General features: G+C 53.0%; 39 protein-coding genes and 1 pseudogene. 23 read left to right on the top strand and 17 right to left on the bottom strand.

The features are described 5' to 3' along the window. Positions 1–350 precede the first annotated feature (350 nt). From WCI03_08780 to WCI03_08745, 8 genes are all read right to left on the bottom strand, one after another. Complete coding sequence (locus WCI03_08780) at positions 351–506, bottom strand: hypothetical protein (protein ID MEI8139947.1); 156 nt, start codon at positions 504–506, stop codon at positions 351–353. Positions 507–619: 113 nt separating this feature from the next. Beyond that, entirely contained in the window at positions 620–1,303 is a 684-nt protein-coding gene (locus tag WCI03_08775; protein MEI8139946.1) for an HNH endonuclease signature motif containing protein, read from the bottom strand. 87 nt (positions 1,304–1,390) lie between these two features. Next, positions 1,391–1,693, bottom strand: a complete 303-nt coding sequence (locus WCI03_08770; GenBank protein MEI8139945.1) for a hypothetical protein — start codon at positions 1,691–1,693, stop codon at positions 1,391–1,393. A gap of 69 nt (positions 1,694–1,762) precedes the next feature. Next, positions 1,763–1,993 (bottom strand): hypothetical protein, encoded by a 231-nt coding sequence (locus WCI03_08765; GenBank protein ID MEI8139944.1) that lies wholly within the window; start codon positions 1,991–1,993, stop codon positions 1,763–1,765. 83 nt (positions 1,994–2,076) lie between these two features. Next, positions 2,077–2,430 (bottom strand): hypothetical protein, encoded by a 354-nt coding sequence (locus WCI03_08760; GenBank protein ID MEI8139943.1) that lies wholly within the window; start codon positions 2,428–2,430, stop codon positions 2,077–2,079. Positions 2,431–2,513: 83 nt separating this feature from the next. Next, complete coding sequence (locus WCI03_08755; GenBank protein MEI8139942.1) at positions 2,514–2,774, bottom strand: DUF2442 domain-containing protein; 261 nt, start codon at positions 2,772–2,774, stop codon at positions 2,514–2,516. After that, positions 2,734–2,973: a DUF4160 domain-containing protein gene (locus WCI03_08750; protein ID MEI8139941.1), complete on the bottom strand. Its 240-nt coding sequence runs from the start codon at positions 2,971–2,973 to the stop codon at positions 2,734–2,736. Before WCI03_08750 ends, WCI03_08755 begins: the two co-directional genes overlap by 41 nt. Positions 2,974–3,125: 152 nt before the next feature. Then, positions 3,126–3,578, bottom strand: coding sequence for a hypothetical protein (locus tag WCI03_08745; protein MEI8139940.1), 453 nt, complete (start codon positions 3,576–3,578; stop codon positions 3,126–3,128). 647 nt (positions 3,579–4,225) lie between these two features. Here WCI03_08745 and WCI03_08740 point away from each other — a divergent pair. Next, a complete protein-coding gene (locus WCI03_08740; protein ID MEI8139939.1) occupies positions 4,226–5,542 on the top strand; it encodes an integron integrase in 1,317 nt (438 codons plus the stop codon). Between the two features lie 146 nt (positions 5,543–5,688). Beyond that, positions 5,689–6,279 (top strand): ABC transporter transmembrane domain-containing protein, encoded by a 591-nt coding sequence (locus WCI03_08735; GenBank protein ID MEI8139938.1) that lies wholly within the window; start codon positions 5,689–5,691, stop codon positions 6,277–6,279. A 56-nt stretch (positions 6,280–6,335) separates the two neighbouring features. On the opposite strand, the gene WCI03_08730 is transcribed toward WCI03_08735, so the two are convergent. Beyond that, positions 6,336–6,491: a hypothetical protein gene (locus WCI03_08730; GenBank protein MEI8139937.1), complete on the bottom strand. Its 156-nt coding sequence runs from the start codon at positions 6,489–6,491 to the stop codon at positions 6,336–6,338. A 94-nt stretch (positions 6,492–6,585) separates the two neighbouring features. On the opposite strand from WCI03_08730, the gene WCI03_08725 reads away from it, so the two are divergent. The 3 genes from WCI03_08725 (at position 6,586) to WCI03_08715 (ending at position 10,118) form a co-directional block, all read left to right on the top strand. Further along, a complete protein-coding gene (locus tag WCI03_08725) occupies positions 6,586–9,564 on the top strand; it encodes a right-handed parallel beta-helix repeat-containing protein (GenBank protein ID MEI8139936.1) in 2,979 nt (992 codons plus the stop codon). Positions 9,565–9,598: 34 nt separating this feature from the next. Continuing rightward, the gene (locus WCI03_08720; protein ID MEI8139935.1) at positions 9,599–9,832 is read left to right on the top strand and encodes a DUF5703 domain-containing protein; all 234 of its coding nucleotides are present in this window, start codon (positions 9,599–9,601) and stop codon (positions 9,830–9,832) included. Between the two features lie 88 nt (positions 9,833–9,920). Further along, entirely contained in the window at positions 9,921–10,118 is a 198-nt protein-coding gene (locus WCI03_08715) for a hypothetical protein (protein MEI8139934.1), read from the top strand. 136 nt (positions 10,119–10,254) lie between these two features. Here the strand turns inward: WCI03_08715 and WCI03_08710 are convergent, their stop codons facing one another. Next, complete coding sequence (locus tag WCI03_08710; GenBank protein ID MEI8139933.1) at positions 10,255–11,181, bottom strand: RluA family pseudouridine synthase; 927 nt, start codon at positions 11,179–11,181, stop codon at positions 10,255–10,257. Further along, complete coding sequence (gene lgt / locus WCI03_08705) at positions 11,178–11,906, bottom strand: prolipoprotein diacylglyceryl transferase (protein ID MEI8139932.1); 729 nt, start codon at positions 11,904–11,906, stop codon at positions 11,178–11,180. The genes WCI03_08710 and lgt overlap by 4 nt, the downstream gene beginning before the upstream one ends. Positions 11,907–11,996: 90 nt before the next feature. Here lgt and WCI03_08700 point away from each other — a divergent pair, with 90 nt between their 5' ends. Further along, positions 11,997–14,390 carry a protein kinase gene (locus WCI03_08700; protein MEI8139931.1) on the top strand — a complete coding sequence of 798 codons (2,394 nt, stop codon included), beginning with the start codon at positions 11,997–11,999 and terminating at the stop codon, positions 14,388–14,390. On the opposite strand, the gene WCI03_08695 is transcribed toward WCI03_08700, so the two are convergent. After that, entirely contained in the window at positions 14,387–16,222 is a 1,836-nt protein-coding gene (locus WCI03_08695) for a DUF885 family protein (GenBank protein MEI8139930.1), read from the bottom strand. The two genes, WCI03_08700 and WCI03_08695, sit on opposite strands and share 4 nt — an antisense overlap. Positions 16,223–16,561: 339 nt before the next feature. On the opposite strand from WCI03_08695, the gene WCI03_08690 reads away from it, so the two are divergent. From WCI03_08690 to gyrA, 3 genes are all read left to right on the top strand, one after another. Next, a complete protein-coding gene (locus tag WCI03_08690) occupies positions 16,562–17,002 on the top strand; it encodes a hypothetical protein (protein ID MEI8139929.1) in 441 nt (146 codons plus the stop codon). Between the two features lie 200 nt (positions 17,003–17,202). Next, positions 17,203–19,647 (top strand): DNA topoisomerase (ATP-hydrolyzing) subunit B, encoded by a 2,445-nt coding sequence (gene gyrB, locus WCI03_08685; protein MEI8139928.1) that lies wholly within the window; start codon positions 17,203–17,205, stop codon positions 19,645–19,647. Between the two features lie 2 nt (positions 19,648–19,649). Continuing rightward, positions 19,650–22,127, top strand: coding sequence for a DNA gyrase subunit A (gene gyrA, locus WCI03_08680; GenBank protein MEI8139927.1), 2,478 nt, complete (start codon positions 19,650–19,652; stop codon positions 22,125–22,127). A gap of 12 nt (positions 22,128–22,139) precedes the next feature. Here the strand turns inward: gyrA and WCI03_08675 are convergent. Next, positions 22,140–22,292, bottom strand: a pseudogene (locus WCI03_08675) (integron integrase). Between the two features lie 445 nt (positions 22,293–22,737). Here WCI03_08675 and WCI03_08670 point away from each other — a divergent pair. From WCI03_08670 to WCI03_08640, 7 genes are all read left to right on the top strand, one after another. Continuing rightward, a complete protein-coding gene (locus WCI03_08670; protein MEI8139926.1) occupies positions 22,738–23,886 on the top strand; it encodes a DNA cytosine methyltransferase in 1,149 nt (382 codons plus the stop codon). Next, the gene (locus tag WCI03_08665; GenBank protein MEI8139925.1) at positions 23,883–24,608 is read left to right on the top strand and encodes a PmeII family type II restriction endonuclease; all 726 of its coding nucleotides are present in this window, start codon (positions 23,883–23,885) and stop codon (positions 24,606–24,608) included. Before WCI03_08670 ends, WCI03_08665 begins: the two co-directional genes overlap by 4 nt. Positions 24,609–24,663: 55 nt before the next feature. Continuing rightward, the gene (gene hrpB, locus WCI03_08660) at positions 24,664–27,234 is read left to right on the top strand and encodes an ATP-dependent helicase HrpB (GenBank protein MEI8139924.1); all 2,571 of its coding nucleotides are present in this window, start codon (positions 24,664–24,666) and stop codon (positions 27,232–27,234) included. Between the two features lie 234 nt (positions 27,235–27,468). Beyond that, positions 27,469–30,957, top strand: coding sequence for a DNA methyltransferase (locus WCI03_08655; GenBank protein ID MEI8139923.1), 3,489 nt, complete (start codon positions 27,469–27,471; stop codon positions 30,955–30,957). 210 nt (positions 30,958–31,167) lie between these two features. Continuing rightward, positions 31,168–34,197, top strand: a complete 3,030-nt coding sequence (locus WCI03_08650; GenBank protein MEI8139922.1) for an N-6 DNA methylase — start codon at positions 31,168–31,170, stop codon at positions 34,195–34,197. A 3-nt stretch (positions 34,198–34,200) separates the two neighbouring features. After that, the gene (locus WCI03_08645) at positions 34,201–34,917 is read left to right on the top strand and encodes a hypothetical protein (protein ID MEI8139921.1); all 717 of its coding nucleotides are present in this window, start codon (positions 34,201–34,203) and stop codon (positions 34,915–34,917) included. Positions 34,918–35,025: 108 nt separating this feature from the next. Continuing rightward, complete coding sequence (locus tag WCI03_08640; protein ID MEI8139920.1) at positions 35,026–35,877, top strand: DUF3037 domain-containing protein; 852 nt, start codon at positions 35,026–35,028, stop codon at positions 35,875–35,877. Between the two features lie 127 nt (positions 35,878–36,004). Here WCI03_08640 and WCI03_08635 read toward each other — a convergent pair whose 3' ends face one another. Then, entirely contained in the window at positions 36,005–37,540 is a 1,536-nt protein-coding gene (locus WCI03_08635; GenBank protein ID MEI8139919.1) for an SDR family oxidoreductase, read from the bottom strand. Between the two features lie 151 nt (positions 37,541–37,691). Between WCI03_08635 and yidD the strand changes: the two genes are divergently transcribed. Genes yidD through WCI03_08615 form a run of 4 tightly spaced genes read left to right on the top strand, consistent with a single transcriptional unit; the run spans position 37,692 to position 39,957 of the window. Next, entirely contained in the window at positions 37,692–38,138 is a 447-nt protein-coding gene (gene yidD / locus WCI03_08630; protein ID MEI8139918.1) for a membrane protein insertion efficiency factor YidD, read from the top strand. Positions 38,139–38,140: 2 nt separating this feature from the next. Further along, entirely contained in the window at positions 38,141–39,058 is a 918-nt protein-coding gene (locus WCI03_08625; protein ID MEI8139917.1) for a tetratricopeptide repeat protein, read from the top strand. Positions 39,059–39,095: 37 nt separating this feature from the next. Then, the gene (locus tag WCI03_08620) at positions 39,096–39,503 is read left to right on the top strand and encodes a hypothetical protein (protein ID MEI8139916.1); all 408 of its coding nucleotides are present in this window, start codon (positions 39,096–39,098) and stop codon (positions 39,501–39,503) included. Between the two features lie 43 nt (positions 39,504–39,546). Further along, positions 39,547–39,957 carry a hypothetical protein gene (locus WCI03_08615; GenBank protein MEI8139915.1) on the top strand — a complete coding sequence of 137 codons (411 nt, stop codon included), beginning with the start codon at positions 39,547–39,549 and terminating at the stop codon, positions 39,955–39,957. A gap of 72 nt (positions 39,958–40,029) precedes the next feature. On the opposite strand, the gene WCI03_08610 is transcribed toward WCI03_08615, so the two are convergent. Further along, positions 40,030–40,308 carry a hypothetical protein gene (locus WCI03_08610; GenBank protein MEI8139914.1) on the bottom strand — a complete coding sequence of 93 codons (279 nt, stop codon included), beginning with the start codon at positions 40,306–40,308 and terminating at the stop codon, positions 40,030–40,032. A gap of 161 nt (positions 40,309–40,469) precedes the next feature. After that, positions 40,470–41,246 (bottom strand): hypothetical protein, encoded by a 777-nt coding sequence (locus WCI03_08605; protein ID MEI8139913.1) that lies wholly within the window; start codon positions 41,244–41,246, stop codon positions 40,470–40,472. 91 nt (positions 41,247–41,337) lie between these two features. Between WCI03_08605 and WCI03_08600 the strand changes: the two genes are divergently transcribed. Genes WCI03_08600 through WCI03_08590 form a run of 3 tightly spaced genes read left to right on the top strand, consistent with a single transcriptional unit; the run spans position 41,338 to position 44,346 of the window. Beyond that, positions 41,338–42,219 carry a MipA/OmpV family protein gene (locus WCI03_08600; GenBank protein ID MEI8139912.1) on the top strand — a complete coding sequence of 294 codons (882 nt, stop codon included), beginning with the start codon at positions 41,338–41,340 and terminating at the stop codon, positions 42,217–42,219. 44 nt (positions 42,220–42,263) lie between these two features. Continuing rightward, positions 42,264–43,709 carry a YdjY domain-containing protein gene (locus WCI03_08595; GenBank protein ID MEI8139911.1) on the top strand — a complete coding sequence of 482 codons (1,446 nt, stop codon included), beginning with the start codon at positions 42,264–42,266 and terminating at the stop codon, positions 43,707–43,709. Between the two features lie 46 nt (positions 43,710–43,755). Continuing rightward, a complete protein-coding gene (locus WCI03_08590; protein MEI8139910.1) occupies positions 43,756–44,346 on the top strand; it encodes an isoprenylcysteine carboxylmethyltransferase family protein in 591 nt (196 codons plus the stop codon). Here the strand turns inward: WCI03_08590 and WCI03_08585 are convergent. Further along, a partial coding sequence (locus tag WCI03_08585; GenBank protein MEI8139909.1) for a hypothetical protein occupies positions 44,340–45,144 on the bottom strand: 805 nt, incomplete at its 5' end. The genes WCI03_08590 and WCI03_08585 overlap by 7 nt on opposite strands.

The following is a 45,144-nucleotide window of genomic DNA, read 5'->3' as shown; positions in this document are numbered from 1 at the left end:
ATTAATTTATCACGTGAGAGCGAGACCAGCCTTCTCATCCTACCTTCTGTTCAAATCTCTTCCTCCGGTTTTCATCCATCATCTCATCAGGGGAACGCTGCGGTTCACTGGCACCGAACCCGTCAGGGTGAGGTGTACAGTGCGACCGCTGGTTCTCCGCATTATAATCCTTTTCCCCTGCTGGTCGTCCAATTCAATTTGAACAGAAGCCCGCAAAGATCACGAAGGGTAGAGTTGTTTCCTGCCGCCGCCGGCGGCACAAAAACCAATTCTTTGTGGTCTTCGTGACCTTCTGTTCAAATCTCTTCCTCCGGGTTTCTTCATCCATTCATCATCTCTTCGGGGAACATTCACACTGTGCCACCGGAGCGTTTAGCGACGGTAGGCACGAGTGTGTTGTTGGGGTTGTCCTTGTTTTGACCATCCTGAGTTCCCCCAATGTGGGAGGCGCGCTCCGCGCGGCGATTCTTGTCCCGTTCAGATCCTCCCGGGACCTGTCGCGGCACGGAGTGCCCCTCCCACATTGAATTAATTCCTATCCATCATCTCTTCAATCTCATTCCCCAACGCCCGGCCTAACCCGACGTTGACCCGCGTCCACGCGGGACAACGGTAGGGTTCAGGCCGTGGTTGGCCACTTTGGTTTCACTTGTCCTTCTTTGAGTCGCGCGAGATTCTCCAGGCGCTCCTTCATTTCGGACGCACTCAGAAACTCTTCACGGTACAACGTCCTCAGGAAATCTTCGGCATCTGAATCGTTCTTGCGATTGTTGCACTCGCGGCAAGCTGCAACCAAGTTCCTATAGCTGTTGTCCCCCTCTGGTCGGGAGATCACGTGTTCAAGCACGTAGTTCTCGGCAGTGACGGTGCGCCTGCAATAGAAGCAAAGGTGTCCATCACGTTCCAATATCATTGCGCGGTTCTCAGGCGTCGAGAAAAAGTCCGCAACTTCTATGTCTGTGGCCGCAAGCGCTTCACTGGGGTCAGGTATGGTTCCGGGGATCTCGGATGGAAGTCTCAGGCGAATACGTCTGCCCGTTCTTTCGCTTGAAACGATGTCAATGCACCCTTTGACTTTTAGCGACTGTAGCTTTTCGTATGCCGTGTTCTCGGACATCGGTTTGCCCTTCTCGCCGATGCCACAAGCCATTCTTGCTCGTGCGGATTTGAAGCCGATGACGACTTCAGCTTCGCCGCGGAATCGACTGTGGCGAAAAATGTACAGATAGAGCGCCTGCTCGTAGGTATCGAGTTTCGGCGCAAGGAAATCCTGAAATTGCTCTAGGAATTCTCTGCAATCCATCTATTCATCTCCTTTGGCCAACGTTCACAATCTGGCTGAGGCGCGGAGCGACGATAGCCAGAATTGTGTTGTTGGGGATGTATATCATCAGTGATTAAGCCATTGCCATGAAAAATCGGTCATGAATTGCCAATACCATGGATCAACCTCTCGAATTGACCGATCCTGTGGATTCATCTCTTCGTATTTCAATAATCTCGATTTATCGAGACTCCAGTCATATCCATCCGTCAGTTCTCGTAAACTTGGGGCGTTTGTCTTGATGCCTTCTGATTCCGGCGCTTGGGGTATCCACTGACTCTCTTTGACTGAGGGTACATTCACCTTTGGTTCCGCACATCCCGTTAGCAGAACGAGAACAACGGGCAGAAATGGTTTCAGTGCATTCATTCTGTATTCCCCAACGACACCACTGAGGCGAGAGCGTTTAGCGAGTCGCCTCCGGTGGCTTGTTGGCTTTCATGTCTGTTCTGATTTATTCGCAGGCTCAGTTTTGTTACTTGCATTCCCCTTGCGACGATCAACAAGAATCTGAATCCAAACCGTCAAAACCAATAGCACAATAGTTAAGCCACATGCCAATCCCCTGTTAAAATGCAAATGCTTGGCCGCCACCGCAACGCCAATCGGGATTGCAGCAAGGATCAACATCAAACGCGTTAACGGCCAGCAATAGGTTCCTATAAACATATTCTTCTCCTGCCAACGATGCCATTGATGCGCGAGCGTTTAGCGAGTCGCATCCGATGGCTTGTTCGGCTATCTAATGTGACCTACCATCTCAGCCACCGCACCATAAGGCTAACAATCGCAAGCGTACCTACAACAACGGGAAACGAAAACAACCGGACATAAGCACCCCCCTTTATCCCCTGTATTTGGCGTTTAACATCCGGTTGCTGTGCCATTCCGGAAATCAATGACTGCATCCGCAGCATATCTACAAGATAGACGCCCATCATGGTCACGAGAACTGAGGAGGCCGACAGCCTGTGATCAAAATACAAATCACCCACAACGGAAAATAGCCCAAGGCACAGGACGACGTATCGTGCGCCCCAAAACGACACAGGAGCACCCTTAATGAGCGTCGCGAGCAGTCGTTTTTCCTTCTGTGTCAATTCCATATCAATCCTTCATTGACCGAACGTTCCGGCTCACTGGCGACAAGCCCGACAGGGCGAGGCGTACAGTGCGGCCGGTGGTTCGGTCATGAATATATCAGTGGGAACGATTCCGGGGTCTGAAGCGAGTCCAAGGAAAGATCAACATCCAGATCAGGCCAGAAGAGATGATCCTCATGGAGAAGTTGAACATTTAGGATCTGGTCAACTGTGGCCCCCCGAAACCATGGAAAATCTCCATAAGGGAGGAAGTACTCCTTGTTTTCAACAAGCAGCCAAAAACCAAAATGATCGATATTCGTCACTTCAACTAGCGAAGTGGGTGCGCCAAGCGTTGAGCAATTCATTTCGTTTTTCCTCCACTATCGACTTTAATTCGGTCACCTGAACGGGAGACAGGCCATGATTACGGGCCAGTTCCACAGTTGGTTCTAACCAATATTTTGCCTCCCCGTCCGAACAGTACACATGAACATGAGGCCGGGGTTCCTCCCTTGAGAAAAAGAAGAACCGGTAACCGCGCCATTTGAACACTGTTGGACTCATGGCGTCATGTTATGTGGTTCTGTCTTCTATATCAATTATTTCTTAAAACCGAACGATGCCATTGACCCGGCGGCGAGCGTGCGAGCCGTCGCGGTCAAATGGCTGGTTCGCAGGTCGTTTGATTGATTTAGCTAAAAGATCGAGTTCATGTGTCATTGATCAGTCGAGTGGATCCGAATCAGAGTAACTGTTCCATCCGGATCATCACGAAAAACGTATCCTATTTTCCGAAGTGCTTCAGAGATGGCGCGCTTTGCCTCATCTATTGTGAGGTCGTCAAAAGTCAGGTTGATGGTGCCCGTTGCGTTAGTCGGGACATAGACTTTGCGTCCGATTAATTCAGAGGAATAATAGTTGCACACCATTTTCAGTGAGCCATTCTTAATGACCATGGATACGGTGCGTTCCGTCCTTTGATCGTTTTTCGGATGCGGATCGGGTTTTGTCTGCAACTTTACTGCTGTTGATGTCTGCCGCGTTTCATTGGTTCCCAAGGAAGCTTCGTCGCCAAGAGCAATGCAACATGAAAGCGCAATATTGCCGGCCACTACAATGGACAGACTCCTGCAACGAGGCCCAGCACTTTTCTCAATTATTGCTTTCATTATTTTCCAATAGTCTATGCGAACGCCCTGCTCTCGGACGGCGAGCTTGCGAGCCGTACCGAGGAGCGGGTGGTTCTCCTTTTATTTATCCTTCGGAATCCTGGTCAAGATAAGAAATTCAGTTTAAACAGAAGCACGCAAAGAACGCGAAGTTAAGAAATATTCTTACCGCCGCAGGCGGCATGCACATGCATTTCTTTGCGGTCTTCGCGAGCTTCTGTTCAAATCTCTTCCTCCGGTTTTCATCCATCATCTCATCAGGGGAACATTATATATGTTCTTAATCACATTTCCAGCCAGCAAGGGTATTCCTATGCATTTGGTCAGAGCAAGCTTATTGTTCCTGAGAAACTTTTTAATGCGCTTTCATAAAACCGTTTTTAACATAACGCCTTTGCGTTTATAATGTTTTGCCCAATGTATGGGTGTCGCCACGCTCCGTCCTGCAGCTTACCCGCCAATAGATCAATTTAAAATAAATAGTTTAATTAACATTTAACTATAATAAACCGTGCTATGTATCCGTTAACATATTGAGGAGACCATGACGTGAACCGGGGCTTTAAATATGGCCTTTTCGTTCACCTTTGGCCGGTATTAACAGTAATAGGTGTTTAATCTCATAGCATGATAATTAAAGGTGGAGCATGGATAACTTATTAGCAAATCAAGAGATACAACTTTCCCAGTTCGGGGTATTCCTGCTTAAACAGCGATTCATTCAGGCGGGGCATGAGCGTTATCTTGTATTTTGGGTTCGGAAATTCCTGACGCGACGGATAGAAGTGCCCATTCCCTCTATCGAGGATCGTATTGCCCATTTCCTTGAAGAACTCCAGGCTTGTGGCTCGTATAAGGATTGGCAGGTGGAGCAGGCTGAAAAAGCAGTCCGGCTTTATATTGTCAATTTCTCCAAGGACCAACAATCTCCAGCCGTTGTGGCCTCATCCGTCAGGCCGTTTCAAGATGGTTCGTTTCCCGGCGATGAGACCCTTGCTACCCTGCGGACCGTGCTCCAAATGAAACATTACTCCTATACAACGGAACGAACCTATCTGGATTGGGCGAGGAGGTTTTTGGGCTATCTTGAGGAAACCCAACAGAAATCGCCTGCAGGGGGATACGCAATCAGCAGCGGACGAATTAAAGATTTTCTCGCATACCTGGCAACCCGCCGCAATGTTGCCGCTTCAACACAAAACCAGGCATTCGGCGCCTTATTGTTTCTTTGTCGTGAAATCCTACATATTGAAATCGGAGACTTGGAGCATGCCGTACGAGCCAAACGAGGCCCGAAATTGCCTGTTGTCTTAACTGTAACGGAGGTTCAGAAAATTCTGGGGTACATGAAAGGAACGACACGCCTAATGGCCGAAGTGATCTATGGCGGCGGGTTGCGGGTGATGGAGTGTTGTCGCCTGCGGGTAAAAGACTTGGATTTTGACAACAGCCTTGTATTTGTCCGGGAGGGAAAAGGCGATAAAGACCGGAGCACCCTGATGGCAGAGTCTGTAAAAGAGCCGTTAAGAAAACATTTGGAGCGCGTCAAAAAGCTCCATGAGGAGGATCTGGCGGCGGGAGCGGGCGAAGTCTGGTTACCCCATGCATTGTCAATCAAATACCCGAAGGCCGGGTGTGCCTGGGGTTGGCAATATGTGTTCCCATCGTCCAAACTTTCCCCAGACCCCAGAGGTGGTAAAATCCGGCGATATCATGCCAGTGACGGCTTCATCCAGTCGGCTGTACGCGCGGCGGTTCAAGCAACAGGAATTGTGAAACCGGCCTCCGTCCATACGTTGAGGCATTCCTTTGCCACACATTTGCTATTACAGGGAGTGGATATCCGGCAGATCCAGGAATACCTTGGTCACTCTCATGTCGAAACGACCATGATTTATACGCATGTAGTAAAGGATATGCGCAGCCCGGCGAAGAGTCCGTTGGACATGTTGGCGGGGCGATGACGGTTACCCTGCCGCAGCGTCTGGCTGAGGGCTGGCCACAGCCGCATCCATTGCTGACTCTCCAGGTTTTGGCGACTCCTCGATAACGCTCTCCGCAGTAACCGTGGGTTCAGTACAACTGGGGCGAGATCGGCCAGCGGATTTGTGTGATTGACGAGGCGATTCCACGGCAGAGCTGGCGGCTGGCGTTGGCGGCATCCGGAGTGTTCCTGGCCGTGATGTTCGTGCGCATGGAGCTCTGGTTTTGGGCGATGATGCTCGTGTACCGGATTCAACAGGACCTCATTTTCGAGTTGAGGACTACCAGTTTCGCCCATCTGCAGAAACTCTGCCTGCGTTTTCACAGTCAATTTCCCACGGGCTTCCTGTACGAGCGGGTGTTCGGCAATTCGATCAACACCCTGGGCAATTTCATGCAGGTGGTTTTCACCCAACTGGTCACCGATGCGGTCGGGCTGGTTTTCAGTCTGGGCTTCTGCCTCTATCTGAGTCCGGCCCTGACGGTGGTCATCCTGGCGGGGGGGATCGGCTATGTCATGGCCGCCCAGGCGCTATCGGGACGCATCTACGCGAAGACCCGGGCGGCCAACGAGGCCGGCATGAATATCGTCAATGTGGTCATGGATCAGGGCCAGGTGGTCGAACAGGGGACCTTCGACGAGCTGCTGGGCCGCAGTGGCCATTTCGCCAGGCTCTACGCCATCGCCACCTCCACGTCCACGCAGCGTATCCGGTGATCAGACCCACCTCAGTCCTCGAAAAGCGGGGATACTGTCCGATCTTGACCTTCCCTTCAGAGTTTCACATGCTCACAACTATGAAAACGATGTTTCAGGACGGTCTCAACGGGAGTGTGCCCGTACGACCAGAAGAGCGATTTCTTATCCATGTTCGCGGTAGGAAACCATATCCCCGCCAACGTCTCCGACGAGATGTGCCTGCGCTTCATGGCCTACTTGCGTGATAACTGGCGGCGTGAGGCGTAAGAGGGACTAGTCATTACCCCTGAATTAAACCGAATAAGATCGAGAATTGGAGCAACCATGACTGATGATGTATTGAATCTTTTTGTTTCACCCCTTGGCAATGACCGCTGGTTCGGGACTCTTGTCGTCCCATCCGCAGACGGTTCGGATGGGCCTTTGGCAACGCTGGCGGGAGCGCGGGACGCGATCCGGCGCCTGAAACACCGTCCGGGCGGGTTGTCGCAGCCGGTGACGGTGCATGTGGCCGCCGGGGTCTATGAACTGGTGGAGACGCTGCGCTTTACGCCGGAAGATTGCGGCACGGCGGAGTGTCCGATCCGCTTTGTGGCTGCAGCAGGTGCCGCACCGGTGATCAGCGGCGGACGCCGCATCACCGGCTGGCGAGAAACGCAGCACAACGGATTGCGCTGCTGGGTCGCCGAGTTGCCCGACGTGGTCACGGGGAAATGGAACTTCACCCGACTCTATGTCAACGACACGCCGCGCCAGCGGCCGCGCCTGCCGAAAACCGGCTTCCACCGCTTTACAGGACTGGCCGGTTGCGAGGATTCGGGGTTCAAATGGGGGCATGGGCCGGATCGGGCCAATTTCGCGCCGGGTGAGATTCGTCTGTGGCACAACTGGCAGGATGCGGAGATCATCAGCTATCAGCTCTGGTTCGATACGCATCACCGGATCAAGGCCATTGACGAGGCGACCGGAACCGTTCATTTCCTCGCCAATAGTCTTGGCAGCCTTAAGGATGAACGCGGCGAGTTCGCCCGCTATTTCGTTGAAAATGTCTTCGAGGCGCTCGACACGCCCGGCGAGTGGTATCTCGACCGGGTGGCGGGTCGGCTCCATTACCTGCCGCTTGCGGAGGAAAGCTTGGCGACGACAACGGTATACGCCCCGCAGTTGGAGGAGATTGTGCGCATTCAGGGGGAAGCCAACAGGCGCGTGATGCATCTCCACTTCGAGAACCTGACCTTCGCCCACCAGCATTGGGAGTTACCGTCCGATTGCACGGGCTACATCCAGGCGGCTTTTGGCGTGCCTGGCGCGATCATTCTGGAAGGCGCGGAGGCCTGTATTTTTTATGGCTGTACCATTGCCCATGTCAACGGCTACGGACTGGAGGTGCTGGCGGGCAGTACGGAGAATGTCATTGCCGCTTGCGTCGTGCACGACACCGGCGCCGGTGGCGTCAAGGTCGGGCACGAGCAATACAGCCCCCATGAGGCGGCAGTCGGCAAACCCATGACCGGTGAGTATCCGCCCATCGCCACCACGGTGGTGGACTGCACCATCCGTGACTGCGGCCACATCTTTCCCAGTGCCATCGGCATCTGGGTCGGCAACAGCGGGTGGAACCGGCTCATCCATAACCGCATTTTCAACTGCGACTACACCGGGATCTCCTGTGGCTGGATCTGGGGCTATGCGCCGTCCAGAACGGTCTGCAACCGGATTGAGTACAACCACATCCATCACATCAACCACCGCGAAATCCTGAGCGACAACGGCGGGATCTACACCCTCGGCCAACAGCCGGGTACCGTCCTGCGCGGCAATGTGATCCACGACATCTCCTGCTACGGCTACGGAGCCTGGGGTATTTATCCGGACGAGGGCAGCTCAGAGATGCGGGTCGAGCAGAACTTGGTGTGCGGAACGAAGAAGGCCGCTTACAGCACCCATTACGGGCGCGACAACCTGGTGCAGAACAACATTTTCGCCAATAGCCGGGAGGATCATCTCGGCCTCGGCAAGCATGAGTTACACCGGTCCACGGTCTTCCGTCGCAATGTTGTGCTCACTGCCAATGGCCGGATCCAGACTGGTGGGACTTGGGAGCCTGCCCATTACACGGCGTCGGACAACCTCTACTGGACGCTGGATGGCACACCATTGACTTTCCATGGACAGAGTTTGGAGACGTTACAGAAGACCGGACAGAACCTGGGCGCGGTGGTGGCCGATCCGCTGTTCCTGGATGGGGCGGGAGGCGATTTCTCGCTGCGCCCCGATTCACCCGCCCTGCAAACCGGATTCCGGCCGTTCGATTGGCGGTCGGCGGGGCCGCGCCTGTCGGCGGAGAAGCCGCTGAGTTACGAGGCCTATTCCCGGCGATTTGGCCTGACCACCCTCGATGTGCCGGTTGTGCGCACGCAGATCAGATTGATCACGCCGATGGCGGATCTGCAAAATGGCGGGTTGGCAGAATTCTCGGTCACGCTGACGAATGTCGGCCGGGCCGCGACCAGGGGCGCGGTGCGTCTTTCCGGCGGACCTAAGGGTGCGGCGGGTTCGCCCAGTGTGCGCAAAATCACCTATGCGCTTCAGCCGGGCGAGGCGATTACCGAGCATGTGACGCTGAAAGTTCGACGGGATGCGCAGGAGTTCTGGTTGGATAGCGAGCCCACCGGGAAGGACACGGTGCCGGCCCGGGCATTGGTGATGGGAACCCGCTCGTGGCAGGTTCCGCTCGTGGACGGCGTGGAAACACCGGAAACCATCCCCGCGGCCGTCAAGCGGGTGACTGCGCGCCGGATCGCCTTTGGCGAACGTACGGCCGCCGAGGTGAAGCTGGCCGCCAGCGATGCTGGCTTGCTGTTCCATGCCCGGTTCCATGAACCGACCCTGCGCCCGAATCCGGAGCAACCCTGGGCCGGGACTGGGTTTGAATTGGTCGTCTATCAGCCCATACCGGCCGATTTTCCGATTGATAAACCCCTGCCCAAAATGCAGGTCTGCCTGGTACCGCGCGCTGGCGGGGTGGGCGCTGACGGCGTGCGGGTTGATGTGGTGGCCAACAAGGCCGTGCCCGCCCCGGAGATACGTCTCTGTTCCCAGCCGGTATCCGGCGGCTGTGAACTGGCGGCCATTATTCCCTGGGCTCTTTTCGGTTTCGAACAGCGTCCAACGGAATTCCCGTTCGATCTCGTCACCGACGTGGTGGATCCCGTGACGGGCGGGATTGTGCAATTGACCGCCGGCAGGTCGGTATGGAAGGGCTGGCGCAGTCTCAAGGAACAGCTAACCATCAATGCATAGGGTTCTCATGAAACAGCCTGTAGGAGCATGAAGTATGACAGTCGGGACCAGGGAGAAGTGTTCGGTTGATGACTATAACGTGGTGTGGCACACGCCGAGCCGGGACTCCTCCGGCTCGATGCCGCTGGGCAATGGCGATGTGGCGCTGAACGTCTGGGTGGAGGAGGGGGGCGACCTGCTGTTTTATATCGCCAAGCCGGCCAACCCTTCCGGCAGGAACTGGTGTTGCGCAACGGCGAGATTCATATCACCGCTGGTAAGGGGCTGAGCATGCGTGTCTGGGTGGATGCCCACCGGCCGGTCGTTCATATTGAAAGGGAGAGCGATGTTCCGGTGCGGTGCTGTCGGGCGAGGGGATGCGGAATCTTGACGATAAAACGCTGGGGACGGTCTTACCCCGCCGGAAACTCCATCTGCAAGTGGTCTGCCACACCGCCCAGATGGCGACCCTCGACTCGTGGATCAAAGAGATCACGGGACTTCGGGGGGTAGGCAAGACGGTATTGCTCAATGAATTCATGATTCGAGCGATCCCCCTGTTTAACACAACTTGAACCACACGCACTCGCTTGGCCGGATTTCGAGCTGATAAGTGGAACTGGCACGGGTGGAGAGGATTGATTCTCGATAAACGGGGATCAGGAATAACGCGAGTAAGCAATCAAACAACAATACGAAGGTGCTGAATAGTTACTTTAAAGATGTGTGTTTGTTGCGAAGGATGTCTATTAACACCTGCATATCCTCCGGAAGGGGTGCCTTTACGGTTAAGGTCTGGCCGGAGACGGGATGCATAAAGGTCAACTGTGCGGCATGGAGCATCTGACGGAGGGGTATGGCGACAGGGAGGACGTTATGTCGAGGCCGGCCGTATTGAGGGTCGCCGATGATCGAATGTCCAAGGTGGGCCATATGAACGCGGATTTGATGGGTACGCCCGGTTTCAATATGGATGCGGAGCAACGAGGTGTTCGTGAATTTTTCCTGTGTTTCGTAATTCGTGATCGCATTACGCCCGATATCCGGTTTCGTGCACATCTTTTTCCGGTCGTGGGGATTTCTGCCAATAAGGGTCTCGGTGCGACCGGATGACGGATTCAGGTGTCCCCAGACCAGGGCCAGATATTCCTTGGTGGTCTGCCGGTGTTTGAACTGGTCGGCCAGTGCTTTCATAGCCATGTCATTTTTGGCCACGACCATGACGCCGGTGGTGTCCCGGTCGAGCCGGTGCACGATGCCCGGCCGCTTTTCCCCGCCAATACCTGCCAGGTCGGAGCAGTGTGATAGAAGGGCATTCACCAGAGTGCCTGAGGCGTGTCCGGCGGCGGGATGGACGACGAGCCCGGCGGGTTTGTTGAGAACGATCAGATCAGTATCCTCAAATAAAATATCCAGCGGGATGGCCTCCGGCTTGAGGTCGACCTCAACGGGGGCGGGAACATTGATTTGGATTTCCTGGCCCGTTATGAGGGACTGGCTGGGTTTGGTCGGTTTCCCGTTGAGGGTAATATGGCCCGATCGGATTAAGTCCTGTATGCGAGCCCGCGAAAGATCGGGCTGAACCAAACTCAACCAGGCGTCCAGCCGCTTGCCTTTGCCATCGGGAAGTACTTTCATTTTTTCCGGGTGAAGATCCACAAAATAATGCCGATCAGAATCAGGGATAGGCTGATGAGTTGGGCGACATCAAGCCCACCCGCCCGCATGCGGTCATCGCCCCGGATGAATTCCAGCAGGAAGCGGATAACGGGGTAGCTCATCAGATAGAGGGCGACCACAGAGCCATATTTAGTCCCCCGCTTATAGAGGAAATACCATGTCAAGAGGCCATACACCCCCAGGTTGAAAAAGGCCTCATAAAGTTGAACAGGGTAGTGCGAGAGTCCCCCGGTGAGGAAAGACGGGGAGGTGGCCTCACAGCCGCCGCAGCACCCATTTAGAAAACAGCCCACACGACCCAGTGCGTGACCCAGCGGGAGGGCCGTGACGGTGAAGTCGGCAAGATCCCAGACCTTGAGGTGGCGCCATTTTGAAAGAATGAAAAAGGCCAGTACGCCACCAATGAGACCCCCGTAGAAAATTAAGCCGCCTTGATCCACCCGGATGATCTCCTGAGGGGCTGCCCAAAAATAGTCAAAGTTGGAGATTACATAGGCAGCTCTGGCGCCCAAGATGCCTCCGATCATGAGCCAGAACGCCAGGTCAGAAGCCAGGGCGGTATCGCGTCGGGTCCGGTGGCCAAGCCAGTGCCAATGAAGCAGGCCTGCCATGAAGGCGAGGGCCATCATCACTCCGTACCAATAGATGGGGTGTGATCCGATATGAAAACAAATAGGATTCATGATAAATTTATGACAAATTCAATTTCAGTAGACACGTGAATTCATACTATGCAGAATGTGAATGAAAAACAATAAACGTTTGAAAAAGCCATGGCGACAAGTTTAACCGACATCATAACGGATCCGATGCACGAAACCACGTGCGTCAAGTGCCACCATTTATTGGATATTTCCGGGCTTCCGACGTTCACCCAAATTGCCTGCCCTGAATGTGGATTCGCACAAGGGGTCCCCGGCAAACTGGGCGCTTTCGTGCTAGTCGAACTGCTTGGAAAAGGTGGGATGGGGGCGGTTTATCGGGGTCATGACGTGGGGCTGAATCGGTGGGTTGCCGTCAAGGTGATGCAGTCCAGTTTCGGCGGGAACCCTGAGTTTGTGGAAACCTTCCGGCGCGAAGCGCAAGCGGCGGCCGCTCTGAACCATCCGAATATTGTCCAAATCTATTCCTTTGGTGTGGCGCATGGGCAACCCTATCTGGTTATGGAACTGCTGGAGGGTGGGCGACTGGATAACATGATTGCCAAAGGTGAGCCGCTCAATGAAGCCTTAATTCTCAAGATTGCCGCTGATGTAGCGGAAGGCTTGAATGCCGCGGCAACCATTGGCTTGATTCATGGTGACGTCAAACCTGAAAACATTCTCATGGATAGTAATGGCGTAGCCAAGGTGGTGGACTTCGGTTTGGCTCAATTTAAAGCCAAGGCGGAAGGCGGCACGGCCAAAGGAATTTGGGGAACCCCATATTACATTGCGCCGGAGAAACTCCGGGGGCATCCGGCGGATGCGCGTTCTGATATTTACAGCCTTGGTGGAACTATGTTTCACGCGCTGGCCTTGAAACCCCCGTTCGAGGGCGAAACCCCGATGGATGTGGTCAAGGCTCGCCTCAAGGATCCCGCCCCGCCCCTGCATCACTTACGTCCCGATATCACACACGAAGTTGAGACGATTGTCAGTCGGATGCTGGAGGCGGAACCCCAGAAGCGTTATCCTAATTATAATTCTTTGCTTTCCGATATCCGGCGGGTATTGGCCGCGATTGCGCCACCCGTGGAGCATGGTCCGCAAATCACGAAGAAAAGCGGGAAATTTGTGATGACCAAGAAGAAAGGGGGGGGTACCCCGGCGGTGATGACGGCGAGTACTTCAGGGGCAATTGCCCAAAGCGGAATTATGGAGCCGCTGCCCGAGGGACAGCCGAAGAAGAGCTCCCACAAGTTGAAGATCATTCTTTGGAGTGTGTTAGGGGGCGTTGCGTTGCTCGGCGCGATTGGAGGGGGGGTGGCCTACCATGTGGCTCAAACCCATAAGACTCAAGCGGCGAAGGACAAAGCGCAAGTGGCAAAGGCTTTGAAGAGTATCGAGCAGATACTAAAAGAATTTCAGCCCATTGCGGGAGACTTTTCAAATCGTGTCATCATGGCGGGAATATGGTCTTCCAATGCCCAGCACCTGGTTTCAATGGTGGCCACCGGAGCCGCCGTTCTTGGGGATGCGGCTGAATGGGCGGGCGCCAGTTCCAATGCCATGGTCTTGAGCGATTCGGTGACTAAATTTATGACTGGCACCATGGTGCGAGCGAGCACGGAGTTTAATGGCATGCTTGATGGGGTGGCCTCTCAGCGTGTGGTGGTGGTAACTGCCACGAATCCCGGTGTGGCCATGGCGGCACTTTATTCGGTCACAAATATTCCCGGGCGCGTGGTGGATCTCCATAAATCGGTGGCGGATGAAATGGCTAAAATTTCAAAGGGGGCGGAGGCGATCGAGCCTTTGATCGCCAAATTCTCAAAGGTCGTTAAAACCGCCATTTCTGATTCAACTGAGGCGGTCAGAAGAGCGGCAGAAGAAAAAGCGGCCCGGGATAAAATTGAAGCCGAACGGTTGGCGGTGGAGAAAGTGGAGGCGGCGAAACAGGCGAAAATTCAGGCTGACATGAGCGAAATTGAGGCCGCGCGGAAAGCCAGCGTTGAGTTTGTTCAGCAACATCGATTCGTGCAGGCTCTGAATAAAGTTGAGTTGGCGACAACTGGACTGCAGACACCCGAAGGAAAAGCCAAGGGAAAACAGATGGTTAAGGCCTACAAGACTCTGGTCGAACTGAAGACGGCGATTATTGATGGCATTAAAGCGAGTGTGAAGCAAAACCCTGAAACTGGATACCGGTTTGGATGGATGGGGGACAGGGATATCCTGGGCGCGGATGAGGCGAAAATCGTGACGCGCGATGCTCAATATACCTGGGAAACGGTGTCAGCCGCTCAAATGATGCGCTTTATCAAGTATTACATCGAGAAGGGGGATATGGGGCGGTATGATCAAGCCCAGCATTTCTTCGCAGTGGCACTCTATATACATGAGGCTTTCCCTGGAAATGAAAAAGCCGCGGCGCAGGGAGCCAAATATCTCAAAGATGCGATTCGTGCGCGATCCACCCTCGATGAAATGGCGAAGGCGATTCTGCCGGATATGGCCTCGAACTAAAATCGCCAGGTAGATTTTGTTTTGGACGTGAGGGGTAGATGCAGGAGTTCCGCGCGGATCCATTCGATCGGGATGGCATTTTGGGCGAGGATCGCATCGTTGAATTCTTGCTCGGTCATCTTTCCGCTCTCCACCAATTCTTTTCTCAACGACTCGAACTGGAGCCCGCCCAGCATATAAGCCGCCTGATAAAGAGGCGGGAAACCGTCACTGATAAAGCGGCGAACTTCGCTGGTGGCGCCCAGTCGTTCATGGCCCACGTGGGTGATCAGGAAATCCACCATTTCGTTAGGGGTCATCTGGCCCAGATGGAACTTAAGGGAGACCTCAATCCGGGCCGCACGGTTCAGACGCCAGAAGAGCATGCCCATCTGTTCCTCGGGTGACTGCGCCCATCCGAGGTCCCACAGGCGCCGTTCCCAATAGAGCGCCCAGCCCTCGACATAGAACGGTGTTGAGAAGAAGGCGCGAACCTGATTGTGTCGCTGAGCCTGGAATTGCTGGAGGTGATGGCCCGGAATCAGTTCGTGAGGGGTTACGTTATGAACGAAATAGCGATTGTTACCACGCATGGTCATGAGCTTGTCGTCGTGCTTCATGTCATCGCGCGCAAAGGCAACCATCATATTCTGGTTATTATAGGCTGCATAAGGAATGGTCTTCATCGCTTCGGGTGACATCATGGTGAGATGCCAGGTTTCCTCGCAGAGGGGTGGAATGGTTACCAGCTTGCGGGCTTTTACGAATGAGATGGCCTGCCGCGCGGTTTGACTAACCAATGCATCTTGTTGTCCGGGCTCAACATAGTCGGCTTTAATTTTGGCCAACGCTGCCTGCCAGTCCTCTCCCAATCCCATTTTCCCTGCAGCACGCTTCAGCTCGACTTCACACCAGTGCCGTTCTCGTTCGCCGATCTTAAGGAGTGCCTCCGCATCATAGGGAAGAATTTCGTGCCGGATGGCGTTGGCCAATTCCCCGGCTCCAATGGGCTGGCCGATCAGGGGGTCATCATCTTTTCCTTTCAGGCCGGCGACCTCTTCTTTCAGATATTTGGCATATCCCTCCAGTTGCTTGTCCGCTTCCTCGTAAGGGGTTTTAAGCCACCATGAGAAATTGGGCTGGTAGCCGTTATAGAAACTAAACCATCTTTTCAGGATTCCCCGGAGTTGGTCAACTGATGCGGCGGCGCGCTGGGCCTCTGCAGGAGACACCCTCAAGGGGGGGGGAATCGTTGAGGGAGGAGATGAGACCAGGTTGGTGGCGGATATGAGGACATTGGTTTTCAAGCCCTGTTCAATGCGTTCTTTAAGCGTTTTAAGCGTCAGGGAGAGTTCGGTGATTTGGGAGGCGGCGGTCTGTCCGACAATTGGGGTTCCCTGCCACCGGGCCTGCTCCAAGGTGTAAATAAGGCTGCGGAATGATAGAAGGGGATCAAGTTCGGCCCAGCGTTTCTTTTCTTGAGCTAGGGCGTTCAGGGAACGGTCCAGGTCATTTTGCATCAGCAGGTAATCGATTTTACTGGACTGGGGGAGTTTCTCGAAGTTCACAGAGTCGAGACGGCTCAGCCAGTTGGAGTAAAGAACCCCCAGGCGTTCGAATCGTATGGGGGCACCCGGGAGATCATAATAGTTGGTAACATCACCTTGATCGGCGGCATAGCCGCGAATCAGGGAGGAGAACTCTAGTGAGTCGTTTGAATAGACGGTTGGGGTTGCGCCGAGAACAAGAGCAACGGTACTGGTTACCACCAATGAATGAAGCATGTTCATAGTGCCGTTAGTCTTGCCGCTCCGGGCACAGGCGTCGAGCCTAAAATAGCAGGGCAGACGCATCTAAATTGTAGGATTTCTGGCCATTTTGGCTCAATCTGACGACGGAAATTTGGAGTGCGGCGGCTTGACCTGCTTTCACAAGGCCTGGCTTGACAGGCCGACAACACGGCGCGTCAAGCCGCGCCGAAGAAAAGCGGCGTCAAGCCCTGCGCTCCAAAAAATACCTATTCACCTGAGTATTTGAGCCAGAAACGCCAGATTAAAGGAAAATTTGATGCGTCTGCCCTGCCTAAAATAGGTGATCCCCATGCTTGACTTTGTAATGATAACTCAGTCATAAGTTAGTTAAGCGAGGTTGCTAGCAGGCGATCAGCGGGAGTGAGAAAGGATTGTATTTATATGGCTATTCCGATTCTTGACCCCAGTTCGGAAGGAGTTCAATTGCTTGAACTGACGAAGCTTGCGGCCATGATGGCTGGAGCGGTCTCGGGTGCGCTTGTGGCATGGCTTTCCCGGCAGAACATCCTTCTTGCTCTCTACGCATTTCTCCTTGGCATCATGGGTGGGTTGACGATTGGAACCGGCATGGGGAATTTATTCTTTGTTGCTCATGACGGTGTTGAGTCCATTGTCAAAGTCGGGTGTTGTTCTGTTCTGCCGGGAATAGGCGCGGGGATTGCTGGCGCCCTTCCAACGGCCTTTCTGATATCCATTCTCATTGGTTTTATGGCGCTTCGGCATCTCAAGCCTCGCCCGCCACGGATCCGGACGGTGCTGCAAGGGTTCATTGCGGGTGCCGTGATGGGCATCCTGACTGCCGGCATTCTGGCGGTGGTGTAAACGTCGCGATGCCGTTGGATTCTGCCCCCTTTCCTTTGAATTCTGCCTTCTGAATTTTCGCAGAAGATTCTTGCTTGCAGCAGGGCTTTCCAGTACATTTCAAAGCTTATGTGACCACCCTTTTGGGTGGCCTGTTTCTGACCTGTAAAACGGGTGTTCCTTGAACCTCGTAAGTTATTCCAGGAGAATGAGTTCTTACTATGGCTGAACAACAAAAAAAGACCGGGGCCTACGATGCCTCCCATATCACTGTTTTAGAGGGCATGCAGGCCGTTCGAAAACGGCCGGCAATGTACATAGGTGACACTTCGGTCCGCGGTTTGCATCACCTGGTTTATGAGGTGGTTGATAACTCCATTGATGAGGCGTTGGCCGGGTATTGTACGAATGTTCAGGTTCGGTTGAATGCGGACGGTTCCTGCACGATTAATGACAATGGTCGTGGAATTCCGGTAGATATGCATCCGACGGAGAAACGACCGGCGGTGGAAGTGGCCCTGACGGTTCTGCATGCCGGTGGTAAGTTTGATAACGACAGCTACAAGGTCTCCGGTGGTTTGCACGGGGTAGGCGTATCCTGCGTCAACGCACTGAGCGAGTGGCTGGAAGTGGAAGTGCGGCGTGATGGGCAGATCTATCATCAGCGCTATGAGCGCGGGGTGCCGGTTTCGAAGTTGGAAACCATTGGCAAGACGCGTGGCACGGGCACGAAGATCACGTTTCTGCCGGATACTCAGATATTTACCGCATCTATCAAGTTTGAATGGGATATTTTAGCGAACCGTCTGCGTGAGTTGGCGTTTTTGAATGGCGGGATTGAAATTCACTTCTCCCAGGAAGAACCTGCGCGGGAGGAGATGTTCAAATTCAAAGGTGGCGTGGTGGAATTTGTTGAGTATTTGAACCGCAGCAAAGTGGCGATTCACCCCAAGGTTATTTCCTTTGTCAAAGAGAAGGATAAAATTGAGGTGGAGATTGCGTTCCAGTATACCGACACCTATACCGAGACGATGCTATGCTTTGCCAATAACATCAATACCATTGAGGGCGGCACGCATCTAAGCGGCTTCCGTTCGGCGTTGACGCGTACCGTCAACGCCTACGCCAAGGCTAATAAGCTGATCAAAGAGGACAAGGAAAACTTGTCGGGTGATGATATCCGCGAAGGCATGACGGCGGTGATCAGTGTCAAGTTGCCTGGTCCGCAGTTTGAAGGACAGACCAAAACCAAGTTGGGTAACAGTGAGGTCGAAGGGATTGTGGCGTCAGTGGTGAATGACGAACTGGCGTCCTATCTTGAAGAGCATCCCCCTGTGGCGAGGCGGATCATTGAAAAGGCGCTTCTGTCGGCTCGTGCCAGGGATGCGGCCCGTAAGGCCCGTGACTTGACCCGTCGTAAAGGCGCACTGGACTCTGCCGCGTTGCCTGGCAAGCTGGCCGACTGTTCCGAGCGTGATCCCGCCTTGTGCGAGTTGTACCTGGTTGAGGGTGATAGTGCCGGTGGTTCGGCCAAACAGGGCCGAAATCGTGAATTCCAGGCTATTCTTCCCCTGCGCGGTAAAGTGCTGAACGTGGAGAAGGCGCGGCTGGATAAGATCCTGAATAACAACGAAATCCGGACCATGGTGACCGCCATTGGCGCGGGGATCGGGCAGGATGAATTTGATGTCACCAAGGTGCGGTATCACAAGATCATTATCATGACCGATGCTGACGTTGACGGGTCGCACATCCGGACCCTGTTACTGACATTCTTCTATCGTCAGATGCCAAAGCTGATCGAAAGTGGCTATGTATATCTGGCCCAGCCGCCCCTGTACAAGGTGAGCCGCAAAAAGCGCGAGGAGTACATTGATACCGATGAGACCCTGACCCGCAAATTGCTGGAGTTAGGTGCTGAGGATATGACGCTCAAGGTCAATCGCAATAAAACGCTTGAGACCAATGAGTTGATGGCGTTGCTGGAGTTGTTGCTGCAGACGGAGCAGGCGTCGAAGAGTCTGGCGCGCAAGGGAATTAAGTTTGAGGATTATCTAGCCAAGCGCAGCAAACTGGGTGTCTTTCCCCGCTATTACGTGACCATAGGTAAGGGTGAGACAGCCGAGCATCATTTTGTGACGACGGATGAAGAGCTAAAAACCCTGCGTGAAGAGGTGGAGCGGAAGTTGGGCGAGCAACTCGAAATTTTTTCCGAAAACGGCCATTCTGCGCCAGCCCAGGGCAGTTCGGCCTTCCGTATCCAGGAGCTGTATGTGGCCAATTCCCTGGCCAAGGTGATGGGCGCCATAGAGAAGAAAGGCTTTTCCATGGAGCAGTTCAGTCTGCAGGAAAAGCCGCTTTTTACGCTGAAAGATTCGGACGATGTGGAAACCCCGGTCGTCTCGCTGCCGAATCTATTGGAAGTGATCCGTGAGTTCGGGCGCAAAGGGCTCTCCATCCAGCGTTATAAAGGTTTGGGAGAAATGAATCCTGAGCAGCTTTATGAAACCACCATGAATCCTGATAAGCGGAGATTGCTCAAGGTGGTGCAGGAGGATGCCGTGAAGGCCGACGAAATCTTTACCATTCTGATGGGGGATGAAGTTGAGCCACGCCGTAAATTTATTGAGGACAATGCCCTGAACGTTCAGAATTTGGATATCTAAGTATGTACACACGAAACGAAGTTTTGGCCAATATCAACATCGAAGACGAGATGCAGCGCTCGTATATTGACTACTCCATGAGTGTCATTATCGGACGCGCCCTGCCGGATGCCCGGGACGGAATGAAGCCCGGTGCGCGACGCATTCTTTTCGCCATGCGGAATCTCGGGTTGTTGCACAATCGCCCCTATAAGAAATGTGCGTACGTCGTTGGTGAAGTGCTGGGTAAATACCACCCGCACGGGGATTCCTCGGTGTATGACACCCTGGTTCGTATGGCTCAGTATTTTGCCATGCGCTATATGCTGGTGGATGGGCAGGGTAACTTCGGTAGTATCGACGGTGATAATGCCGCCGCCTACCGGTATACCGAGTCACGTCTGACGAGCATGGCGGAAGAGATGCTTGCGGATATCGACAAGAATACGGTGGATATGGTGCCGAACTACAATGGCGATCTCATGGAACCATCCGTGCTACCCGCCCGCGTCCCCAATCTGCTCCTGAATGGGAGCACGGGTATTGCCGTTGGTATGGCCACCAACATCCCCCCCCACAATCTGGGCGAACTGGTGGATGCGCTGGTGCATTTGATCGAAAACGAGAATGCCTCGGTGGATGACTTGATGAAGTATGTCAAGGGGCCCGACTTCCCCACGGGGGGCATCATTTGCGGGCTGAAGCCCATAGCGGACATGTATCGTACCGGGCGCGGCCTTCTGAAGGTTCGTGGCCGGGCTGGCATTGAGGAAGGCAAACAGGGCAAAGAAAGTATCATCATCACTGAGATTCCCTATGCCGTCAACAAGGCCACCCTGATCACCAATATCGCGTATCTGGTTCAGGAGAAGAAAATTGAAGGCATCTCTGATCTGCGGGATGAGTCCAACAAGGATGGCATCCGCATCGTCATTGAGTTGAAGCGCGGGGTGGTTGCCCGGGTGGTGTTGAACAACCTCTACAAGCATACCCAGCTTCAGACGACCTTTGGCGCCATCATGTTGGCGATCGATCAGGGACGGCCCAAAGTCATGACGCTCAAGGAAATGTTGGAAGCTTATCTGGATCACCGGTATGACGTGATCCGCCGCCGCACCCAGTTTGAACTTGATAAGGCCGAGGCCCGTGCTCACATCCTGGAGGGATTGAAGATCGCGTTGGATAATCTGGATGCCGTGGTGAAGATCATCCGTGCGGCGAAGGATCGTGATCAGGCGCGGTCGCAGTTAATGTCAAAATTCGGGCTGAGCGAAATCCAGTCGAACGCGATTCTTGATATGCGACTCTATCAGCTGACCGGTTTGGAACGGGATAAGCTGGAGGCCGAATACCTGGAACTCATCAAGCTGATCACCTATCTCCGTGATCTGCTTGCCAGTCGCGAGAAATTGTTCGGAATCATCAAGGCCGATTTGCTTGAGGTTCGGAAGCAATACGCAGATGAGCGCATGACCAGTCTGGTCCCGGATGAAGGTGAAGTGAATATTGAGGATCTGATCGCCGATCGCGGTTATGTGATCACCATCAGTCACACCGGCTACATCAAGCGCACGGCGGTGAGCACCTATAAGGCTCAGCGGCGCGGAGGTAAAGGCGTGGCTGGCATGGATACTAAGGAGGAGGACTATGTCCAGCACCTCTTTGTGGCCAATACGCACGATTACATTCTGTTCTTTACGCCCACGGGCCGGCTGTATTGGGAGAAGGTTTACGAGGTGCCTGAGGCGAACCGTAATTCCCGTGGCAAGGCCTTGGTCAACATGCTCAATGTCCAAAGCGGTGACAGTATCGCTTCGATGATCAAGGTGCGTGAGTTTACCGAGAATCAGTTTGTGGTGTTCGCCACCGCAAAAGGTGTGGTCAAGAAGACCAATCTGGCCGCTTTCAGCAACCCTCGTAGTGCCGGTATTATTGCCATCGCGATTGATGAGGGGGATCGGCTGATCGGAGTCAAGCAGACCGATGGCCATACCGATGTCGTGCTGACAACGCATAACGGGATGAGTATTCGCTTCAATGAAAGCGAATTGCGTGATCAGGGTCGTGATACACGCGGTGTGTGTGGAATTTCCCTGGATGACGATGACAAGGTCGAGAGCCTTGAGATTGTAGATCCGCGCGCCACCTTCCTGGTGTGCACCGAGAACGGTTACGGGAAACGTACCGGATTTGATGAATATCGGGTTCAGCACCGTGGTGGACGCGGATTGATGACCATCCGCACCTCGGACCGCAATGGAGCCATCGTGGGTGCGCATGCTGTTCAGGAGGGCGATGCCCTGATGCTGATCACCGCGCAAGGCCAGATGATCCGGATGCCGGTGGCGGATGTCCGTGTGATCAGTCGTGTCACCCAGGGGGTTCGCCTGATCAATTTGGATGAAGGCGATAAACTGGTGGCGGCAACGACCGTTGAGCCTGAGGATGATGAGGTCGTGGCGGCGAGTCCTGAAGGGGCAGAGCCGAAGAAGGGTGAATAACAGGGGCGCTCATTACAGCGTATCCACGGGACTGATTACGCCCATCGGTCCCTTGTTGAGCACGTGGGTGTAGATCATCGTTGTTTCCACCTGTAGATGGGTTGCAAAAGAATGGCGGAAGCAGTGCGGGGTGAACCGGATCGTCAAGCCGGCCTCCCGAAGTGCCGAGACGTACCCGTCTGGCCACTTAGGATTGGTGTTTAAAGGAGGGGCAGGGACTGTCCCTGGAACGTGCTCCCTGGAACGTGACCAAGGCCAACTGCGGATGACAATCACGCTTCCCGATTCCGCAGCCCTAAGCACCATGGCCGAATCCCTGGCGCGCCTTGTTACATTTGCGGGATCGTAAGGATCAGGATGGGTCTCTTTTTCAGGAAAATGGATATTTTATCTTGAGAGTTCTGGCTGATGATGTAGGTAAGAGACTTGATAATATTCTGGACGTCATCGTGCGTACATTGACCCATTGCCAAAGAACGAATAAGTTCCTTAAATAATAGAAAGTCTGTAAAGTAAAAATTAAGTGTTAAACATAATCGTTTCAGCCATGCATAAAAATAAACTACATTTATTAGGAAAGTTGCCTAAAACAAAGCCGAACTCAAAGGGCATGGTAAAAAAGACTCTCGTCAAGGAGGGGTGGGGTGAATATGGGCATCCTTCCGGAGCCCCCAAGTTTATTTCACTTTTCAGCGGTGCTATGGGGCTTGATTTAGGTTTGGAATCCGCAGGATTTGAATGTGTCGGTTGCTTGGAATTGGATAAGCGTGCGTGCCAGACGATTAGACGGAATCGGCCAAATATACCGGTGTTAGAGGATGATATCCGGAATTGGAATCAGGGTAGTGCCCTGCTGAAGAAGTTTGGATTAGAAGGGAAAGATGTTGCCTTAATTGTGGGTGGCCCGCCTTGTCCGTCTTTCAGCACTGCGGGGAAGCGCCAAGCGTTCAATGATCCGCGCGGGCAAGTTATGTTTGATTTCCTGAAGGTGGTTAATGAGATCAGGCCTCCTTTTTTTGTCATGGAGAATGTTCGGGGGATTTTATCTGCCGCCATTGACCATGTTCCCCTTAGCGAGCGAGACGATAAGGTTGACTTTGACGGAAAGGGCTCCGTCTTGGCGTTATTGAACACTAAGTTTGCTGAAATGGGTTATACCGTGACAGCACAACTTGTTAATGCCGCTAATTACGGGACACCTCAAAAACGAGAACGAGTGGTGTTTATTGGTAGCAGGGATGGGCTTCAAATCCCGATGCCAGTCGGTGCGTATAGCCCATCAGAAGGACTGTTCCAGCGCCGGTGGCGAACCTTAGGGGATGCGCTGGAGGGGCTTGTGGATCCTGAGCCGGAGTTCATTCCTTTCTCAAAGAACCGAGCCAAATTTTTGTCCCTATTGCAGGAGGGGGAAAACTGGCGTTCGCTCCCCCCTGAGATGCAGGAAGAAGCTTTGGGCGGCGCATATAGTTCAACGGGAGGACGTGTGGGTTTCTTTCGTAGATTGTCGTTTTCCAAGCCGAGTCCAACCGTTCCAACCAGTCCTATTCAAAAGAGTACCTGCCTGTGTCATCCCACTGAATTACGGTCATTGTCGGTAAAGGAATATGCTCGGGTTCAGCAGTTCCCTGACAACTGGATTTTTGAGGGAAGCCTTGTGGATAGGTATCGTCAGATTGGTAACGCTGTTCCTGTTGGACTCGGATATGTGATCGGAACGACGATCTTCAACTATTTGAAAAATTTGGAAAAAAATTTATGACGATGTCAAAAACTACGCTTGAGAAGCTCGTTGTAAAATGTCTCGACGATTTCTACGGTCGACGGATAGGGAAACTGAGCGGCCTGAAATTGAAAGACACTTTGAAACGTAAAAATCCTTATCTTTTTCGGGCAGTTGGAACACAGACTGCGTCCGAAATTGTTGAGCAACTCCTGACGGCGTACATGTCTTCCTCGGATGAAGGAATATTTGGTGATGCTTTTTTTGAGCCTTTGGCCAAAGCTGTTTCAGGAGGAGTTTCATCACCATCGGAAGGGGTAGATGTTGCGATTGAAACATCCGATTCCTATACAGCCATTGCGGTCAAATCCGGGCCATCGGTTTTTAATGCCCAAAGTAAGCGGCGACAAAATCAGGATTTTCAGGCATTGCAAAAGCGCATGTTGAAATTGCAGAAGCATTTTGAGGCTCTGGTCGGTTATTGCTATGGCAACAAGAAAACCAAGACCGAAGCAGGGAAATGGGTGTTTCAGGAATTGGCTGGTCAGGAATTCTGGAGCCGCCTAACCGGAGATAATGATTTTTACATGAAGCTCATTGATGCCATGAAGGGACGTCCGGAAATCCATCGGCAAAAGTTTGAAGAGGAATGGAGCAAAGCGGTGAACCGTTTCACCGGTGAATTTATTGAAGTATATTGCGGAAAAGACGGCGCCATCGATTGGCATGCACTTGTTGAATTTAACAGCGGGAAACGTTGACGATAAATGAAGGTATGTCGGGCGGGATGGGTCATGGTTCTGATGCTTTATTAGGATGAATACCCTGCCCATATTTGAGATTGAACCTGCGTTGGTGAAGGCCTGTGCCGGAAGCCACACCCGGCTTGTCATTCAGGCCCCTACCGGGTCAGGTAAATCCACCCAGATTCCACAAGTGCTGCTGGATCGCGGGCTTATTCCTGAAGGAAAACAGGTCGTTATTCTTCAACCCCGGCGATTGGCGGCCAGGTTATTGGCAACGCGTGTTGCGGCAGAGCGGCAATCCCAAATCGGACGGGAAGTGGGCTATCAGGTTCGTTTTGAAAATCGAATCAGTACCGATACACGGATCGTTTTTGTAACGGAAGGAATTCTTCTGCGGCGGTTGATCAGTGATCCGCAACTCTCCGGGGTGGGCACGATCATCTTTGACGAATTCCATGAGCGGCATTTGTTTGGCGATATCACCCTGGCTCGCGCCTTTCAGTTGCAGAAGACCCTGCGCCCGGATCTCCGGCTGATCGTCATGTCGGCGACCCTGGATAAAGCGACCCTTGAACCGTATCTCGCTCCTTGCACGGTCTTACGCTCTGAAGGCCGCATGTATCCTGTCAGGATCGAGTACCTGCCCAAGCCGGTGGATAATGCACGGGTTCCGATCTGGGAAACGGCGGCATCGGAAACGGCACGCTTACTTGTTCAGGAGCGGGAAGGGGATGTTCTGGTCTTTATGCCCGGCTCCTACGAGATTCATCGGACCATTCAGGCATTGAACCTGCGGCCGGAAACGCGGGGCTGTTCCATTTGTCCCCTGCACGGTGAATTGGCGCCGCGGGATCAGGATGCCGCTGTCGCGCCTGGCGAGCGCCGGAAAATTATTGTCTCCACCAACGTGGCAGAAACGTCGTTGACGATTGAAGGCGTGAGGTTAGTGGTGGATGGTGGCCTGGCCCGCGTCTCCCGATTCGATCCCTATCGCGGCATCGATACGTTGTGGATTGAAAAAATAAGTCAGGCTTCGGCCGATCAACGTGCCGGGCGTGCCGGCCGTATGGCTCCCGGAGTCTGTGTGCGGCTTTGGACGGAGCGTGAGCATTGCGAGCGTCCACCCCGTGAGATTCCTGAGATCCGTCGTGTAGATCTGGCGGAAACTCTTCTGATGTTGAAGGCCTCGGGTTGCCCAGATGCCAGAACGTTCCCCTGGTTTGAGCCGCCGGAAGACCGGACTCTGACGCGTGCGGAGACGCTGTTGCGTGACTTGGGCGCCGCGGATGAGAAGACAGGTAATATCACGGAGGTGGGACGGGGCATGCTGGCCTTCCCGCTTCATCCCCGGTATGCCCGCATGCTGATGGCGGCGGAGGATGTGGGGCGGGTCCGGACGGTGGCCTTGATCGCGGCAATGACGCAGGAGCGCGGTCTCTTAGTCAAGCGCACAGACTCCCAGGTTGAAGAGCAGCGCGACCGCCAGCTGGGTGATGAAGTGTTATCCGATTTCTTTCAGCTGATGCGGGCCTGGAGTGAGGCGGAAGCCCATGATTACAATGTGGACTACTGCCGGAGCCTTGGCATTCACGCCGGAGTGGCGCGCCAGGCGGGGCGGCTCTATGAGATGTTCTGCCGGATCGCGGAGGGGCAGGGACTGTCCCTGGAACGTGAGATTGTGGCTGATGACGATGTCCGCCGCTGTGTACTGGCCGGGTTTGCCGATCAGGTGGCACGTCGTTTGGATGGCGGTACCCTGCGCTGCGAACTGGTGCATGGTCGACGTGGGGTCTTGGAGCGCGCGAGTGTGGTCCGAAAAAGTGCTTTTGTGGTGGCGGCGGAAGTGCGTGAGGTCGAAAGTGGATTTACCAAGAAGCCTGCCCCGGTTGGTGCCAAGGGCGATATGGATGTACTGCTCTCGTTGGTGACGGCGATTGAGCCTGAATGGCTGGAAGAGTTATTCCCGGGATCCGTGCGGGAGGAGACTCAGGTGCGGTTTGATGACTCCCGACGTGTCATAGGAGAACGGGGCCGTTTTTATCACGACCTGGTTCTTGAAATGAAGCGCGGCGGAAATCCACCGGAAGGGGATGCGGCCAGTCTGCTGGCAGATGAGGTTCAGGCGGGCCGTTGTACCTTGAAACACTGGACCGAGGATGTTGATCAGTGGCTGCTGCGGGTGAACCTGTTGCGGAAATGGTGCCCGGAACTGGATGTGCCGGAGATCACGGCGGAAGATCGACGCCTGATGATTGAAGAGATTTGCATGGGCGCATTCAGTGTGAAGGAAGTGAAGGAACGCCCCGTTTTTCCGGTGGTGAAAAACTGGTTGGATGGGCGCAAGCAATCGGTGCTCGATAAGCAGGTGCCCGAGCGCTTGGACCTCCCGGGTGGTCGGAAAGTGAAAGTCGTCTATTCCGAGACCAATCCCCCGACGATTGCGGCCCGGATCCAGGACCTTTACGGGGTGGACGAAAGTATCCGCATCGCCATGGGGCGCCAGTTAGTGACCATCCAAGTACTGGCTCCCAATTACCGCCCTGTGCAGGTTACCTCGGATTTGACCACCTTCTGGCGCGAGGGCTATCCGAAAGCGAAGAAGGAACTCCAGCGCAAATACCCGAAACACAAATGGGTCTGAGCCATCCGTTTTAAGAGTTTTGACAGAATTAACAAAATGACAGAATGAGGAGATGAAAATGGGGTAAGACATCGTGCAAAACCTGTTTAGCATTGGTTATTCTGTAAATCCATTGAGTCCCCTGCATCCTCGGGTGGATGCCCCAAAAGAGGTGTCACCGCCAGTCGGACCAGACTGAAAAGCCGATGTCCCGCCTTGACTTGACCTGATTCGGTGGTAGCGTCAGGGGCTGTTATGAAGGAACATCAACTGTCATCACCGGGTACCACGCCAGCCATAGTCGAGGCGTTTATCAAACGCTGGGAAAAATCAGGCGCTGCCGAGCGGGCCAATTATCAGTTATTTCTCTCCGAACTCTGTGATGTCATTGGAGTGCCACGCCCGGAGCCCGCCGGGGCTGACGACAGTCAGAACAACTATGTTTTTGAGCGGACTGTGGTCTTCCAGCATGGCGACGGCAACACCAGTACCGGCCGGATAGATCTCTATAAACGGGTATGTTTTGTCCTTGAGGCCAAACAAGGCGCTAATGTCCCGGATCCTGATGAGGCTTTGTCTGAGGCCGCCCGAGAACTGAAACGTAAACTCAAAGCGGGAACCGCCCGGCGTGGGACCGCCGCCTGGGACGATGCCATGCTCCGCGCCAGAGGCCAGGCCGAACAATATAGCCGCGCGCTCTCTGCATCAGAAGGCCGCCCGCCCTTTTTAATTGTGGTAGATGTGGGCCACTCCATTGAGCTCTATTCAGAGTTCTCCTGCACAGGCGGAACCTATATCCCTTTCCCCGCGCCCGGCAGTCACCGGATCTTCCTTCGCGATTTGGAACGGCCGGATATCCAGGAAAGACTCCGCCTGGTCTGGACGACTCCTCATGATCTGGATCCCAGCCGTCGCAGCGCCAGGGTTACCCGTGAAATCGCGGCCAGCCTAGCTCGGTTAGCGGTGTTGCTTGAGAAAGACGGTCATAATCCCCATGTCGTGGCTTCCTTCCTGATGCGCGGCCTGTTCACCATGTTCGCGGAGGATGTCGGACTACTGGCCCGGAACAGTTTCTCCAATCTCCTGCTGAGTTTACGCGATAAGCCGCAGGATTTTGTCCCCGTTGTGGAAGAACTTTGGGGGCGCATGGATCGCGGCGGATACTCCATTAGCCTGCGTATGCCAGTTCTGCAATTCAACGGCGGTCTTTTTGAAAGCGCCACCGCTTTGCCCCTCAGCAAGGATCAACTACAACTTTTGATAGAAGCATCTCAGTGCGACTGGCGTGATGTCGAACCCGCTATCTTTGGCACGCTGCTTGAGCGAGCGCTGGCCCCGGAGGAGCGGCATAAACTGGGCGCCCATTATACGCCCCGTGCCTATGTTGAACGTCTGGTGCTACCCACGATAGTCGAGCCCATCCGGGCGGAATGGGAGATTGCACGTGCGGCGGCGGTAACGCTGGCCAACAAAGGTGAAATCAAAAAGGCGGCGGGAGGTCTCAAGGCATTCCATCGACGGCTATGTCATACCCGGGTTCTCGATCCCGCTTGCGGAAGTGGCAACTTCTTGTATGTCACTCTTGAACACCTCAAGCGGATTGAGGGCGAAGTCTTGGACACTCTTAACATCATGGGCGAGCATCAGGCGGTATTGGAGATGGCCGGAGAGACGGTGGGGCCGCATCAATTCCTGGGGCTTGAGATCAATCCCAGGGCTGCGGCCATTGCCGAACTGGTGCTCTGGATCGGCACGCTTCAGTGGCATTTCAGGAACCGGGGCAACGTCAATCCGCCCCAGCCGATCATTCGTAACTTTCACAACATCGAGTGCCGGGACGCCCTGATTGAATACGATAAGGTCGAGCCAGTGCTGGACGATCAAGGCCAGCCCGTTACCCGCTGGGATGGCCGTACCACCAAGACCCATCCGGTCACTGGTCGGGAAATCCCGGACGAGACCTTCCGTGTTCCAACGATGCGCTACATCAATCCCCGTCCGGCGGTATGGCCGGACGCCGATTATGTGGTCGGGAATCCGCCATTTATTGGCCCCGCCCTGATGCGGCAGTCACTGGGCGACGGCTACACAGAGACGGTAAGGGAGGCCCATTCCGATATGGGCGAATCCAGCGACTTTGTTATGTACTGGTGGAATCACGCCGCTAAATTGACGCGCCAAGGGGAGATTCGGCGATTCGGGTTTATTACAACCAATAGTCTCCGTCAGACCTTTAGTCGTCGGGTACTGGAAACGCATCTTGCAGCCAATCCGCCATTATCCATTCTGTTTGCCATTCCAGATCATCCTTGGGTCGATGTCGTTGATGGCGCAGCCGTACGTATCGCAATGACCGTTGCTACCTCCGGGAGTCATGATGGGTTATTGAGTCAGGCCATTTCTGAAAAAGAAACTGAAGGAGATGGCTTCGAGGTGGAATTTGTGAGCATCCGGGGGCGGATTAACCCAGATCTTACTATTGGTGCTGATGTGGCAGGTACAGTGGAGTTGGTTGCTAACGAAAAGTTGTGTTATCGCGGCGTTCAAATTATCGGAGATGGTTTTATCGTTACTCGAGATGAAGCTAAAATACTTGGCTTGGGAAGTACTAAAGGGCTCGAAAATTATATCCGCGAATATCGTAACGGGCGCGATCTGACTGCGCGGCCCCGAGGGGTTATGGTGATTGACCTTTTTGGTCTTAATGAGAATGATCTGCGTATAAAATTTCCTACGGTGTATCAATGGGTCTTGGAACGAGTGAAGCCAGAGAGGGATCAGAATAATAGAAAAGGTTACAGGGAGAAATGGTGGATATTTGGTGAGGCACGGGGCGAAATGCGTCCGGCATTATCGGGCATGCAAAGATATATTGCTACAGTTGAAACCTCCAAACATCGTTTCTTTGTGCTTCTCGATAATACAATTATGCCGGATAACATGTTGGTGAACATAGCCCTGGATGACGCCTATGTCCTTGGCGTTCTTAGCAGTCGGCTTCATGTATGTTGGGCCTTAGCAACAGGAGGTATATTGGGGCCAACACCGCGCTATAACAAAACCCGCTGTTTCGAGACCTTCCCATTCCCTGTCGCGACTGAAACGCAGAAAGTGCGAATCCGGGACTTGGCCGAACAACTTGATGCCCACCGTAAGCGCCAGCAAGCCGAACACCAGGATCTCACCATGACCGGCATGTACAATGTACTCGAAAAACTCCGTGATAATACTCCGCTAACCACCGCCGAACGCAAGATCCACGAGCAAGGCCTGGTCTCGGTTCTCAAGCAACTCCACGACGATCTTGATGCCGCAGTATTTGACGCCTATGGCTGGCCCGCCACCCTCACCGATCAGCAGATCTTAGAAAAGCTGGTGGCCCTCAATGTTGAACGCGCCACCGAAGAAGCCAAAGGCACCATCCGTTGGTTACGTCCCGAATACCAATGCCGCGGCGAGAAAGCGCAGCAGACTGAATTAGCCGTAGGCCATTCTTCCCCGAAGGTGGCAACGGTAGATAAGAAGACGTCAAAGCCGAAACCCCTTGCCTGGCCCAAAGACCTGTCTGAACAAGTCCGTCTCCTCCGCGAACTCCTCGCCACCCAGTCCGCCCCCGTCACTGCCAAAACCCTTGCAAAATTCTTCACCCGCGCCCGGGTGGAGAAGATTGAAGAACTGCTGCAGGCCCTAGTCACGTTGGGGCAGGCAAGGGTGGTGGGTGAGGGGAAGTATTTGGCGGGGTGATGATTTTGTTATTAACTTATTTAATAGTTAAATGTTATTTATATACTTATCATTGTATAACAAAAAGCTTGCTCGGTCTTTCCGCAAAGCATACCATTATGTGCGGTAAAAGTGGCTGTTGTGATCTGAATCAGTTGGAAATATGAGATCACGTGGTGTGCGGTGGGAAAACAGGTTAGCGCGAATTCAATCATGAGAAATGCGGGAACAATGAAGCTGAAGAATGAACTCCAGAACTATGGCCTTACCAGCCATAGCATCAGGATATTTGGTGATTCTGCATCCCCCGAAATGCTGGACTATCTGGACTTGGTTGAACCGCGCAAAATTGGTGGCACGCAGGAGCTGTTCCCGAATGGTGTGGCGGAGAGTCAGGGGCACCCCCTGCTGTTTTTCGTCAACGAAAGTCGGCTTTCACAAACTCCCGGCGAAAAGGATGAGAAGTTGGGTCATCTTCGACGCATGCTTGCGTGCCGTGGCGACCGCGCATATCTCGCTCGTGTTCGTCCTGGTGAACTCCTGGTCACTGCTGTTAGCCTCTCTGACCGTCCTCCTGAATGGAAGCTTTATCGCGCTGGCACGGGTGAGGCACTGACGTTTTTCTCCCGGCTGGCGCTGGGCAACTTCGATGGCGAGGGTGAACCGGATGACGCGGATTTTGTTTTCAAGGAGATGTTTACCCTCCTCGATCAGGGCGCCGATCGGCTTGCCCGCATTCTGGGCCGGGCCAACGTCTTGTCGCTCATAGGTCGTGCGTTGTTCTTTCGTTTTCTTTGCGACCGACATATCGTTACTGAGCGCGACGTCAATTGCATAGCTCCGAAGGCAAATGGACTATTGGCGTGTTTTGATAATGCCGAGAACGCGTACGCCACTAGCCAATGGTTAGACCGCACATTTAATGGCGACTTCTTGCCACTCAAAGATGGCGGGAATCAATCCTTCTTCAATAGCATTGCGGAACGGTACAGAATAGCGTTTAGCCATCTCAGCGCCATTGTTCGTGGATTGGAACCGGTGGGAGCTGAGGACTACCAGACTAAGATGAAGTTCAAGTGGAGCGATTTCGATTTCGCTCACATTCCCGTAGGACTACTGAGTCAAGTATACGAAGCATTTTGTTGGAAATGGGAACATCGCAGCGCGAAGGAAACAAGTGTCCACTACACACCTCGGAGGATTGCTGCCACACTGGTAGACGAGGCTTTCGATGGTCTGTCAAAGGCGCATATGGCACGTATGCTCGATCCTGCCTGTGGTGCGGGCGTGTTCTTAGTGCTGGCCTTCCGTCGCCTCTATCGCGAACGATGGATTTCGACAGGCCAACGTCCCGACACCAAGGCGATCCGTGTAATTCTGGAAAAACAGCTTTGTGGATTCGATATTAGCGACTCTGCCTTGAGACTCTCTGCTCTTAGCCTCTACCTCACGGCCATCGAACTGGATCCAGAGCCGATTCCACCGGAGAAGTTGCGGTTCAAAGTACTGAACGACCTTGTGCTGTTTAACCACCGCCGCCCGGAAATTGATCCGGATGATGGGCCAGCCATCGGTAGTCTTGGGAAGCATATCGGTACCCAATTCGACGGGCAGTTCGATCTTGTGCTCAGTAATCCGCCATGGACCAGCCTCCCGAAGCAGGAGAAAAAGCTGGCAGCCGAACTTACTCTTGTCAGTCGGGAAGTCATTGAGCGAAAGGGAAATACCGAACTCGCACACGATTACCAGAACCCGGATTTCGCACCAGATTTACCATTTCTTTGGAGATCCACTGAGTGGTGCAAGGCAGGCGGGCGCATTGCAATGGCACTTCCGGCACGTATTTTGCTCAAGCAGGAAGACATTCCGCGCCGAGCCCGCGAGACGATGTTCCAACTCATCGAAGTGACGGGGATCATCAATGGCTCCAACCTTTCCGATACTGAGGTTTGGCCGAAGATGGGGCAGCCGTTCCTGCTCTTCTTTGCGCGCAACCAACGGCCCCAAGGCAGTACTGTTATCCAACTTATCACACCCTTCTGCGATACAGTTCTAAATCGGAAAGGAGAAGTTCGGATCGATTCAAAATCAATGCACCCAGTTGAAATTCGTGCCACATTCGATGAGCCGTGGATCTGGAAGGCCCTCGCGATCGGCACATTGTGTGATATTGAAGTGACTCGCAAGATGAAATCTGCGGTCGGCAAACCACTCGACCTCTACTGGAAAAAAGAATTAAAATTGGCAAGCGGCAAGGGGTACCAAGTCGTTGAGGCGGGAACACAGAGGCCAGCCTTTTTCCTTGAGGGGCTTCCCAACTTGGATTCCACAGATACATTTAGGTTCCTTGTGCAGCCCGAACATCTCCTGAAATTTAAGCGCAAGACGGTCTGCTGGCCTCGTAATGAGGCAATCTACAAAGCCCCTTTGACTTTAGTTAAGGAAGCACCCGGAATTGATCGAACTCACGGTTGGGCACTTTTAAGCCACGATGATATTGGTTACAATGAAAGCTTTTGTGGTTACTCCGCTGCAGGCCACCCTGAAGGAGAATTGTTGGCCTGCTATCTTCACTTGTTTGTTCACAGCCTCCCCTGGATCCACTACGTACTAATGACCAGTGCCAAGTTTGGAGCTGAACGTCGTCGCTTTTATAAGGCTGATTTGGACGAATGCCCCATTGTTCCGTTGGATAAACTAACTACGGAGCAGAAACACACTATTCGCATCTTATCCAGGCGATTGATTACTGAAAACATGAATGTTTTCAGTGACATTGATGCGTTTTTTGCGGCGCTGTACGGGTTAGACACTTTTGATCTGGAGGTTGTGCGGGATACGCTTGACGTGTGCCTTCCTTACGATGAATCACGTGAGCGGGCGTGTCGCGTCCCAACAGGCTCAGAGCGCGAGACTTTCCGGCGACGACTGGAGTCTATACTCCGACCTTTTTTCAAAGTGCTTGGCAAAGAACCACAAGTCGTTCTATGGAAGCCGGACGACCAATTTCTCCAGCAGAAGGCTCCCTTCGGCATCATGCTGATTTACGAGCAGGGAAGTTCCTCCGCAGAGCCTGATACCTTTTTCCGTGACGTAATCCTCCAGATGGCAGATGACACAGGCACAACACGCATCATCCAGCGAATCGAGGGTGGCTTGCTGGTCGGCATCCTTAGCCAGTATCGTTATTGGACATCAAGCCGCGCACGACTTCTTGGGGCTGAACTCGTTCGTCAGCATATCAGCGTTTTCGAGGAGTAAAGCATGGCGTATGGATTCTATGAAAAGAGCCTTGATGGTGTCGAATTGCCGCACCCGCCGATTTCGTTGCCCATTTTTCGCATCGTTGAAAAAGCCTTTCGTGTCGCATGGGCGCGGATGCAGGCTCATCCGCGCCCCGGTTTCGACCTACTTCACGCGACCGAGGATATTGTCACCCATGAACTCTACGAGTGGCTTTATGACGAGGTTTTCAACAAAGATGTCGTGGATGGTTTTGATCGTCAAATATTCACTGTTGTTGCCCGTGAGGCGAAATTACGGAATTACGATGGGGCGAAACTTGACAAAATGCCAGATATTATCATCGGGCTTGTAGGGCGAAGTTCGTTTAAACCATCTCAAGATTGGCTTTTCATCGAATGTAAGCCCGTTGACGGCAACCATTCAGTCGGAGTCCACTACTGTGACAAGGGTATCATTCGGTTTGTGTGTGGTGAATACGCTTGGGCAATGACGAGCGCGCTGATGATCGGCTACGCTCGCAGTGGCTACACCATCCAATCCAAGTTGAAAGATGCGCTGAAGTTAAGACCTTTACTCTTCACCGTTGACATGCCCCGTCCGTGTCGGCGATCCAAGAACGGACGCAACGGGGAAGCCGTTTATGTTAGTCGGCACTCGCGAAAGTTTCGCTACGTGGAGACTGGAAAACAAGCGCCCGACATCGCGATTCGCCATCTTTGGTTGGGACGGCCTTGATCAAAAGTGACTCGAAGGTTCAGTACTTGCACAGATGACATGTGAGCGAATGTTGTCTATACTTAACCACGTGGTCAATGATGCTCCTGGTTTTTGGAGGGTCCTGGGATGAAAACGAATAAAGTTGTATGCAATTACGCCATTGTACGGTTCCTCCCGTATCCTGAAACTGAAGAATTCGTAAATCTTGGTGTAGTGGTTGCTTGTCCCTCACAACAGTACTTTGACTTTCGCCTTGAAACCATAAAGCGGGATCGCGTGACCGGCTTTTTCCCTGAACTGAACGATGATGTTTTGATCAAAGGGCGGCGATTCTTTCAGGTCGAACTTGAGCGAGTTCGTGAGTGTTTAAAAGCGAAAGCTGGAAAACAAGCCGAATTTGCGTTTAGTAATGCAGAATTCAGTCGCCTTTTTCGCGAAGTCGTGAAGCCGCGCGAGTCTTTGTTTCGATACAGCTCTATTGGAATACGCCTGGCAGATAGTCCGAGTGAGGCTCTAAAATATTTGTATGACCACTATGTTGAGCGGATGTTTGCCAAGCAGCCTGAATATCAGGAAGTTGAAATGGTCCGCCGGTTGCGTCAAACATTGCTGGCGGCTCGCATACGGGGGTTCAAGGCGGGACACATCGGCAATGAAATGTATGAGGTTCCGTTTCCTTTGTTACGACGGACGAAGGAGGATGAACATAACTTTCGTGCCATAAAACCATTGGATTTGGATAAGGACAAGCCCACTGCCATTACGGTGCATGGTGATGATTGGCTAGCCAAACTCGGCCATTTGAAAGAAATGCAGTACGACGCTGGACGTATGCTTTTTGCGGTACATATGCCGAAAGGCGATGCAAAGAAATGTCAGGCCGCGGAAGAGATTTGTCGAAAGTTCGAAGCCAGTGGTGCCCTTGTGGCGCCTTCCGATTCTATAGAAGAAATCACTTCATTTGCTCAGGCCATTTGAACGCGGAATGACGAAGTGTCGAGCAAAACCTGCGTAAAAACGAGGTGACTGTTAGCCGTCGCGCGGTGTGCAGATTCGACCTCCCGAACTTTGGACTTTGGACCCGTGACTTTTGACATCTTTTTTCTCACCAATCCGTCGGCTTATAGTCCTTCAGGAATTTCCCCCAGACGTGATTGCCGGTGTTAAAGCCGTCGATAATGGGGTCCACAATCCGGGCGGCGCCATCGACGATATCCAGGGGTGGATGGAAGCGGTGCATTTTGGTCTTCATCTCTGCCAGTTCGATGGGGTCTTCGTCGGTCACCCAGCCGGTATCCACAGCATTCATGTGAATCCCGTCGTTGAAATAATCGGTGGCAGAAGTCCGGGTCATCATATTCAAGGCCGCCTTTGCCATATTCGTGTGGGGATGGCGCGTGGTCTTGAGCTTGCGGTAGAACTGGCCCTCCATCGCCGAAACGTTGACAATGTGTTTGTCGCGTTCCGGGGTGCGGAGCATCAATGGCTTGAGGCGCGCGTTCAGCAGGAAGGGGGCCACGGCATTAACGAGATGGACTTCGAGCAATTCAACTGCCGGTACATCCGCCATCAACATCCGCCAGGAATTGGTGGTGCGTAGATCCACCTGCTGCAGATCCTGATCAAGTCGGCCTTCCGGGAAGAGTGACTTCTGGGCAGCAAGTTCATCGGGGAGCAGGGGGATTTGAGATAATTCAGCGGCATGGGTCATGCCGACAACTTCAGCCATCCGCTTCTGGGCCACTACAGCATCGCCTTCAGGCAGCAGGTGGTAGCCGCGAAGTCCCTCATAGGCACCAAGGAGACGTCGCGCCTGCTCCGGCATATCATTGAGGGAGGCGGTTTCCTGCGCCATCATGTGCTGATAGAAATCAGGAGGACGCCGGACCGTCTGGCAGGCGTTATTGATGATGAAGTCAAGACGGGGCAGGGTGGCCAGCAAATGACGGCAGAACGCCTCGACACTGGGTGTATGTCGAAAATCCAGGCCGAAGATTTCCAGGCGATGGGCCCAATCCGAAAAGTCGGGCTCAGCGGCATAACGTGTGGCGGAATCACGAGGGAAGCGAGTGCAGACAATCAGATGGGCTCCGGCGCGCAATAACTTAATCCCTGCCTGATAGCCGATCTTCACGCGCCCACCGGTCAGCAGGGCCACCCGGCCGCTTAAATTGGCCGACTCGGTGCGCTTATGGAAATTCAGCTTGGAGCAGGCGGGGCAGAGATGATCGTAGAAATGGTGGATGGAGGTGTAATTCTGTTTACAGGTGTAGCAATTCCGGGGTTCCAGCACATCGCGGAATTCAGGATCATTCTCGACTTCTGTTTGCTCAAAGTTGGCCGGAGGCAGAATGTTGGGGGTGGTAAAGACCGGTTTCTGCCGAAGTTTTCGGATGCCGGTATCGGCCAGTTTGGCCTGGTCGCGGGCGATCAATTCGGCCTTACGGCGCCGTTCCGTGGCACGGACCAGACGCCGGCGTTCAAACATGTCGGGGCAGTAAACATCGCCAGCGGCTGAAATCAGATGTTTGCGATCTTCGAGAGATAGTGAGGCTAATAACGCCCGGTTCCCGGCGACTTGTTTTAGGAGTTCAGTAGCCGCCTTTAATTCTTCGATGGAGATTTCCTGTTTCTGACACATATTTATACATAATAGTCTTCAGAACAGCTGAGGTCAATGCGTTGACAACTCAAGACTCGACACGGACTGAATTCTGCGTAAACATTGGATAAGAAATTCGATTTAGTTCCGACAATTGCGGAATAGCCATCTTGGCCGGGGAAAAGCTTTAATGAAGATAACGGCTCGGAATAATATACAGAGACTGAGCCTCGCGAGCCTCTGCGCGGTTTGCCAGTGGATTGCAACTGTGACATATGCCGGAAATATGGAAGGGCCATGGTCAGTCAATTCACAATTTCCCGTGCCCGTTACACATATGTCTGTGTCACCAATGGTGTCCGTTAAAGACGTGCCAGACGAGATGGGTCGCTCCTGTTCTTATACTTGGCTAAAGATTTATCAGAACTATTTTTCGGTTGTGTTGACGTCCCATTGTCCCATGTATCCCTCATGCTCAAACTATAGTATCCAGGCCATTCGTCGATACGGTTCGCTCAAAGGGATTATGATGACGGCGGACAGATTGATTCATGAATCAACCGAAATGAGAGAGGCGCCTGTAATCCAGATTGGGGGACGTGCGCTTAGTTTTGATCCGGCAGAATATAAAAGGTGAAAATGACTTCTATGATAAAACTGGGATGGGTGTGGCTGTTGGTGCTGGGTGCAGGGTTGGCTGGGGCCGCAGTGCCTTCGGATTCAAATCCGGTCATGGCGTTTGCGGATGATCTGTTCAGCAGAGGGGACTATTATCGGGCGATAACTGAATATGAACGTTACGTTTTTCAGAATCCAGAGGCACCTCAGGCCGGGCGCGCCCGCTTGCAGGTGGGAATGTGTTATTATCGGGGTGAGAAATGGGAAGCGGCGCGTGATCAGTTTCTTAAGCTGAAAGAGTGGTATGGGGACAGACCAGAGGGGCGGGATGCCTGGTTGATGCTGGCCAAGACGTTTTACCGACTGGAAAAATATACGATGGCCGAAGGACTGATTGAGGAATTTATTCAAAAATTCCCGGATGATAATCGCATCGGAGATGCGCTAATTATGAAAGGTATTTGTTTGGCCCGGTTCGGAAGTAGAGAGTGGGCCCGCGAGTCGTTCCGTAGTGTACCCACCAATTCAGTCCGATTCGCAGATGTTGAGGCACTTGTGGGGTTGGCAGGGCGGCTTGATGATGTCCCGCAAAAATCACCAGGCTTGGCGGCGGGCTTGTCGGCATTGTTGCCAGGAGCGGGGCAGCTTTATGTGGAAAGGCCAAGGGATGCCACGGTTTCCTTTTTAATTAACGGGGTGACGATTGCGGGGATGCTGGCGGCATTTAATAATCATGAAGAAGTAGTGGGGTGTGTTTTTGCAATGGTGGAAACAAGTTGGTATTTCGGCAATATTTACAACGCTTCAAGTGGCGCATATAAATTCAACTCCAGGCAACGCAGTTCCTTGTTTGATCAACTGGAAGTAAATTGTGGCTTGCTGAAAGATGCACAAAGTGGTGACATGCTCCCCGGAGTGGGCATCAAATTGAAGTTTTGATGGTAGGTGGTACAAAAAAAGAAGAGAAAGGAAAAAAATGAAAAAGTGGCTATCGTTATTAGGTTGTGTAGCAGTGGGATTGGGTATGACAGGTTGTGCCGGATTGATGTCTGCACCTCCCTCTGGTGTGTCGCCTGGCGGGCTGTTTTCGGATGTAAATTATCCCTCCTATAGAGAAAGTCAAACCCAGTTTACATTTGCCCGTGAAGATTTTGTAATCCTGGGTCCCGTGACGGCCACCTCCGAAAGTTCATGCATTTTAGGTTTGATTGCCCAGGGTGATAATGGGTTTGGAAACTTGACGCGGGCGGCTAAGGCAAAGTATCCGGACTGTGACGGCGTCATCAATGTGCAATGGGACACGCAGTGGAATCTGATTTGTATGGGTTTAATGTCAAAGGTTACCGCTCAAGTTGAAGGTACCGCGATTAAGATCAAGCGTTAACAACTCTGGACGGGATATAATCATGAGGCCTTATGCGGGTATTATGGTTGCGTTCATCGCGACCTTCTTTTTGGCGGGATGTGTCAGCCCTCCCATGGGCATCCCGCCTTCAGGGGTGTCGCCCGGGTTCTTGTTCTCTGATGTTAATTATCCGACTCAGCGGGATTCCATCACGAAGTTCAAGGTTAACCGGAACGACATAGTGATCCTTGGTCCAGTGACTGCAAAGGGTGAAAGTCAGTGTATTCTGGCGTTATGGGCTAAAGGGGATAATGGATACGGGAACCTAATGAAGGCTGCGAAAGGGGCTTATCCGAATGCCGATGGCGTGGTTGATGTTCAATGGGATACCAAGTACAGCAACCTGTGCATTCCTTGTTGCTATGTGTTAGTGCCTATTATGTTTAAGGCTACGTCAACAGGCGAAGGTCAGGCATTCATGTTTAAGAAGTAATTCAAAATAAAGTAAAAAAAGAAGGCCGGGAAAAGTCCCGGCCTTCTTTTTTGCAGATGTGCGCTGGATGTTTTACTTGGAGGGGGCCGACCAGAAATCAAGGCGCAACCCTTCGTCCGTGTTGCCGTTTACGGCATCCATAATGGAACTCAATTGAAAAAGACAGCAGATATGCCCAACTACACATTCCACAATGGGGAAGCTGCCTTTCCAACCACGATTATACCACTCGCCACAGCCAGGCATCACGGCCGATAGAATGGCTGCTCCGCCCGCGTCGGCTGCTTTTGCGGTGGGAACCGCGCCCATCAACACCATCCCGATTACCAAACCTGCGATAATTTTCTTCATATTCGAGCTCTCCTTATTAGTCATTTCTTTTCCTGCTAGCAAATCAACATCAGGCCTTCGTGCTTTGGCGAGGGCATAACCTAGATTCTTTAAGATACACCGGTATTATTGCGCCACTTTGGTAAACGTCAAGGATACAATGTCTTTCACTTTTCCGAATCTCAGCGTGTTTCCAGGGTGACGTGAGCGGGGGGGGTGAATTGAAATAGACTATTTGTAAGGGGGGTGTTGATGGTGATATCACGAATAATGGTGGTGGCTGCAACAAACCCCTGGTCGGTCAGGTAGCGAGTATTCAATAATTGCGGATACCAGAATCCAGTGCTGGCTTCGACGAACTTAGAGGCCTCGGAGTGGAGCAGGAGGTCGTTAGCGGATGTGTAGATGTCGGTTGTCAGCAAAACCTTTTGCTCGCGGTCAAGTTCAAGCAAGAATTTAGGGTTGTTGCCGGTAATGCGATAAATATTCGGCGTTGCGGAAGGGGTCGTGACTGAGGTTGTCCGTGAGACCATCTCTTGAAAATTGGCGGGGTTGATGCCATCAAGGGAAATCCGCGCGAGGGTTTGCTTGATAGTGGTTTGGCGAACCGTATCCGACATCTTGGTCAGGTCAGTACGCAGAGCTCGGCGTAGAGCCGGAATATATTCATATAAGGCGTTTGTGGTCAGAATGAGGTGCCGTTCAGTGGGATATTGATAGTCCACCCTCACAAAACCGGGGGCCGTATACGCGAAAAACCAGCGTTCTTTTGAGGATTGTCGCCGCCCCTCGATCGTACGTTCGGCCGTGTAAGACAAAGTGTGAATATCGGAGAAATGCTGGGAAAGGACCTCCATCATTGCCTGTGCTTCAGACCGTACCACATCGCTGGTATTGGCTGAAGAAATGCTCAGTGAAAACGCAAATAATATGATAAGAAATGATAGAGTGACTTTCATGAAGTGGCATAAATAGCACAAAATCTTTCGAATGTCAGTACTCGTATGTTAATTTGGAAATCCAGATCGAGATATAAGGTGTTTGAATATTATGAAATTACGGAAAATATTGTTAACCGGGATGACCGCCATGACGTGGATGATGCCTCCCAGTCATGCTGAAGAGATTTCAACTAACGGGCCACCGGCATTAAATGGGCTTCCGAAATGGGAGGTGGGGGTGTTTGGAATGGCGTCACGGGTCCCGCTTTATCGCGGATCAGATGAATATCGGTGGTATGCCTTTCCGATCCCTTATTTTGTCTATCGAGGGGACTATATTCAGGCGGATAAAGACGGTGTTCGGGGCATGTTTTATAAGGGGGTCCGCTTTGAGGTTGAGCTGTCCATGAGCGGAAATCCGCCTGTGAATGATCGGGGCGGCGTTCGGGCGGGTATGCCGGAGTTGGACCCGCTTATCGAAATGGGGCCTGCGGCCAGATTGTTCTTATATAAGGGCGAAAAGGTAAAGGCGATGTACCTCGAGGCGGCGGCCCGCGGTGTGTTCTCCGTGGATATGGACGACCTGAGCCCCGGCTATGAGGGTCTGCGAGGTAGCTTGAGCATGGTACTGGCTGGCATCAAGCCACACCCAAAATCGCCCTGGGGGGCTGGCTTGAAGACCGGCTTGGAATTTTCAGATCAGGATTACAATGGGTATTTCTACAATGTGGATGAGGCCTATGTCACCCCCGACCGACCTTATTATCAGAGTGAGGGTGGGTATGGGGGAGTTGCCGTTTCCGGGTGGTTATCCCGTCGGCTTTTTGATGGCGTGTCAGTGGCGATGTATGCCCGGCTTGATAATGTGGGCGGAGCTGTCTATGAGGACAGTCCTTTGGTAAGGGCGCGCAACAGCTATATGGTCGGCGCAGGGTTCACCTGGAAAATCGCCCAATCGAAAAATCAGGTTCAGTTTAAATCCGGGAAGTAACTCTGCCACTACGAAACACGCGAAATATACGAAAGGGATTGTTTATGAGAAGCAGTCAGGTTGTGGGGGCGATGTGCGTTTGGGTGCTGCTGGTGGTGGCATGCGTCTATGCAGACCCTGTGGAGCAGGGTGCACTCACGCAGAGGGAGCGAAACCTCGCCCGTGTCCGCGCGATTGATGGTGAGCGGATGAAAACGTATGGCGGGAAGGGCAATTTCCTGTTGAGTCCCGGGCTTTTGGCAGACAAAACCGGGCGTGTTGTCCGAGTGGCGGCCGAATCACTTCGGCTTTCAGCAGGTAGCCCGGTGGAATTTCCGCTGATTACGGCAAATAGCGGTAAAGATTACGAGGCGCATTCTGTCTCCTTTGCTTCGGCGATGGATATTCATAACGCTCTTAAGTTCATTGGGTTAACGCCGGGGCATGGGGTCGATGGGGCCAATCTCCAGTTTTGGCCTCGTGGGGATCGGGTGGCGGTCACCTTTCATTATCAGGATCCGGCGTCCACAAATTGGATTCATGTTCCCGCCGGACGGTTGACCCTTGATACCCGGACGGGGAAGTCGCTTCCAGAGAATGGATTTGTTTTCACAGGTTCCGAATGGTTTGAAGCGACAGAACCGACGACGACAAAGGTTTATTCGGCTGATGCCTTCACTCCGAATTGCATCGTGTCGCATTACAACGAGCGGACGACCGTGCTGGACGTGCCCCGTCGTGACAGCCAAAATGCAGTCTATTCCTATCAAGTACCCAATCCGGAATTTTTGCTCCCCTCCAATCAGTTGATTGAGGTCATGTTTGAGCCTTACTTCAAGGATAGGCTCCCTCATATTTCGGATTTTACATTGAATGTTGTCCCGGGAACCTCTACCGGGATGGCCGATCTCGCCTATAGCTTGATGGATCAAGCGGGGCAGCCTGTTAATACCAATCTTTCTTTCAGTGGATTTCTTGCCGCTTTGGAGCGTTTCTCCGGAGCCGATCAGGACGTGTATGTGACTTTCAGGCCTGATGATGCTCTGCCGATGGTGGACTTGCAGAAAGCTGCGCGTTTACTGGATACGCTGGATACAGAACGCGGCATCCGGGTCGAGGCGCCTCCGAAAGGGCATCCCTATTTCCGGACTTTTCTTCCCAACGAAAAACATCGTAAGCGGGAGGATCGTCCTTCCGTTGCGTCAGAGTTATTGTTGGAGGCTGGTGGGGGCGGGATAACGGGAACGCTGGTGCTGGTGGGTATGGACTGGAAAGGGGACGATTCGGCGCCCACGTTCAGTGAGACTCGTATTCCGATTTCTCGCGCTGATCAGTTAATTCCGGCGATGACATCAAAAGAAGATGCGCCGGCGGTGATCCTGATATTTGTTCCGCCCGCCATGAAGTACGGGGCTTTTCGTGAATTTATCGCGCCCCTGCTTCAGCGCAAAACAATCCTCTATGTGTTTGTTCAGAAACCATCAATTGACAGTCAATCCCCGCGCCTGTAACTTTAACGCGTTTTTAATTTTGCCTCAGGGGAAGGGTTGATTTTTTATGCGCTACCGAATACGTACGTCACGACTGGTTGTCTGGCCGCTTGCTGTGGGGATCATTCTTGCGGGTTCCCTTTGGGAAGCGCAGGTTGCCTTTCGTGGTTTGTTGCTCCTGATCGGATGTGTGTTTGTGAGTATCGCCGCCATCGGCCGGTTATGGTGCTCCCAATACATTTGTGCCTATAAGACGAAGCACCTCGTCACCAGCGGGCCTTATTCGTTAACGAGAAATCCCCTGTACGTTTTCAGTTCCATCGGGGCGGTCGGGTTGGGATTTGCCACCGAGACGCTTGCCATTCCCTTTGTATTAGCGCTCATGTTCGCGTTGTTCTATCCGAAAGTCATTCGGGACGAGGAGGCTAAGTTGGCCGCGTTGCACGGGGAGCCCTTCAAGGCTTACATGGCCCGCGTTCCCCGGTTCTGGCCTCGCAGCCTGAAGATCGTCGAACCTGAAGAATATATCGTTTCGCCCGTCAAGTTCCGGCATGCGTTGATGGATGCAATCTGGTTCATGTGGATTCTGGGAATCATCCAGATGGCTGAGGCGTTGCGCAGGGCCGGCATCTTGCCGACACTTGTGAAACTCTATTGAGCGGTTGGCGCAGAGAGGCATTCCGGCCTGACGAGATAGTATTCCTGGCGGCGCGAGGACCACACCGCATCCTTTTTGTGAGTTGTCAGGAGTGATCTGAAATCCTTTACACGCCAGCCGCCGACCCCGTGCGCTTGCCCCACAATCATCCCTTTGCCCCGCTTCCCTTCCTCGAAATCTTGTTTAGGACAAACCAGAAGGGGAAACTTGGCAATCTCTTCCTGAGTGGATGTTTCAGGTAGAGCGGAGGGGCTCACCCGGCCCCCGGAGAGAACCCGCACTTGGCTCTCGTAATTCAAGGAGACCCCTATCATGGCAACGGGTGTGCCAGCGGGGTAGAGTGCCAATATCTTCCGGGTAATTTCCGGGGCGGCTGAAACAAAGAAATGGGGGCGCACCCCGATGTCCCAGATCGTAGAACATACCATTATAAGAACTCCGAAGCCTGCCATAACAAAGGGTGGCGTCCATCTTGAAAAACGGGTTATCAGAAATAACGAAAGACTGGAAATAATCACGCCAACTGCCAGTAAGCCGAAATGGATGAGGCATCCCCCGATCAGCAGCACGATGCCAAGTGCGAATATAGCCCAGCAGAACGAGAGGAAAGCGAGTTTCAGTTTCGGCCTGGTAGCCCGGTTACGGAAGCCTGCACATAGAAGCATGGAAACGAGGATGGCGAGATGGGGGTACGCGGGCAAAAAGTATCGCGTTCTTTGGATATTTCCAAAAATAAAAATTACATATAGAAACAGGAGCCATGCGGACATGAATAGGATTTCGCGGCGACACTTCTGA

This window comes from bacterium, assembly GCA_037143175.1.
In the GTDB taxonomy this organism is placed as follows: domain Bacteria; phylum Verrucomicrobiota; class Kiritimatiellia; order CAIKKV01; family CAITUY01; genus JAABPW01.
The sequence above is the reverse complement of the archived record's forward strand: the minus strand, read 5'-3'. Positions and strand labels throughout refer to the sequence as shown.

Coding starts and splice junctions, on each gene's coding strand:
- WCI03_08775 (MEI8139946.1), bottom strand. CDS start 1,303: ATGGATTGCAGAGAATTCCTAGAGCAATTTCAGGATTTCCTTGCGCCG.
- WCI03_08770 (MEI8139945.1), bottom strand. CDS start 1,693: ATGAATGCACTGAAACCATTTCTGCCCGTTGTTCTCGTTCTGCTAACG.
- WCI03_08765 (MEI8139944.1), bottom strand. CDS start 1,993: ATGTTTATAGGAACCTATTGCTGGCCGTTAACGCGTTTGATGTTGATC.
- WCI03_08760 (MEI8139943.1), bottom strand. CDS start 2,430: ATGGAATTGACACAGAAGGAAAAACGACTGCTCGCGACGCTCATTAAG.
- WCI03_08755 (MEI8139942.1), bottom strand. CDS start 2,774: ATGAATTGCTCAACGCTTGGCGCACCCACTTCGCTAGTTGAAGTGACG.
- WCI03_08750 (MEI8139941.1), bottom strand. CDS start 2,973: ATGAGTCCAACAGTGTTCAAATGGCGCGGTTACCGGTTCTTCTTTTTC.
- WCI03_08745 (MEI8139940.1), bottom strand. CDS start 3,578: ATGAAAGCAATAATTGAGAAAAGTGCTGGGCCTCGTTGCAGGAGTCTG.
- WCI03_08740 (MEI8139939.1), top strand. CDS start 4,226: ATGGATAACTTATTAGCAAATCAAGAGATACAACTTTCCCAGTTCGGG.
- WCI03_08730 (MEI8139937.1), bottom strand. CDS start 6,491: ATGAAGCGCAGGCACATCTCGTCGGAGACGTTGGCGGGGATATGGTTT.
- WCI03_08725 (MEI8139936.1), top strand. CDS start 6,586: ATGACTGATGATGTATTGAATCTTTTTGTTTCACCCCTTGGCAATGAC.
- WCI03_08720 (MEI8139935.1), top strand. CDS start 9,599: ATGACAGTCGGGACCAGGGAGAAGTGTTCGGTTGATGACTATAACGTG.
- WCI03_08715 (MEI8139934.1), top strand. CDS start 9,921: ATGCGGAATCTTGACGATAAAACGCTGGGGACGGTCTTACCCCGCCGG.
- WCI03_08710 (MEI8139933.1), bottom strand. CDS start 11,181: ATGAAAGTACTTCCCGATGGCAAAGGCAAGCGGCTGGACGCCTGGTTG.
- lgt (MEI8139932.1), bottom strand. CDS start 11,906: ATGAATCCTATTTGTTTTCATATCGGATCACACCCCATCTATTGGTAC.
- WCI03_08700 (MEI8139931.1), top strand. CDS start 11,997: ATGGCGACAAGTTTAACCGACATCATAACGGATCCGATGCACGAAACC.
- WCI03_08695 (MEI8139930.1), bottom strand. CDS start 16,222: ATGCGTCTGCCCTGCTATTTTAGGCTCGACGCCTGTGCCCGGAGCGGC.
- WCI03_08690 (MEI8139929.1), top strand. CDS start 16,562: ATGGCTATTCCGATTCTTGACCCCAGTTCGGAAGGAGTTCAATTGCTT.
- gyrB (MEI8139928.1), top strand. CDS start 17,203: ATGGCTGAACAACAAAAAAAGACCGGGGCCTACGATGCCTCCCATATC.
- gyrA (MEI8139927.1), top strand. CDS start 19,650: ATGTACACACGAAACGAAGTTTTGGCCAATATCAACATCGAAGACGAG.
- WCI03_08670 (MEI8139926.1), top strand. CDS start 22,738: ATGGTAAAAAAGACTCTCGTCAAGGAGGGGTGGGGTGAATATGGGCAT.
- WCI03_08665 (MEI8139925.1), top strand. CDS start 23,883: ATGACGATGTCAAAAACTACGCTTGAGAAGCTCGTTGTAAAATGTCTC.
- hrpB (MEI8139924.1), top strand. CDS start 24,664: ATGAATACCCTGCCCATATTTGAGATTGAACCTGCGTTGGTGAAGGCC.
- WCI03_08655 (MEI8139923.1), top strand. CDS start 27,469: ATGAAGGAACATCAACTGTCATCACCGGGTACCACGCCAGCCATAGTC.
- WCI03_08650 (MEI8139922.1), top strand. CDS start 31,168: ATGAAGCTGAAGAATGAACTCCAGAACTATGGCCTTACCAGCCATAGC.
- WCI03_08645 (MEI8139921.1), top strand. CDS start 34,201: ATGGCGTATGGATTCTATGAAAAGAGCCTTGATGGTGTCGAATTGCCG.
- WCI03_08640 (MEI8139920.1), top strand. CDS start 35,026: ATGAAAACGAATAAAGTTGTATGCAATTACGCCATTGTACGGTTCCTC.
- WCI03_08635 (MEI8139919.1), bottom strand. CDS start 37,540: ATGTGTCAGAAACAGGAAATCTCCATCGAAGAATTAAAGGCGGCTACT.
- yidD (MEI8139918.1), top strand. CDS start 37,692: ATGAAGATAACGGCTCGGAATAATATACAGAGACTGAGCCTCGCGAGC.
- WCI03_08625 (MEI8139917.1), top strand. CDS start 38,141: ATGACTTCTATGATAAAACTGGGATGGGTGTGGCTGTTGGTGCTGGGT.
- WCI03_08620 (MEI8139916.1), top strand. CDS start 39,096: ATGAAAAAGTGGCTATCGTTATTAGGTTGTGTAGCAGTGGGATTGGGT.
- WCI03_08615 (MEI8139915.1), top strand. CDS start 39,547: ATGGTTGCGTTCATCGCGACCTTCTTTTTGGCGGGATGTGTCAGCCCT.
- WCI03_08610 (MEI8139914.1), bottom strand. CDS start 40,308: ATGAAGAAAATTATCGCAGGTTTGGTAATCGGGATGGTGTTGATGGGC.
- WCI03_08605 (MEI8139913.1), bottom strand. CDS start 41,246: ATGAAAGTCACTCTATCATTTCTTATCATATTATTTGCGTTTTCACTG.
- WCI03_08600 (MEI8139912.1), top strand. CDS start 41,338: ATGAAATTACGGAAAATATTGTTAACCGGGATGACCGCCATGACGTGG.
- WCI03_08595 (MEI8139911.1), top strand. CDS start 42,264: ATGAGAAGCAGTCAGGTTGTGGGGGCGATGTGCGTTTGGGTGCTGCTG.
- WCI03_08590 (MEI8139910.1), top strand. CDS start 43,756: ATGCGCTACCGAATACGTACGTCACGACTGGTTGTCTGGCCGCTTGCT.